The sequence below is a fragment of the Plantactinospora endophytica genome (genome assembly GCF_016862915.1).
Lineage (GTDB): Bacteria > Actinomycetota > Actinomycetes > Mycobacteriales > Micromonosporaceae > Plantactinospora > Plantactinospora endophytica.
The window spans coordinates 57672-115342 of the sequence record NZ_BONW01000019.1; the positions used below are offsets into that span (position 1 = coordinate 57672).

Annotated in this window: 46 protein-coding genes and 2 pseudogenes (2 of these 48 cut by a window edge); 29 read left to right on the plus strand and 19 right to left on the minus strand. The window is 71.6% G+C overall.

The features are described 5' to 3' along the window. Positions 1–2893, minus strand: partial view of a transglycosylase domain-containing protein gene (locus Pen02_RS19665; protein WP_203867553.1) — the 5' portion only. 11 nt of this gene lie to the left of the window's left edge; the window shows 2893 of its 2904 coding nt (coding positions 1–2893); its start codon is at positions 2891–2893; the stop codon falls past the left edge of the window. 199 nt (positions 2894–3092) lie between these two features. Beyond that, on the minus strand, positions 3093–3563 hold the full coding sequence (locus Pen02_RS19670) for a DUF5318 domain-containing protein (protein ID WP_203867554.1): 471 nt from the start codon (positions 3561–3563) through the stop codon (positions 3093–3095). Between the two features lie 201 nt (positions 3564–3764). Between Pen02_RS19670 and Pen02_RS19675 the strand changes: the two genes are divergently transcribed. Then, positions 3765–4409, plus strand: coding sequence for a PadR family transcriptional regulator (locus Pen02_RS19675; RefSeq protein ID WP_203867751.1), 645 nt, complete (start codon positions 3765–3767; stop codon positions 4407–4409). A 23-nt stretch (positions 4410–4432) separates the two neighbouring features. Further along, the gene (locus Pen02_RS19680) at positions 4433–5512 is read left to right on the plus strand and encodes an inositol-3-phosphate synthase (RefSeq protein ID WP_203867555.1); all 1080 of its coding nucleotides are present in this window, start codon (positions 4433–4435) and stop codon (positions 5510–5512) included. Positions 5513–5596: 84 nt separating this feature from the next. Here the strand turns inward: Pen02_RS19680 and Pen02_RS19685 are convergent, their stop codons facing one another. Further along, complete coding sequence (locus Pen02_RS19685) at positions 5597–6100, minus strand: methylated-DNA--[protein]-cysteine S-methyltransferase (protein ID WP_203867556.1); 504 nt, start codon at positions 6098–6100, stop codon at positions 5597–5599. A 109-nt stretch (positions 6101–6209) separates the two neighbouring features. Between Pen02_RS19685 and Pen02_RS19690 the strand changes: the two genes are divergently transcribed. The 5 genes from Pen02_RS19690 (at position 6210) to Pen02_RS19710 (ending at position 11726) form a co-directional block, all read left to right on the plus strand. After that, on the plus strand, positions 6210–6563 hold the full coding sequence (locus Pen02_RS19690) for an ArsR/SmtB family transcription factor (protein ID WP_203867557.1): 354 nt from the start codon (positions 6210–6212) through the stop codon (positions 6561–6563). Further along, entirely contained in the window at positions 6560–6829 is a 270-nt protein-coding gene (locus tag Pen02_RS19695; RefSeq protein ID WP_203867558.1) for a hypothetical protein, read from the plus strand. The genes Pen02_RS19690 and Pen02_RS19695 overlap by 4 nt, the downstream gene beginning before the upstream one ends. Before the next feature lie 246 nt (positions 6830–7075). Next, positions 7076–8635, plus strand: a complete 1560-nt coding sequence (locus Pen02_RS19700) for an alpha/beta fold hydrolase (RefSeq protein WP_203867559.1) — start codon at positions 7076–7078, stop codon at positions 8633–8635. Between the two features lie 220 nt (positions 8636–8855). Continuing rightward, a complete protein-coding gene (locus Pen02_RS19705) occupies positions 8856–9440 on the plus strand; it encodes a TetR/AcrR family transcriptional regulator (RefSeq protein ID WP_203867560.1) in 585 nt (194 codons plus the stop codon). 90 nt (positions 9441–9530) lie between these two features. Next, complete coding sequence (locus tag Pen02_RS19710) at positions 9531–11726, plus strand: MMPL family transporter (protein WP_203867561.1); 2196 nt, start codon at positions 9531–9533, stop codon at positions 11724–11726. Positions 11727–11865: 139 nt separating this feature from the next. Here Pen02_RS19710 and Pen02_RS19715 read toward each other — a convergent pair whose 3' ends face one another. Then, positions 11866–12906 (minus strand): phosphotransferase family protein, encoded by a 1041-nt coding sequence (locus Pen02_RS19715; RefSeq protein WP_203867562.1) that lies wholly within the window; start codon positions 12904–12906, stop codon positions 11866–11868. A gap of 176 nt (positions 12907–13082) precedes the next feature. Between Pen02_RS19715 and Pen02_RS19720 the strand changes: the two genes are divergently transcribed. From Pen02_RS19720 to Pen02_RS19735, 4 genes are all read left to right on the plus strand, one after another. Beyond that, complete coding sequence (locus tag Pen02_RS19720; RefSeq protein ID WP_239140986.1) at positions 13083–13607, plus strand: SigE family RNA polymerase sigma factor; 525 nt, start codon at positions 13083–13085, stop codon at positions 13605–13607. After that, a complete protein-coding gene (locus tag Pen02_RS19725) occupies positions 13604–14812 on the plus strand; it encodes a hypothetical protein (RefSeq protein ID WP_203867564.1) in 1209 nt (402 codons plus the stop codon). The genes Pen02_RS19720 and Pen02_RS19725 overlap by 4 nt, the downstream gene beginning before the upstream one ends. A gap of 288 nt (positions 14813–15100) precedes the next feature. After that, positions 15101–15613 carry an NfeD C-terminal domain-containing protein gene (locus Pen02_RS19730; protein ID WP_203867565.1) on the plus strand — a complete coding sequence of 171 codons (513 nt, stop codon included), beginning with the start codon at positions 15101–15103 and terminating at the stop codon, positions 15611–15613. A 128-nt stretch (positions 15614–15741) separates the two neighbouring features. Continuing rightward, positions 15742–17271 carry a flotillin family protein gene (locus Pen02_RS19735; protein ID WP_239140988.1) on the plus strand — a complete coding sequence of 510 codons (1530 nt, stop codon included), beginning with the start codon at positions 15742–15744 and terminating at the stop codon, positions 17269–17271. A gap of 346 nt (positions 17272–17617) precedes the next feature. Here Pen02_RS19735 and Pen02_RS19740 read toward each other — a convergent pair whose 3' ends face one another. Beyond that, positions 17618–18250 carry a hypothetical protein gene (locus Pen02_RS19740; protein WP_203867566.1) on the minus strand — a complete coding sequence of 211 codons (633 nt, stop codon included), beginning with the start codon at positions 18248–18250 and terminating at the stop codon, positions 17618–17620. A 174-nt stretch (positions 18251–18424) separates the two neighbouring features. On the opposite strand from Pen02_RS19740, the gene Pen02_RS19745 reads away from it, so the two are divergent. Together Pen02_RS19745 and Pen02_RS19750 are read left to right on the plus strand one after the other, a co-directional pair. Then, on the plus strand, positions 18425–18862 hold the full coding sequence (locus Pen02_RS19745; protein WP_203867567.1) for an Rrf2 family transcriptional regulator: 438 nt from the start codon (positions 18425–18427) through the stop codon (positions 18860–18862). A 50-nt stretch (positions 18863–18912) separates the two neighbouring features. Further along, positions 18913–19692 carry an NIPSNAP family protein gene (locus Pen02_RS19750; RefSeq protein WP_203867568.1) on the plus strand — a complete coding sequence of 260 codons (780 nt, stop codon included), beginning with the start codon at positions 18913–18915 and terminating at the stop codon, positions 19690–19692. Between the two features lie 160 nt (positions 19693–19852). Here Pen02_RS19750 and Pen02_RS19755 read toward each other — a convergent pair whose 3' ends face one another. Then, positions 19853–21331, minus strand: coding sequence for a CCA tRNA nucleotidyltransferase (locus tag Pen02_RS19755; RefSeq protein ID WP_203867569.1), 1479 nt, complete (start codon positions 21329–21331; stop codon positions 19853–19855). 209 nt (positions 21332–21540) lie between these two features. On the opposite strand from Pen02_RS19755, the gene murJ reads away from it, so the two are divergent. From murJ to Pen02_RS19790, 7 genes are all read left to right on the plus strand, one after another. Next, positions 21541–23259, plus strand: a complete 1719-nt coding sequence (gene murJ / locus Pen02_RS19760; protein WP_203867570.1) for a murein biosynthesis integral membrane protein MurJ — start codon at positions 21541–21543, stop codon at positions 23257–23259. A gap of 741 nt (positions 23260–24000) precedes the next feature. Then, entirely contained in the window at positions 24001–25626 is a 1626-nt protein-coding gene (locus tag Pen02_RS19765) for a protein kinase family protein (RefSeq protein WP_203867571.1), read from the plus strand. 46 nt (positions 25627–25672) lie between these two features. Continuing rightward, on the plus strand, positions 25673–26509 hold the full coding sequence (gene sigM, locus Pen02_RS19770; RefSeq protein WP_203867572.1) for an RNA polymerase sigma factor SigM: 837 nt from the start codon (positions 25673–25675) through the stop codon (positions 26507–26509). Next, positions 26506–27753, plus strand: a complete 1248-nt coding sequence (locus Pen02_RS19775; protein WP_203867573.1) for an RsmA family anti-sigma factor — start codon at positions 26506–26508, stop codon at positions 27751–27753. Before sigM ends, Pen02_RS19775 begins: the two co-directional genes overlap by 4 nt. A 183-nt stretch (positions 27754–27936) precedes the next feature. After that, positions 27937–28893, plus strand: coding sequence for a thioredoxin-disulfide reductase (gene trxB / locus Pen02_RS19780; RefSeq protein WP_203867574.1), 957 nt, complete (start codon positions 27937–27939; stop codon positions 28891–28893). Between the two features lie 35 nt (positions 28894–28928). Next, complete coding sequence (gene trxA, locus Pen02_RS19785; RefSeq protein ID WP_130461256.1) at positions 28929–29252, plus strand: thioredoxin; 324 nt, start codon at positions 28929–28931, stop codon at positions 29250–29252. 390 nt (positions 29253–29642) lie between these two features. Continuing rightward, a complete protein-coding gene (locus Pen02_RS19790; RefSeq protein ID WP_203867575.1) occupies positions 29643–30809 on the plus strand; it encodes an N-acetylmuramoyl-L-alanine amidase in 1167 nt (388 codons plus the stop codon). A 39-nt stretch (positions 30810–30848) separates the two neighbouring features. On the opposite strand, the gene Pen02_RS19795 is transcribed toward Pen02_RS19790, so the two are convergent. Beyond that, positions 30849–31514, minus strand: a complete 666-nt coding sequence (locus Pen02_RS19795) for a GNAT family N-acetyltransferase (protein ID WP_203867576.1) — start codon at positions 31512–31514, stop codon at positions 30849–30851. Between the two features lie 546 nt (positions 31515–32060). On the opposite strand from Pen02_RS19795, the gene Pen02_RS19800 reads away from it, so the two are divergent. Both Pen02_RS19800 and Pen02_RS19805 read left to right on the plus strand, forming a co-directional pair. Further along, on the plus strand, positions 32061–33374 hold the full coding sequence (locus Pen02_RS19800) for an aminotransferase-like domain-containing protein (protein ID WP_203867577.1): 1314 nt from the start codon (positions 32061–32063) through the stop codon (positions 33372–33374). An 8-nt stretch (positions 33375–33382) separates the two neighbouring features. After that, a complete protein-coding gene (locus tag Pen02_RS19805) occupies positions 33383–34414 on the plus strand; it encodes a D-alanine--D-alanine ligase family protein (RefSeq protein ID WP_203867578.1) in 1032 nt (343 codons plus the stop codon). A gap of 136 nt (positions 34415–34550) precedes the next feature. Here the strand turns inward: Pen02_RS19805 and Pen02_RS19810 are convergent, their stop codons facing one another. The 10 genes and pseudogenes from Pen02_RS19810 to rpmH all read right to left on the minus strand — a co-directional run bounded on the left by Pen02_RS19810 (position 34551) and on the right by rpmH (position 44124). Beyond that, complete coding sequence (locus Pen02_RS19810; RefSeq protein WP_239140990.1) at positions 34551–35459, minus strand: hypothetical protein; 909 nt, start codon at positions 35457–35459, stop codon at positions 34551–34553. Between the two features lie 1034 nt (positions 35460–36493). Next, on the minus strand, positions 36494–37525 hold the full coding sequence (locus tag Pen02_RS19815) for a ParB/RepB/Spo0J family partition protein (RefSeq protein WP_203867579.1): 1032 nt from the start codon (positions 37523–37525) through the stop codon (positions 36494–36496). A gap of 27 nt (positions 37526–37552) precedes the next feature. Then, on the minus strand, positions 37553–38539 hold the full coding sequence (locus tag Pen02_RS19820) for a ParA family protein (protein WP_443678483.1): 987 nt from the start codon (positions 38537–38539) through the stop codon (positions 37553–37555). Positions 38540–39489: 950 nt separating this feature from the next. Next, entirely contained in the window at positions 39490–40128 is a 639-nt protein-coding gene (locus Pen02_RS19825) for an HAD family hydrolase (protein WP_203867580.1), read from the minus strand. A 184-nt stretch (positions 40129–40312) separates the two neighbouring features. Beyond that, the gene (locus Pen02_RS19830; RefSeq protein WP_203867581.1) at positions 40313–41227 is read right to left on the minus strand and encodes a 16S rRNA (guanine(527)-N(7))-methyltransferase RsmG; all 915 of its coding nucleotides are present in this window, start codon (positions 41225–41227) and stop codon (positions 40313–40315) included. Between the two features lie 7 nt (positions 41228–41234). After that, positions 41235–41696: pseudogene (locus Pen02_RS19835) on the minus strand (Jag family protein); the annotation flags it as partial. A 472-nt stretch (positions 41697–42168) separates the two neighbouring features. Beyond that, a complete protein-coding gene (yidC, locus tag Pen02_RS19840) occupies positions 42169–43224 on the minus strand; it encodes a membrane protein insertase YidC (protein ID WP_203867582.1) in 1056 nt (351 codons plus the stop codon). After that, complete coding sequence (gene yidD / locus Pen02_RS19845) at positions 43221–43484, minus strand: membrane protein insertion efficiency factor YidD (protein ID WP_203867583.1); 264 nt, start codon at positions 43482–43484, stop codon at positions 43221–43223. Before yidD ends, yidC begins: the two co-directional genes overlap by 4 nt. Before the next feature lie 26 nt (positions 43485–43510). After that, positions 43511–43951 carry a ribonuclease P protein component gene (gene rnpA / locus Pen02_RS19850; RefSeq protein ID WP_203867584.1) on the minus strand — a complete coding sequence of 147 codons (441 nt, stop codon included), beginning with the start codon at positions 43949–43951 and terminating at the stop codon, positions 43511–43513. A gap of 35 nt (positions 43952–43986) precedes the next feature. Next, positions 43987–44124 carry a 50S ribosomal protein L34 gene (gene rpmH, locus Pen02_RS19855; RefSeq protein WP_203867585.1) on the minus strand — a complete coding sequence of 46 codons (138 nt, stop codon included), beginning with the start codon at positions 44122–44124 and terminating at the stop codon, positions 43987–43989. Between the two features lie 854 nt (positions 44125–44978). On the opposite strand from rpmH, the gene dnaA reads away from it, so the two are divergent. The 5 genes from dnaA to Pen02_RS19880 all read left to right on the plus strand — a co-directional run bounded on the left by dnaA (position 44979) and on the right by Pen02_RS19880 (position 51750). After that, on the plus strand, positions 44979–46880 hold the full coding sequence (gene dnaA / locus Pen02_RS19860; protein ID WP_504739745.1) for a chromosomal replication initiator protein DnaA: 1902 nt from the start codon (positions 44979–44981) through the stop codon (positions 46878–46880). Between the two features lie 816 nt (positions 46881–47696). Continuing rightward, a complete protein-coding gene (gene dnaN, locus Pen02_RS19865; protein WP_203867587.1) occupies positions 47697–48830 on the plus strand; it encodes a DNA polymerase III subunit beta in 1134 nt (377 codons plus the stop codon). Positions 48831–48856: 26 nt separating this feature from the next. Further along, positions 48857–49729 carry a phosphogluconate dehydrogenase (NAD(+)-dependent, decarboxylating) gene (gnd, locus tag Pen02_RS19870; protein ID WP_203867588.1) on the plus strand — a complete coding sequence of 291 codons (873 nt, stop codon included), beginning with the start codon at positions 48857–48859 and terminating at the stop codon, positions 49727–49729. 4 nt (positions 49730–49733) lie between these two features. Then, positions 49734–50909, plus strand: a complete 1176-nt coding sequence (recF, locus tag Pen02_RS19875) for a DNA replication/repair protein RecF (protein WP_203867589.1) — start codon at positions 49734–49736, stop codon at positions 50907–50909. Positions 50910–51027: 118 nt separating this feature from the next. Further along, the gene (locus Pen02_RS19880) at positions 51028–51750 is read left to right on the plus strand and encodes a DciA family protein (RefSeq protein ID WP_372445637.1); all 723 of its coding nucleotides are present in this window, start codon (positions 51028–51030) and stop codon (positions 51748–51750) included. A 166-nt stretch (positions 51751–51916) separates the two neighbouring features. Here Pen02_RS19880 and Pen02_RS19885 read toward each other — a convergent pair. Next, positions 51917–53068: pseudogene (locus tag Pen02_RS19885) on the minus strand (MFS transporter); the annotation flags it as partial. 331 nt (positions 53069–53399) lie between these two features. Next, a complete protein-coding gene (locus tag Pen02_RS19890; RefSeq protein WP_203867590.1) occupies positions 53400–53954 on the minus strand; it encodes a hypothetical protein in 555 nt (184 codons plus the stop codon). Between the two features lie 590 nt (positions 53955–54544). Here Pen02_RS19890 and gyrB point away from each other — a divergent pair. Next, positions 54545–56494, plus strand: coding sequence for a DNA topoisomerase (ATP-hydrolyzing) subunit B (gene gyrB, locus Pen02_RS19895; protein WP_203867591.1), 1950 nt, complete (start codon positions 54545–54547; stop codon positions 56492–56494). Positions 56495–56662: 168 nt separating this feature from the next. After that, positions 56663–57671 carry the start of an intein-containing DNA gyrase subunit A gene (gyrA, locus tag Pen02_RS19900; protein ID WP_203867592.1) on the plus strand. The gene runs 2777 nt beyond the window's last position, so 1009 of the gene's 3786 nt are visible here — the first part of the coding sequence; it begins with the start codon at positions 56663–56665; its stop codon lies off the right edge, out of view.

Genomic DNA, 57671 nt, shown 5'->3' on the forward strand with positions numbered 1-57671 from the left:
CGCCTCGGCCGCCGCCACCCTCGTCGGGCCCGGGCGGGTTGTCCGGATCTTCGCCACCCGGACCGTCGCCACCCGGATTGCCGCCGTTACCCGGACAGATCAGCGGCGGCGGGTTCGGACCCTGGCAGATGGGGTTGTTGCCGCCGGGGTTGTTGCCACCGGGGTTGCCGCCTCCCGCGTTCGGGTCGACCGGCGGAGGCGTCTCCTTCTTCTTGCCGTTGCCGGCTTCCTTGTCGCCGATGTCCTTGGAGTCCGGCAGGGACATCGCGTCCTTACCGGCGAGAGCCTTGCTCATGTACTTCCGCCAGATCTCCGCCGGCAGGCCGCTACCGCCGATGTTGGCGCCGCCCTTGGTCTTGATCTGGGGCTTCTTCGGGTCCTTGCTGCCCACCCAGACCGCGGTGGCCACCTGCGGGGTGTACCCGACCATCCAGGCGTGGGCGTTGTCGTCGGTCTGGTTGTATTCCCAGGTGCCGGTCTTGCCGGCCTCTTCGCGGCCCTCAAGGTTGCCGTTGTTGTCCTTGGGAATGTTCTTCAGCACCGAGGTGACCTCGTCGGCCACGTCCTTCGAGATCCGCTGCTTCGGATCGGCCTTCGCTCCGCCGATCTTCTTCCACTGACCGGTCTCCGGGTCCTGCTGCTCGATGAGCTGGATGAAGTGGGCCTTGTTGTAGACACCGCCGTTGGCCAGCGTCGCCAGCCCGTTGGCGTGGTCGAGCACGGTGATCGGGTACTGCCCGTACGCCACCACGTTGAAGAACGGTTCCGGCGCCAGCTCCTCCGGCTTCTCCTTGGTCAGGTCGTGCCACTTCGGCGGGTTGTCCTTGGTCTCCCACATGGTCCGGACGCCGGCCTGCCGGGCCATCGACAGCACCTTGTCCGCGCCGATCTTCTCGGTCAGGTGGTAGAACGGCACGTTGTACGACTTGATCGTGGATTCCTTGAGCGTGCAGGCCTGGTCACAGGTCTTGGTCACGTCACGACCGGCGTTCTGCACCTTGATCTTGGTGCCCTTGACGGTGAACGGCCGGGCGTCCCAGATCGAGTCGATCGAGATCTTCTCGTTGATGGCCGCCGCCAGCGTGTAGACCTTGAAGCTCGACCCTGGCGGGTGGCCGCCGCTCACCGTCCCGGCGCCGTCGGTGTTCAACCCGGCGTAGTCGTAGTCGGCCCCGCTGTCGCCGCCGTAGTAGGCCAGCACCTTGCCGCTCTTCGGCTCGACCGAGACCAGCGCCGACATCAGGTTCTTGGGCTCGTCGTAGATCGGCGAACCCTTCTTGCGCTGGGCCGCGTTCTCGGCCTCCGTCTGCATCTTCCAGTCGATGGTGGTCGTGATCTTGTAACCACCGTCCCGGAGCGCACTGGAGCAGTCGACCTTGGTGGGCGTCGCCGGGCCGAGGGTGCAGAGACCACGCTCCGCCATCTCGGCCTTGACGTAGTTGACGACGTTGCCGCGCGGGGTCTTCACCCCGAACGCCTCGTTCGCGCTCTTCCTCGGCTGGATCTTCGGGTAGGCGGTCTTGGCCCGCTCCTCCGGCGTCAGCCACTTCTCCTCGACCATGCCGTTGAGGACGTACTCCCAGCGGCCCTTGGCCTCCTCGGGGTTGTCCGCCGGGTCGAAGCCCTTGTGCCCGGTGGACGTGTCGATCTGCGGCTGCTTGATCACCGCTGCCAGCACGGCGCCCTCGGCCACGGTCAGCTTGGACGCCGACTTGTTGAAGTAGGTCAACGCCGCGATCTCGATGCCGTACGCACCCCGACCGAAGTAGATCGTGTTCAGGTAGTGCTGCATGATCTCGTCTTTGTCGAACTGGTCGTTCAGCTTGGAGGCGAGGATCGCCTCCTTGACCTTGCGCTGGTAACTGTCGTCCTGGAGGTTCTCGTACGCGTTCCGCGCGTACTGCTGGGTGATGGTCGAGGCACCCTGCTTGCTGCCGCCGGTGAAGTTGTTCCAGGCGGCCCGCGCGATACCGACGTAGTCGACCCCGTCGTGCCGGTAGAAGTTGCGGTCCTCGGCCGCGGCGACCGCGCGCTGCACGTGCGCGGGGATCTGCTTGCTCGTGACGATCTGCCGGTTCTCGTCGCCCAGCTTGGCGACGATGTTCTTCTTGTTCGCGGCGTAGATCGTGGTCGCCAGCGGCAGCGGAAGCTGGTCCGGCATCGGGACGTTCGTCGAATACCAGGTGGCGGCGACCACGCCGCCGCCGGCCAGCATGATGAAGACGGCGAAGGCGGCGATCAGCATGTTGACCCGCTTGCGCTTCTTGGCCCGCTTCTGCGCCGCCGGGTCGAGGTCACCGCCGCCCCGACGTCCCCGGCGACCGGGTCCGTTCGGGTCGTCCGGTCCACCCGGACCGGCCGGCGAGACGGGCACGACGGCCCGGCCCACCCGGGCCCGCCCGGCGGAGCCGTTGGCGCCGCCCCCACTCACCGAGGCGGTACCGACGCTGGCCCGGCCGGCGGACGCCCGCCCGGCGCCGTAGCCGCCACCCGACCCGGGCGCGTCGGGGACCGAGGCGCTGCCGACCCCGGCGCGGCCACCGACCCGGGCGCGGCCGGGTGCGGCCGAGCCGACCGACGCGGAGCCGACCGAGGCCGAGCCGGAGGCGGGCGACACCGGTGCGGCCCAGCCGCCGTCGGCGGAGGCCCGCCCCGGCGGTGTGGCCCGGCCGGACGGGGCCCCGCCGCTGACGCTGGCTCGGGCCGACGCGCCGCCGGCCCGGCCCTGGTTGGCGGGCCAGCCGCCCCGGTCGCCGTCGGACGAGCGGCGAGCGGCTCCCGGATCGTCCCAGGACGGGCGCTGGTATGGATCGTCCGCTGGTCCAGAGTCGCCGTTCGCGCCCGGGTACTGCGCCCGACCGCGCGCGGAACTAGGATCGCCGTACGAGTTCATTCGTCACACCCTGCCGGTCGCGGTGATGGCCACTCGCGCCACCACCGGGTTGCCGTGAGTTGGAACACGCGCCGTCCGGTACCGGACGCACCGGTCCTCGGACAGCACGGCATCGGAAAAACCGGACTTATCCGGTTTGCTAGATACGACTCGTCCTGTCGGCGGGGGAAGATCCCGCAGGCCGGGGAACGAGTCAGGGTCACCGGCGGGCCTCGCGCCTTCGTCTGACCGAGGTGCCCGTCGCGGACGCGGCCACCGCCGCGCCGGCGGCCGACTCGGCGGCACCGACGCCGTCGTCACCGGAGACACCGTCCCGGCCGAGCAGGAACTGCTCGACGAGATGGTTCCAGTCGCAGCCGCGACACACCTCCACCACGTACACCTGGAACTCACGCAGGGTCATCGCCAGCACCGACAACTCCGCCCGGGTGCGGGCCTGACCGGCCGACTGCTTGAGTTCATCGCCGTAAATGTAGTGGACGTGGGTCAGATTTTCCCGACGGCAGACCGGACAGAGCGTCTCGGTCGGCTCGCCGTGGAACCGCGCAGCGTTCTTGAGGTACGGCGAGGCGTCGCACACTTCGTACGTCCCTACCCGGCCCGAATGCACCTCACGCAGCACTGCTCGCTTCTGTAGCGAGTAGTCGACGACCTGGCGCTGCGAACGCATGGGCAGAAGAGTACTGGCTCCGGCCGGACGAGGCGACTCTCGTTACTGACTGTGATCGAGCCCGTGCCGTCCGGGGGTTTGCCTAGGCGAGCCCGAGGGTCTACGGTGCGATGTATCGGGCCGATACATCGGGCCTGGTAGACGGGCTCCAACAGCAAAAATTCACCGGAGTCCGGACGGAGGACACGGAGAGGGGTGCTCGTGCTCGAGTTCGCCATCCTCGGTCTCCTCCAGGAGTCCCCGATGCACGGCTACGAACTCCGCAAGGAACTCACCGCCAAGCTCGGGGCGATCCGCGCGGCGATCAGCTACGGCTCGCTCTACCCGACCCTGCGTCGGTTGCAGGCGGCCGGCTGGATCACCGAGGCGGCCGAGACGCCGGCCACCGCCGAGGAGATCCCGGCGCTGACCAGCCGTCGCGGCCGGGTGGTCTACAAAATCACCGCCGAGGGCAAGGAACGGTTCGCCGAACTGATCGCCCAGACCGGTCCCGAGAGCTACGAGGACACCGGGTTCGGGGTTCACTTCGCGTTCTTCGCCCGCACCGACCGGGCGACCCGGCTCCGCATCCTGGAGGGCCGGCGCCGCAAGGTCGAGGAGCGTCGCGAGGGTCTGCGCGACGTGTTGGGCCGCGCGGCCGAACGGCTCGACGCGTACACCCGCGAACTCCAGCGTCACGGCCTCGACGCGTGTGAGCGCGAGGTCCGCTGGCTGGAGGAGCTCATCGCCAACGAGCGCTCCGGTCGGACCCCGGACGGATCCACCCCGGGCAGCGACCCGACCAATCCAGAAAAGAACGACCCGCCTCCGCCTGGCCAGTCCGGGAACGAGTCGGAGCGGCCGTAATGAGCAAAAAGGAGGCAAACGCGATGGGATCCATCCGCGTCGCCATCGTCGGTGTGGGTAACTGCGCCTCGTCCCTGGTCCAGGGTGTCGAGTACTACCGAAACGCCGACCCCAACGACCGCGTCCCCGGTCTCATGCACGTCACCTTCGGCGACTACCACGTCTCGGACGTCGAGTTTGTGGCGGCGTTCGACGTCGACGCCAAGAAGGTCGGCATGGACCTCGCCGAGGCGATGGTCGCCAGCGAGAACAACACCATCAAGCTGTGCGACGTGGCGCCGACCGGCGTACTCGTACAGCGCGGTCCGACCCTGGACGGGCTGGGCCAGTACTACCGGGAGATCGTCGAGGAGTCCGACCGCGAGCCGGCCGACGTCGTCGCCGCGCTCCGCGAGGCCCGGGCCGACGTGGTGGTCTGCTACCTGCCGGTCGGCTCCGAGGAGGCCGCGAAGTTCTACGCGACGGCCGCCATCGAGGCGGGCTGCGCCTTCGTGAACGCGCTGCCGGTCTTCATCGCCTCCGACCCGGCCTGGGCGCAGAAGTTCGTCGACGCCGGGCTGCCGATCGTCGGCGACGACATCAAGAGCCAGGTCGGCGCGACCATCGTGCACCGGGCGCTGGCCAAGCTCTTCGAGGACCGGGGTGTCGAGCTGCTGCGCACGTACCAGCTCAACTTCGGCGGCAACATGGACTTCATGAACATGCTGGAGCGCAGCCGCCTGATCTCCAAGAAGATCTCGAAGACGCAGTCGGTCACCTCCCAGGTGCCGCACGAGATCGCCAAGGGCGACGTGCACATCGGGCCGTCGGACCACGTGCCGTGGCTGGACGACCGCAAGTGGGCGTACATCCGGCTGGAGGGGCGTTCCTTCGGTGACGTGCCGCTGAACGCGGAGCTGAAGCTCGAGGTCTGGGACTCGCCCAACTCGGCCGGCGTCATCATCGACGCGGTCCGGGCCGCGAAGATCGCCCTCGACCGGGGCATCGGTGGCCCGATCCTCTCGGCGTCGAGCTACTTCATGAAGTCGCCGCCGGAGCAGTACGCCGACCACGACGCCCACCAGGCCGTCGAGGACTTCATCGCCGGCACGATCGAGCGCTGACCCGTACCACGCGAGCGGGGGTCGGACCGGGAACGGTCCGGCCCCCGCCGCCGTTTCCGGGAGGTCGGTGCGATCGGGCGGAGGTCAGGTCCAGGCGCGCTCGAAGGCGACCCTCGCCTCCAGCTCCAGCAACTGGCGCTTCCGGGGCAGTCCGCCGCCGAACCCGACCAACTTGCCGCCGGCACCGACGATCCGGTGACAGGGAACGATGACCGGGATCGGGTTGCGGTTGCAGGCCACCCCCACGGCCCGGGCCGCCCCCGGATCACCCACCACGGACGCGATCTCGCCGTAGGTGCGCGTCTCGCCGTACGGGATCTTCGACATCTCGGTCCAGACCGCGCGCTCGAAGGCCGAGCCCCGGCGTACCGACAGCGGCACGCCGAACTCCGTCAACGTCCCGGCGAAGTACGCCCGCAGCTCGGCGACCGCCGTCGCCAACTCGGCGGCGTCCGGGGCGGGCAACTCGGCCAGCGCGGTGGCCGGCACTGCCGCCTCCACCGGCCCGAAGTGCACGCCACAGATGCCGACGTCGTCGACTCCGACGGAGAGTTCCCCGATCGGGGAGTCGAGCACGGTCCAGCGCATCCCACCATTCTCCACCCGCGACCGAGTGGTCCGGCCGGCGCCGGCCGGACCACTCTTGGTGATGCGGTTGGCACCTGCTAACTTTACTTAGCATGTGCAGGTTTTCGTTATGAGTCGGGCCGGCCCGAACGGCGACGACCTGGTCCGGATGCTGGCCACCCTGGCCAACCCGCACCGGATACGGGTCATCGCGGCCCTGGTCCGTGGACGCAACTACGTGAGTCAACTGGCCCGCGAGTTGGGCATCAGCCGGGCGCTGCTACAGGTCCACCTGCGGAAGCTGGAGACCGCCGGCCTGGTGTCGGCACACCTGGAACTCTCCGAGGACGGTAAGGCGATGAAGTTCTACGAGGTCAACCAGTTCGACGTACGGCTGACGCCGGACGAGCTGGAGGCGGCGGCGCGGACGCTGACCCCTCCGGAGCCGGGCGGGCGGGACGCCGAGGAGGGATCAGGGGCATGAGTGAACACGACTGGACCGAGGTGGTCGGCGCGTTCGGCGTCTTCGCGCTGATCATCACGGTGGTGACCACGACCATCATCCAGATCGCCCGCACCAAGCGGACGAAGATGGCGGCCGGCCGCAAGGAGGACTACCGGAAACTCGCCGAGACGGCGGTACGGGCCCAGGAGGGCACCGAGCACCGGTTGGCGGAGCTGGGCAGCCGGCTGGCCAGCATGGAAGCCCGGATGACCTCGCTCGAACGGGTTCTCAAAGACGTCGAATAGGCCACGGGCTCGGGACGGAGGCGTCCTCGCCGAGCAGTCGGACTCCGCTGCCGTCGAGGAACTCGTGGGGCGGTCACCGACTACCACCCCGACGCAACCGCATCTCGGGAACGTCGGGCAACGCCCGGCCGACCGCCGGCCCTGGGCCGTCGAGCGCCAACTCGACGGCCCAGGAGGAAGAAGCACCACCTCGCCCTCGGGCGAGTTCTCAGCGCAACGCTCCTTCGGCAGAAAGGACAGCACTTGATGCTGCCCAGAAGCAAGCCGCCCGGCCCCGGTGCGGCACCCCGGGCCACCCGCCGCCGGACGTCCGGCGTCGTCGCCGTACTGGCCGGCGTCGCCGCGACGGTCGCGACCCTCGCCCCGCCGGCACTGGCGGCGCCGCCGGACGGGGCGACACCGGCTCGCGGCGGCACGGTGCCGGCAACGGCCGTCGACTGGCACCCCTGCCCCGGGGAGAACGACGCGCAGTGCGGCACGCTGTCCGTACCGGTCGACTGGGACCACCCGGGCGGCCCCACCTTCGAGCTGGCCCTGGCCCGGACCGTCGCCACCGACCCGGCCGCCAGGGTCGGCACGCTGTTCTTCGGTCCCGGCGGCCCGGGGGACTCCGGCGTCGAGCGGATCGTCGACGGGATCGGCCGGTTCGGCCCCGAGCTGCGCGAGCGGTTCGACATCGTCAGCTTCGACCCGCGCGGGGTGGGCCGGAGCAGTCCGGTGCGCTGTTCGGCCGAGCTGCTGGCCCGGCGTCCGGCACCGGTGCTGACCAGCCAGGCCGACTTCGACGCCACGGTGGCGTACAACCGGCAGCTCCGGGCGGACTGCCGGGTCCGGACCGGACCGGTCTTCGACCACGCCGACACGTCGAGCATGGCCCGCGACGTGGACGCCGTACGGGCCGCCCTCGGCGAGCCGAAGCTGACCTACCACGGCAGTTCGTACGGCACCCTGCTCGGCCAGCGGTACGCCGAACTCTTCCCGCACCGGGTCCGCGCGATGGTGCTGGAGAGCGTGATGGACCACAGTCTCGGCACCCGGGACTTCCTGAACACCTCGACCGCCGCCGCACAGGACTCGTTCGACGCGTTCGTGGACTGGTGCGACCGGACCGAGAGCTGTGCCCTGCACGGGCGGGACGTCCGGGCGACCTGGGCCGAGCTGCTCGCCCGGGCCGGCCGAGGCGAGGTGCCGGACCCGAAGAACCCGGCGGCCACGCTGACGCCGTACGCGCTCAGCGGGTTCCTCGCGCCCCGGGCCCTCTACGACCCCGACTACGCCGACCTCGCCCAGACCATCGCCGCGCTCTCCGCGCCGACGTCCGGCCCGGCCAGCACGGCACCGACCGGTGACCGGACCCGGGCGGAACAGCCGACCAGGGTCAACCCGCTGGCGATCGCCTGCCGGGACTGGCACCTGCCGATCCGGGACTACCGGGAGTACGCCGCCCAGGTACGGGAGATGGCCCGGATCGGAACCGACCTGCCGTACCCGCAGGCGCTGGCGGTGGTGGAGTCGTGCCTCGGCAGCCCTCCGGTCGAGCACCCGCAGCACCGGTTGCGGGTCGACACCGATCGACCGCTGCTGCTGCTCAACTCGGTGCACGACCCGGCCACCGGGCACGACTGGGCCACCGGCGTCGCCCGGCAGCTCGGCCGGCACGGGGTACTGCTCACGTACGAAGGCGCGGGCCACGGCGTCTACTCCGCCACGGCGTGTACCCGGAGCACGGTGGACCGCTACCTGGTCGACCTGGTCGTACCGGCCCGGGGTGCCAGTTGCCCGGCCGCCGCCGAGCCGGGGGTGTGACGGGCGGCGACCGTAGTCGCCGGGCACCGGCGACGTCGACGATCCGGGAGCGGGACGCCCGTCAGCGCGGGCGGCCCGCTCCCGACCCGTATTCGCAGAGTCGGAAGGGTCGGCCGGAGCCGGCGAGCACGTCTCCAGTTACCCGGGTCACACTCTGACCGATCGGTCAACTCTCTGACCGATCGGTCAGGCATGCTCGGGGGCGGAGGTGAGCCGGCGGATGGTGCGCAACAGCAGGACCCGGGACGAGATTCTGGTCGTCGCGGCGCGACAGTTCGCCCGGATGGGCTTCAAGGGCACCTCGCTGCACGACATCGCGGTCGAGGTGGGCTGCTCGAAAGCCACCCTGCTGTACCACTTCGACAGCAAGGAGGCGATCCTGCTGGCGCTGGTGGCGCCCGCCGCCCGCGACCTGGCCGGCCTCGACGCCCGGCTCGACGGACTCGACGCCGAGAACGCCCGGGAGGCCGCCATCGACGGCTTCGTCGACCTGGTGCTGACCTACCGGCGTGAGGTCGCCCTGATCTACGACGACCCGGCGCACCTGCTCGAACAGCCGGCGTTCGCCGACATCCGCCCGATCACCGCCCGGCTGGTCGACGCCGTCGCCGGCCGGTCCACCGACCCGGCCGACCAGATCGCCGCCGAGGTACTGCTCGCCGGAATCTCCGCGATCGTCATCGAGCGCACCGCCGACCACGACGGCGTACTCCGCCCGGCACTCCTCCGGGTGGCCCGCCGCGCACTGCGGCCGGAGGCCGGCGTACCCGCCGCCCAATCCGTCCCCGAGGCCGATCGATCGTGAGATCGACACCGGACGACGACCGGCACTCCTGACCACATCCGCAGCCACCCCCTCGACCGCACGTCCGACCCCTCGACCAAAGGAAGCGACATGGCGACCCTCCTCTACCGACTAGGCCGGGCCTCGTTCCGGCACCGCCGGCTCGTGGTGGTCCTCTGGCTCGTCCTGCTGGCCGCGCTCGGCGGAGCCGCGGTGGCGTTCATGGGCCCGACGTCGACCAACTTCTCCATCCCCGGCACCGAGTCGCAGCGGGCCATCGACGCGCTGAAGCGGGAGTTCCCGGAGGCGAGCGGGGCCACCGGCACGATCGTGGTCGCCGCGCCCGAGGGCCAGCAGCTCGGCACCCCGGAACGTCAGGCGGCAGTGGCCGACCTGGTACGCGAGGCCGGCACCCTGCCCGGCGTGGTCGGCGCGCTCGACCCGTTCGCCACCCGGGCGGTCTCGCAGGACGGCCGGTACGCGCTGATCCAGGTGCAGTTCTCGAAGCAGGCCGACGAGATCACCGAGACGCAGCGCGAGGCGTACGAAGAGACCGGCTCGGCCGCGACGACGGCCGGGTTGCGGGTCGAACACGGCGGCGAGGTGATGTCCAGCGTGCCCGAGGTGGGCGGCACAGAGGGCATCGGCGTGGTCATCGCGCTGGTCGTACTGGTCGTGACGCTGGGCTCCCTGGTCGCGGCCGGGATGACCATGCTCAACGCGCTGATCGGGGTCGGCGCCGGAATGGCCGGCCTGTACGCGCTCAGCAGCACCATGGAGCTGACCAGTACCGCACCCGTGCTCGCCCTGATGCTCGGCCTCGCGGTCGGGATCGACTACTCGCTCTTCATCACCTCGCGCTACCGGCAGAACCTGCTCGAAGACCTGGCGCCCGAGGAGGCGGCCGGCCGGGCGATCGGCACCGCCGGCTCGGCGGTGCTCTTCGCCGGGGTCACCGTGGTGATCGCGCTGGCCGGGCTGGCCGTGGTCAACATCCCGTTCCTGACCATCATGGGGCTGGCCGCCGCCGGCACCGTCGCGGTCGCCGTACTCGTGGCGTTGACGCTGCTGCCCGCGCTGCTCGGCTTCGCCGGCCGGCGCATCCTGCCCCGCCGGCTGCGGCGGGACGAAACCGCCGTGGCCCCGGCCGCCGAGGCGGAGGGGTTCGGGTTCCGCTGGGCCCGGCTGGTCATCCGGCTGCGGGTACCGCTGATCCTGGTCGCCGTGCTCGGCCTCGGCGCGCTGGCGCTGCCGGCCGCCGACATGCGGGTCGCGCTGCCGGACCACGGCACCGCCCCGCACGGTACGCCGCAGCGCGCCGCCGCCGACCTGATCACCGAGGGCTTCGGGCCCGGGTTCAACAACCGCCTCGCGCTGGTGGTGTCGAGCGACTCGGCCGAGCGGACCGCCACGGTCGCCCAGGAGGTCACCGCCGCCGTCCAGGGCACCGAGAACCTGCTCGCGGTCAGCCCGCCGAACCTGAGCCGGGACAATCTGACCGCCCTGCTGGCGGTGATCCCGACCACCGGCCCGACCGATCCGGCCACCGAGACGCTGGTGCACGCGATCCGGGACAAGGTCGGCCCGATCGACGGCACCGCCGGTACCGACGTGTCGCTGACCGGCCAGACGGCGGTCGGCATCGACGTCTCGGAGAAGCTCGCCGACGCGATGCCGTGGTACCTGCTGCTGGTGGTCGGGCTGTCGGTACTGCTGCTGATGCTGGTGTTCCGGTCGCTGCTGGTGCCGTTGAAGGCGGCGCTGGGCTTCCTGCTCACCGTCGGCGCCACCTTCGGGCTCACCGTGCTGGTCTTCCAGCAGGGCCACCTCAGTGAGCTGGTCGGGCTGGACACCCCGGGGCCGCTGGTCAGCTTCCTGCCGATCCTGCTGATCGGCATCCTGTTCGGGCTGGCGATGGACTACGAGGTCTTCCTGGTCTCCCGGATGCGGGAGGACTTCGTACACGGTGACACCCCGACCCAGGCCACCGTCAACGGGATGGGGCACGGCGCCCGGGTGGTCACCGCCGCCGCGCTCATCATGACCTCGGTCTTCGCCGGCTTCATCCTGCTCGACGACCCGGTGATCAAGTCGATGGGCTTCGCCCTGGCCATCGGGGTGGCGATCGACGCCTTCGTGGTCCGGATGACGATCGTGCCGGCGGTGATCTCGCTGCTCGGCCGGAGCGCCTGGTGGCTGCCGGGCTGGCTGTCGAAGATCCTGCCCAACGTCGACATCGAGGGTGAGCGGCTGCGCCGGCACCTGGCCGACGAGCCGGTGCAGGAGAAGGTACCCGCCGGGGTCTGAGCACCGCCCCACCGTGGCCTGTCGACCTCCTCGTCCGAGGCGGTCGGCAGGCCACTTCGCATCACCGGCCGCCGGAGTCGACTCGGTCCGGAAGCGTCGCCGACGCCCGCTCGGTCCGGGAAGGGTCGCCGGTGTCGGCTCAGTCCGGAAAGGACAGTGCGCGCTCGGTGTGGTACGCCGCGATGCCGCGCATGACGTCGCGGTCGGGGAAGTCGCCGTCGAGCAACCGCAGCGGGCCGGCGACCAGCGACAGGTGTTGGGCGAGCCGATAGAGGCGCAGTCGCCGCTCGTCGAGTCCGTCGACGGCCAGCGGGTGGTAGTGCACGCCGAACCGCAGCCGCAGGAAGACGTGCTCCCACTCGACGTCGAAGTACATCAGCCCCTCGATGTCGATCAACACCGGAGCGCCGTCGCCGTCCACCAGTACGTGATCCGGCCCGAGTTCACCGTGGATCAGCCCGTACGTCGGGCGCGGCGCGATCCCGTCGGCCAGCCCGCGCAGCAGTTCGGTCAGCCGTACCCGGTCCCGGGCGAGGCGGTCGTCCCGACCGGCGGCCTCGGCAAGGTCGCCCAGCGCCCGGTCCAGCACCACGTCGACCGCCGACCGCTGCGCGGGCGCCGGCCCGGCCGACCGGGCCAGTGTCGCCACCTTGCCGGGCCGGGTCCCCTGCCGGCCGTGCATCGCGGTCAGTGCCTCGGCCAGCCGGGTCACGGTGCCGGCCACCGCCGTCGGATCCGTTGCCAACCGCCGCTCCAGGTTCGGCCCCGGCACGTCCTCGACCAGCGCGACGTCGGCCGGGAACCGGCTCCGGCTCCGGTCCAGCAGCAGGATCTCGGGGGTACGGACCCCGGCGGCGACGAGTTCGGCGTTGGCCGCCGCGAAGAGTTCACTGTCGGAGGCGTCCGCGAGCGCACCGTCCGACGGTTCATCGCCGCCCTGCGACAGTTCGTCGCCGCCCTCCGACGATTCGTCGCCGGTCGTGCCCGGCCGGGCGGGCCAGTAGTTCTCGTCGGCACTCCACACGTAGCCGACCACCGTGCTCCGGTCGTCCAGGGTGAGCCGGTAGACGCCCTTCTTCGTACCGCCGCGCAGCCGGGTCAGGCCGTCGACGCGCCGGTCCGAGCCGAGACCGGCGCGTACCACCTCGGCGAGCCGTTCCCGGTCGGCGAAGTCCCGCATCAGCTACCCCCGTCCGGCCGGGCTCGGACGATACCCGGTCGTGACGGATTCGGCGGTGCGTTTACGGTCGGTGCCGGCGGCGCCCGTCACCACTGACGATGCCGCTGGTCAGAACGTTGTCCGAGGGAGGCAAACTTTTCCCGGTCCCCGGCGTCGGAGAGAGCGGGAGGTGTGTCGTGGGTCGGGCGTCTGAGCGGGAATTCACCGCATTTGTCCATGAGCGGGGCGATGTGCTGCTGCGCGTCGCCCAGGCACTCGCCGGTGACCGCCACGCCGCCGAGGACCTGCTACAGAACGCGCTGGCCAAGGCGTACGCCCGGTGGCCCCGGATCCGGGGCGACGCCGAGCCGTACGTCCGGCAGATCCTCTACCACGACCAGGTCTCGGCCTGGCGCCGACGCGGCCGGCGGGCCGAGGTGCCGCACGCCGAGGTGCCGGAACCACCCGCCGCCGAGACCCAGCACGACCACGACACGGCGGTACGGATGATGCTCCGGGACGCGCTGCTGATGCTGCCACCCCGGCAGCGGGCGGTACTGGTGCTGCGCTACCTGGAGGACCAGACGGTCGAGCAGACCGCCGCCGCACTGGGTTGCCGCCCCGGCACCGTGGCCAGCCAGGCGTCCCGGGCACTGAGCAAACTCCGCGAACTCGTGCCGGAGTTCGCCGAGCTGACGGCGCGGACGGAGGCACTGCGATGAGCGAGCGGGCGGAACGGCTGCTGCGGGAGGCCGTGCACGAACTGGCCGGTACCCCGCACCAGCCGTCGGACTTCGCGGCCACCGCCGTCCGGCAGGGGCGGCGGATGCGGCGACGCCGGCAGGTCATCGCGACGGCGGCGGCGGCCGTCGCGGTCGGCGCCATCGTGGCACCGTACGTCTGGCTCCGGCCGGACTCCCAGCCACCGCCCCTGTCGATCGGCGGACCACCCGCACCGACCGCCTCCGCCAGCGCGGCGACCAACCCGCCGACGCTGGACACCTGGCGGAACGGCCCGGTGCCGCTGCCCGGCGGCGCCCTGCTGCTCAGCGCCGGCTCGTCCGGCCAGGCCGGCCCGACCTGGGTGTACGACCCTGCCAAGCGCCGTTACGTCAGCATCCCGGCGGCCTACCCCACCGTCCGGGCCAGTTCGCGGCTCAGCCTCGCGGCGGTGATCCAGCCCGACCGGCCCACCGAGGTCGGGCTCTACGACCTGGCGACCGGCGAGGTGCAGTGGGTCGAGGCCGGCGGCACGGTCACCGCCGCCGAGTGGTCACCGGACGGGCGGCAGCTCCTGCTCACCCTCCGGCAGGCGAAGGCCGGGATGCACGTGATCGGGCTGCTGTCCCCCGTCAAACCAGCGGTACGGCAGCAGCCGGTGAAGATGCGCTCGCTGACCTGTGGCAGCACCTGCCGCTTCAGTTGGCTGCCGAACGGCAAGGAGGTGGCGCTGGCCGAGACCGCACCGATCCCCCCCGGGGCGGGGCCCGGAGTCGAGGCGGCGAAGGCGGGGATCCAACTCTTCCTGGCCGACACCGGTACGCCGACCCGGTACCTGCCGGTACGGGGTGCCGTCGCCGATTCGTCGGCCTGGTCGCCGGGGGGCACCTTCGTGGTGGTCTCCAGCCAGCCGGCGGCGCTGGCCCGGGGGAATCCGACCTCGCCCCCCGACGGGAACGCGTCCGGGCAGTCCGACGGGCAGTCCGTCACCGAACTCGTCGCGGTGGACAGTGGCGAGGTGCTGCGGCGGCTGCCGAGCGCCGACGTCACCTGGGTCACGCCGCGCCGGCTGCTCTACCTGGACACCCCAGGCCCGGACGGCCGGGTCAGCGCGGTACTCCTCGACGTCAGCGGCAAGGAGATCGAGCGGACCGTACTCCCGCTCGAACTGGTCGGGAGCGACGAGATCGTGCTGGCGCCCAGGTGATCGCCGGGTAACGATCCGGTACGCGTCCCACCGGGCGCGGGGAGTATCACCCCCGCTCGCCGGTGGTGAGCGGCTAGGGTCGCACGGACGTCCGGCCGGGGTGGGCACGGTGAACCAGGCCCCGATCCGCTGCCCACCGGCCGGCGTCCGGACGGCGGCCCACTGGCAGGAGGCGATCGCCCCGCCGACCACGTCCCGGATGCCCGCCCCCGGCGGTCGTCGTCCAAGGTGGACCGTCGTCGCGGCGCGGCCGATCCCGGGGTTGCCCGGGGAGGTTACCTTACAGTCGTGGCAGCGGGGACTCTGATCTTCCTCATCATCGGCGGCGCCGGCGTCGCGGTGCTGGTGCTCGCCCTGCTCGGTACGGAGTTGGCGCACCTCGGCAACCCGGACATCGACGGCCCGGTCAGCCTGGAGGCGATCGCCGGGTTCGCCGGCGTACTCGGCTTCGGCGGGGCCATCGCCAACGAGGTGCTCGGTGGGCGTACCGTCGGCCAGGTCGTCGCCGCCGGCGGCCTGGGCGCGCTGGCGGCGGTGCCGGCCGGCTGGCTCGCGTCCCGGCTCTCCCGGGCGGCCCGGAACATGCACACCGACGCCACGCCCACCCGCAACGACCTGGTCGGGTCGCTCGGGGTGGTGGTCACCCCGATCCCGAACGCCGGCTACGGCGAGGTGCGGGTCCGGGTCGGTGGCCAGCCGGTGAAACTCAACGCCAGGGCCGAGCGGCCGATCGCGCTCGGCGCGCAGATCTTCGTCGTCGAGGCGCTGACCGAGACCAGCGTCCTGGTCGAAACCTACTGACCCCGGCCGGTCCGTACCCCGGCCCTCACCGCCCGGGAACCCCCGACCGGCACCTTCCAGCACCGCTCACCACACCACCCCGGCAGTCGACCACGCACGCCCACCCCCAATCCGAAATGGACGGTGTCATGCTGATCCTCATCGCCATCGGCGGAGCAGTCCTCCTGGCCCTCATCCTCGTCATGTTCGTGCTGTCCCGGATCAAGGTCGCCGGGCCGAACGAGGCCTTCATCGTCACCGGCCGCAAGGGCCGTACGACGCAGGGCGCCGACGGCAGCCGCTCCACCGACATGTCCGGGCAGAAGGTCGTACTCGGCGCCTCGGTCTTCGTCCTGCCGGTGGTGCAGAAACTCCAGTCCCTCGACCTGTCCAGCCGGCGGATCGACGTCAGCATCAAGGGCGCGGTCAGCAAGCAGGGCATCCGGGCCGAACTGCACGGTGTCGCGATCGTCAAGGTCGGCGGCACCGAGGACGCGATCCGCGCGGCGGCGCAGCGGTTCCTGCACCAGCAGGACGAGATCGAGAGCTTCACCCGCGAGGTACTGGCCGGCGCGCTCCGCTCGATCGTCGGCCGGCTGACGATCGAGGAGATCATCCGCGACCGGGCGGCCTTCGCCAGCGCGGTCGCCGAGGAGGCCGAGCACTCGATGACCAACCAGGGTCTGGTGCTCGACACCTTCCAACTCCAGGACATCCTGGCCGAGGGCTCGTACCTCCAGGACCTGGGCCGGCCGGAGGCCGCCCGGGTACTCAAGGACGCGGCCATCGCCGAGGCCCGGGCCCGACAGGTCGCCGAGCAGGAGCGGCTGCTAGCCGAGGAGGCCATCGCCGAGGCGAACCGGAACCTGGCACTGAAGCAGGCCGGGATCCAGGCCGAGATCGACGCCGCGAAGGCCAAGTCCGCCGCCGCCGGCCCGCTGGCCCAGGCCGAGCGGGACCAGGCGATCCTCACCGAGCAGCAGAAGGTCGCCGAGCGCAACGCCGAACTGAAGCAGCGCCAGCTCGACACCGAGGTCCGCAAGCCGGCCGACGCGGCGCGGTACAAGGTGGAGCAGGAGGCCGAGGCGGCCCGCAACGCGGCGGTGCTGACCGCCGACGCCGAGCGGCAGGCCACCATCGCCGCCGCGCAGGCCGCCGCCGAGCAGTCCCGACTGACCGGTGAGGGCGAGCGGGCCCGCCGGGCGGCGCTGGCCGAGGCGAACGCGATCGAGGGTGCCAAGGAGGGTGAGGCGGAGCAGCGGCGGCGTACCGCGATCGCCGACGCCGTCGAGCGGGAGGGCCAGGCGGAGGCGGCGGCCATCCTGGCCAAGGGCCAGGCCGAGGCCGAGGCGATGTCGCGCAAGGCCGAGGCGTTCGCGTCGTACGGCGAGGCGGCCGTGCTGGACCTGCTGGTCAAGGTACTGCCGCAGGTGGTCGAGGCGGCCAGCGCCCCGGTCGGCGCGATCGACAAGATCACGGTGATCTCCACCGACGGTGCCTCGTCGCTGACCAAGTCGGTGGCCGCCAACGTGGCCCAGGGGCTCCAGCTCGGCAGCGACCTGACCGGGGTCGACCTGACCGGGCTGCTCGCCCGGCTCGGCGCGGCCCGCAGCGGCACCGACCAGGTCGTCGACGGCACCCTGACCAACGGTGGCAAGGCGGTCGAGCCGAAGAACTGACCCGCGACGTTCCACCCGCGGCCCGGCCCCGGAGTTGCCGCTCCGGTGCCGGGCCGCCTGCCGTTTCCGGACGGCCCAGGACGCCGCCCTCGCAGGGCGGTGGCACGACGCCCGGTCCGGCGGGTTGTTGGACGCCCGGAACAACGGCCGGGCCGCGAGCCGCTACTGGAGGTCGAGCCGGAACGGGGTGCCGGGGCAGGTCGGGCAGACGAAAATGCGGAGCGAGCCCCAGCGACCGACGCTCACCCCGGTCGGCCCGGCCGCGAACGGGTCCGCCGGCCCGTCGTCCGGGCAGGGCGGCTCGACCGGACGCCACCGCTCCCGGGTACCGCCGCTCGTGGGTTTCCTATCGCGACCGTTCGTACGAGGTGGTGACGACCAGGGACCGCTGGGTCAGCAGGTCGCCCGCACAGGTGTAGTTCGCCGGGGCGGTGGAGGCGGTGAACGGCCGCCAGCGGCCGGGCGTACCGGCCTCGCCGACCCGCAGCCGCACCTCGGCGGCGGAGCGTACGTCCCGCAGTTCGATCCGGTCCCCGGCGGGCACGTAGCGGTAGTCGACCCGACCCCGCAGTTCGAGCGCCACCTCCTGGCCGGCGTGGCTGCTGGTGTAGAGGGTGCCGTCGCCGTAGTCGGCGATCCCGACGCCGTCGGCGCCGAGGGTGAGCGTCGACCCGATTCCGCCGGTGAAGTTCAGCCGGCCCACCTCGGGCACGTCCACCTGCTCCTGGTGCGAGGTCACCCGCCAGGTGCCGACAAGGCATTCGGCGGCGACCGGTCCGCCGCCCGGTGTGCTGCCGGCCGACGAGGCACCGGTGGTGGGGGCGGAACGCGTCGGTCCGGTGCCGGTCGGATCCGCCGATTCGTCGTTGCGGAGTACCAGCACCAGCGCGGTCGCCACGACGAGGGCCACCAGCGTCGACCCCAGCGCCACGATCGGTACCAGGAAGGAACGGTCGCCCGGTCGACCCGGAACGGCCACGGTCACCTCCCACCCGTCGTACGCCGGATAGGACGGTATCGCCAGCGGGCGCGGCGGGCGAACCCTCCGTCCCGGCATTGACAGGCCGCTTGCTGTAACAGAAGCTGTTACAGCAAGCGGGCGGCTCTGGAGTCCGTCGACCGAGCACTGCGGCAGAAGGGGTGGTGCGGCACGGTGGCGGCGAACAGTCGACTGACGATCGCGGTGCACGCGCTGACCTGGATGGCCCTCTCCGAGCGGCGTGGCCGGCAGGTGCTCACCTCCGACCAGGTCGCCACGAGCGTACGGACCAACCCGGTGGTGATCCGGCGAAGTCTCGGCGACCTTCGACGGGCGGGTCTGGTCACCGTGCGGCACGGCGTCGGGGCGGGCTGGAGTCTGGCCCGCCCACCACACGAGATCACCCTGCTCGACGTGTACGCCGCGGTCGAACCGGAGCCGCTGTTCGCCCTGCACCACAGCGAGCCGAACCTGGAATGCCCGGTCGGCCGGGGGATCCGCCCGGCGCTCGGCCGGTTCTACGGCGACGCCGAGCAGGCGCTGCGCCGGCAACTGGCGGGCGCCTCGATCGCCGACGTACTGGACGAGACCCTGGAGACGGGACACCAATGACCGACGGGACGGCGACAACCGACGGGACCGCAACGACCGACGCGACGGCGATGACCGACGGGACAGCGTTGACCGACGGGGCAGCAGCGGCTGACGTGGCGGCGGCGATCCGGCATCCGGTGGTCGAACTCCGGCAGTACACCCTGTACCCCGGCGCCCGGGACGTGCTGGTCGACCTCTTCGACCGCGAGTTCGTCGAGTCGCAGGAAGCGGCCGGGATGACGGTCGTCGGGCAGTTCCACGACCTGGCCGACCCGGACCGCTTCGTCTGGCTCCGGGGATTCCCCGACATACCCCGCCGGGCGGCGGCACTGCACGAGTTCTACGGCGGCCCGGTCTGGCAACGGCACCGGGAGCAGGCCAACGCCACCATGGTCGACTCGGACGACGTACTCCTGCTCCGGCCGCTCGACGGACGGTCCGGCTTTCCGGCGCCGGCCGTACGCCCACCGGTCGGTCACCGGGACCGACCGTCGTCGCTCGTCACGGTGACGCTCTGCCATCGGGCCGAGCCCGTCGACGCGGCGTTCACCGACCTCTACCACCGGCGGATCCGACCACTGCTCACCGAAACCGGAGCCGCACCCGTCGCCTGCCTCTCGACCGAGTACGCCGAGAACGACTACCTGGCCCTGCCGGTACGCACCGGAGAACACGTCGTCTGCTGGCTCACCCGGTTCGCCGACGCCGGACAGTTCGACGAGCACCTGCGGCGCCTGGACCGGTCCGAACGATGGCAGGCCGAGGTGCTGCCCGAGCTGTCTGCCACGCTCACCGCGCCGCCACGACAGTTGCGGTTGGCCCCGACGCCCCGCTCGGCGCTGCGCTGACCTTCCCGACCGGGGCCGTTCCGGCGTCGGCGGCCATCCGGCTCGGCGTCGCCCGCTTCGCGTCAGTGCTGCCGTCGCCGTCGGAGTGCCCGGCCAGCCCCCGTCCACGCCGGGCTGGTGCGGGCCAGCAACCCGACGCCGCTGGTCCGAGCGTCGACGGTCAGTCGGCGGCGCCCTGCTCGCGGGCCCAGCGCAGCAACTCCGCCTCGGCCTCGTCCCGGTCCAGCGGGCCCCGCTCCAAGCGCAGCTCCTTCAGGTGCCGCCAGGCCCGGCCGACGATCGGCCCCGGCGGTACCCCCAGCAGCTCCATGATCGCGTTGCCGTCGAGGTCGGGGCGGACCCGGGCGAGATCCTCGTCCGCCTGGATCCGCGCGATCCGCTCCTCCAGCGCGTCGTAGTCGGCGGCCAGCGCGGCGGCCTTGCGGCGGTTCCGGGTGGTGCAGTCGGAGCGGGTCAGCTTGTGCAGCCGGGGCAGCAGCTCACCGGCGTCGGTGACGTACCGGCGTACCGCCGAGTCGGTCCACTCGCCCCGCCCGTACCCGTAGAACCGCAGGTGCAGCCCGACCAGCCCGACCACCTGGCTGATCACGTCCTTCGGAAAGCGCAGCGCCTTCATCCGCTGTTTGGTCAGCCGGGCGCCGACGACCTCGTGGTGGTGAAAGCTGACCCGGCCGTCCGACCCGACCGCCTTGGTCGCCGGCTTGCCGACGTCGTGCATCAGCGCGGCCATCCGGAGTACGAAGTCGCAGCCGCCCTCCTCCAGCCGGACCGCGTTGCTCACCACGATCAGGGTGTGCTCGTAGACGTCCTTGTGCTGGGCGTGCTCGTCGATCTCCAGCTTCAGCCCGGACAGCTCCGGCAGGAACCGGTCGGCGAGGCCGGTGTCGACAAGCAGCCGCAGCCCGGCGATCGGGTCGGCACCGCAGAGCAGCTTGGTGAACTCGTCCCGGATCCGCTCGGCGGTGATCCGGTCGAGATCGGCCGCCATCGCCCGCATCGCCGCCAGGGCCTCCGGCGCGACCGCGAAGCGCAGTTGCGCGGCGAACCGGGCCGCGCGGAGCATCCGCAGCGGGTCGTCACCGAAGGACTCGGCGGGGGTACCCGGGGTCCGGATCACCCGGTCCGCGAGGTCGGCCAGCCCGCCGTGCGGGTCGGTGAACTCGTGTCCGGGCAGGCTGACCGCCATCGCGTTGATGGTGAAGTCGCGGCGCCGCAGGTCGTCGGCGAGGTTGTCGCCGTACCGGACGACCGGGTTCCGGCTCACCTGGTCGTACGACTCGGCCCGGAAGGTGGTGATCTCCAGCCGCAGCCCGTCCCGCTGTGCGCCGATCGTGCCGAACTCGCGCCCGGTCTCCCAGGTCGCCTCGGCCCAGCCCTTCAGCAGCCGGAGCGTCTCGTCCGGGTGCGCGTCGGTGGCGAAGTCGAGGTCCTCGCCGAGCCGGCCGAGCAGGGCGTCCCGGACCGAACCGCCGACCAGGTGCAGCTCGTGGCCGGCCCGGGCGAACCGGCGGCCGAGTTCGTCGGCGACCGGCGAGACCCGGAGCAGTTCGGTGACGGCGTTGCGCTGGGCAGCGCTCAGGGCCGACCGGCTGGCGGACGGCGGAGCGCTGGCGCTGTTCGGGACGGATGTTTCGGACATGGGATCGCCAGCCTACTGAACCGTTCCGGACCGGCCGGCGGCGGGCACACCGGCTGGTCGGCGCCCCCGGCCGGCCGGGTGGTACCTGCACGGTGTGCCGGGGCGGCCAGGTGGGAGCCGACGCGGCCGGGCGGGCCGGTGACCGGGTTGACTAAGGTTCCAACAGTGCCGGTGGGCGCCCTGCCCGCCGTACCCCTTGGGAGGCTGAGATGGCTGGCGGGCTGTACCGCAGCGCGAACGCCATGCCGGACGGCGTCCCGCCGCCCCTGGACGGTGCCACGCTGATCGGGGCGTCGCCGGCCCTGGAGAGCACCAGCCCGCCGCCGGAGACCGAGGGCAGCGCCGCCGGCAACAGCGCGATCATGGCGATCGGCAGCCTGGTGAGCCGGGGTACCGGCTTCCTGCGCACCCTGATGGTGACGGCCGCGCTGGGCGCGTTCGCGGTCAACGACGCGTACACCACCGCGCTGATCATCCCGCAGATGGTCTACGAGTTCCTGCTCGGCGGCATCCTGACCAGCGTGCTGGTGCCGGTGCTGGTACGCCGGCGCCGGGTCGACCCCGACGGCGGCCAGGCGTACGCCCAACGCCTGCTCACGCTGGCCGTGCTGGCCCTCGGCGTGGCCGCGGTACTGGCCATCCTGGCCGCCCCGCTGCTGTCCGAGATCTACGCCGGTGGGCGTGGCGACGACTACCAGGACCTGGTCACCGCGCTCTCCCGCCTGCTGCTGCCGATCATCTTCTTCTCCGGGGTGAGCGCGCTGGTCGCCGCGATCCTCAACACCCGTGGCCACTTCGCGGCACCGATGTGGACACCGATCCTCAACAACCTTGTCATCATCGCCGCCTGCGCGCTCTACATCGCCGTCTACGGCGCCGAGATCATCGACCCGGCGCAGATGAGCCCGGGTCGGATCCTGCTGCTCGGCGGCGCCACCCTGCTCGGCATCGTCGTGCAGGTCGTCGGGCTGCTGCCGGCGCTGCGCAGGGTCGGCTTCCGGTGGAAGTGGCGGTTCGACTTCCGGGCGCTGGGCCTGCGCGAGCTGGGCCGGCTCGGCGGCTGGATGTTCTGCTATGTCGCGGTCAACTCGCTCGGCCTGTTCGTGCTCTTCCGCCTGCTCAACCAGGTGAAGGGCGAGTCGGCCGGACCGGCCATCTACAACAACGTCTTCCTGCTGCTGATGATGGCGCACGGCATCATCTCGGTCTCGATCATCACCGCGCTGATGCCCCGGATGAGCGCCGCCGCCGCCGACGGCCGGTTCGGGGACATGGCGGCCGACCTGTCCCGTACCGTCCGGACCGTCACCGCCGTACTCGCGCCGATCGCGGTCTGCTACGCCGTACTCGCCGAGCCGATCGCGGTGAGCCTCTTCGACTACGGCGCGGCCCGGGGCGACGCCGGTGCGATCTCGCCGGTGCTGCTGGTCGCGGCGCTGGCACTGATCCCGTTCGCGGTCAGCCAGGTCTTCACCTTCGCGTTCTGGGCGTTGCCGGACACCCGGATGCCGGCGCTTATCAACATCCCGGTCGTACTGCTCCGGATCCTGGTGCAGGTCGTCGTCTTCGCCGCCTTCTCCACCTCGGTACTCGCCTCCGGGATGATGGTCGGCAACGCCGTCTCGTACGTCGCGGCGGCGGTGATCTCCGCCTGGTTGCTGCGGCCCCGGATCGGCCGGATCGGCTTCGGCGCGATGTTCAACACCTTCGGCCGGGTACTGGTGGCCGCCCTCGGCGCGACCCTGGTCGGTCTGCTGGTGGTGACCGTGCTGCCGGGTGACGCGCTGGAGAACCGCTGGCTGGGCTTCCTGGAGGTGGCGATCGGCGGGACCGCGATCGGCGCCTCCTACCTCGGACTGGCGCTGTTGCTGCGGATCCGGGAGATAACCGACGTGGTCGGCATGGTCCGGCGCCGACTCGGCCGGTGAAGACCGGCTCGGCCGGTGTCGGTGGCGGCCGGGCTCGGTGTCGGTGAAGACCGGCTCGGCCGTTATCGGTGGCGGCCGGGCTCGATATCGGTGAAGCCTGGCAACGGATCCGGTATGGAACGGCGACGGATCCGGCGACGGGTTGGGGATGTTCCTGTGGATAACCCGGCGGGTCCCGCCGGAACTCCTGCACAGGCTGTGGATAACAACACGTCAGGATCGACTGACCCGCCGTGACGACGGAACCGGACGCGGCGCCCGAAGCCGGCGCACCGCCGGGGTGAGCGTCGGCCTCGCCGAGGGTTCCGGCGGGCGGCGGGCCGCTCGGTCCGGCGTACCCGCGCGGCCGAACGTGACCGCCGTCCCAGACGACCCGGATGCTTCCGGCTTCTCGGATCCGGCATACTTCCGGCGCACGGGGGAAGGTGCCGGTTGCACGCCGACGCCCCGGACGGCAGGGGTTGCCGGACGAGAGGTGGCGGGCCGGCACGCCGACCCGGTAGCAAACTGTTGAAATTAACCTATAGATTGCTAAAAGCACGGGCCATCAAGGTGGCTGACAGCGGGCGATCCCGCACGCTTCCCGACACATCCGCACAGCAGGTCGGCGCACGGCCGCAAGATGACGTGTCGGGGATCAGTCAGACCCGGGTAAGGTCGCTCTCGACGGGTGCGGCGAGCGCCTAGGCTAGGAGTGCCGGTGGCCGTCCGATTTCCTTCGAAGGCGGAACGGGAAACCAGATGCCCAGCAGCACGGGTCCATCGATCGACACGATCTCCGAGGGAGGACGGGTGACCCAGGTCGGCGAAGGTCAGGAGGCGGACGAGGCAGCTCCGTCCGTGATGACCTTCGGTGCGCCCGCCGTCGGTGAGATCCTGGCCGAGCGGTACGAGCTTGCCGAGCACATCAACGACGACAGCGCCGGCCGGCAGGTGTGGCGGGGCGTCGACGTGATCCTGCGTCGGCCGGTCGCCGTGGTGCTGCGTTATCCCGGGGGCGATTCGGCGAAGGAGATGCTCCAGGCCGCGGTGGCGGCCAGCCGGGTGATCCACCCCAACCTGGTCGGCGTCTACGACGCGATCGACGAGGAGGACCGGGCGTACGTCGTCCGCGAGTGGGTGGACGGCCACTCGCTGCGCGAGCTCGTCGCCGACGGCGTACTCGACCCGGCCCGGGCCACCAGCATCGCGCACGCCGTCTCCGGTGCCATCTCCGCGATCCACGCCACCGGCATGGTGCACGGCAACCTGCATCCCGGCACGGTGATGGTCGGCGACGACGGTCGGGTGGTGCTCGCCGACGCACGGACCGACGGTGCCGACACCCCCGAGACCGACGTACGGGCGGTCGGCGGCATCCTCTACTACGCACTGACCGGCCACTGGCCGCACACCGAGGCGTCCCTCACCGCCGGCTCCACCCGACGGTCCCGCTCTCCGCTGCCCGACGCGGTACGCGACGCGAGCGGCACCATCGCGGCCCCCCGGCAGGTCCGGGCCGGTGTGCCCGCCTACCTCGACGACCTCACCATGGACCTGCTCGACTCCCAGCTCGCGGTGCCGTCCTCGGACGTCCTCGCCGCCGAGTTGGGCCGGCTGGACGCCGCCGCCGAGGAGCACTACCTCGACAGCGGTCCGCTGCGCTTCACCTCCGGCGACGACGGCGGTCCCGACCTGCCGACGCCCGGCAACCGCAAGATGCTGATCGGGATCGCCGCCCTGCTGGTGATCGCGCTGGTCGGGCTCTCGCTGGGCATCAACGCCCTGGTCGGCAACGGGGACTCGACCGACGGGCAGGCCGGTCCGACGCCGAGCACCGGGACCAGCACCCAGCCGGCGGTGGCCGGTGACCCCGAGCCGCCGGCCGCCACCCCGCGCAAGGTCAACCTCAAGGGCAACCAGGTACGGGTGATCGACCCGGACGGCACCCGCAGCGAACTGGACGATGTGGAGAAGGCGGTCGACGGCGACTCGAACGAGGGCTGGGAGACCGAGAGCTACCGGGGCGGGTCGAAGTTCGGCAACGCCAAGTCCGGCATGGGCATCCTGATCAACCTGGGTGAGCCCCGCGAGGTCACCAGCGTGCAGGTGGTCTTCTCCGACCCCGGCGTCTCGGCCGAGCTGCGCTGGGGCACCAAGGACTTCCCGGCCAGCGCCAGCGGCGACCGGGCCCTCGTCGCGGCGTACACCAACCGGATCGGTAACCCGTTCGAGAAGACCGAGAACACGAACGTCCTGTTCAACCAGTTCGTGCCGCCGGGACAGAAATACCAGTACCTGATGCTGTGGATCACCGACCTGCCGGAGACCGAGAGCTCCGGCCGGTACAAGATCGGCGTTCAGGAGATCACGGTCCAGAGCCGGTGAGCCACCGGTCGCCCCATCGCGTGCGCCACTCGGTTATCGTGCGGCCATGACCGGCGGGTTGGGTTCCGCTCCGGCCGGCGCGGTGCCGGCGGGAGATCCGGCGTCGGCCGACGGTGTCGGCTGGACGGATGAGAACCACCCTCCGGAGGCGGCGCCGGAACGCACCGACGCCGAACTGCTGCGGGCACACGTCGAGGGTGACCGGGACGCCTTCGCGGCGCTCTTCCACCGCCATCGGGACCGCCTCTGGGCGGTGGCCCTGCGTACGGTGACCGACCGGGAAGAGGCGGCGGACGCCCTCCAGGACGCCCTGCTCTCGGCACACCGCGCGGCAGCCCGGTTCCGGGGCGAGGCCGCCGTCACCACCTGGCTGCACCGGATCGTGGTGAACGCCTGCCTCGACCGGATCCGCCGTCGGCAGGCGCACCCGACCGTGCCACTGCCGGACAGCAGCCGACCGAACGACACCGCTCGCTGGCAGGGCGGCGTCGAGCCGGCCGCGCCGGCCACCGACCACGACACCACACTCGTCGTACGCCAGGCGCTCGCGGAACTTCCCGTCGAGCAGCGGGCCGCCCTGGTCCTGGTCGACCTCCAGGGTTACCCGGTCGCCGAGGTCGCCGAGATGCTCGGGGTGGCCGAGGGGACCGTGAAGAGCCGGTGTGCCCGGGGGCGGGCCAGGCTCGCCGTCCTGCTCGGTCACCTCCGGCCGGCGGGCGCCGGTCGCGACCCCGCGCCGGGCCCCAGGGTGCCGTCCGTCACCAGCGGGAACCTCGGCTCGGGTAGCGGCGTCCGATCGGAATCGATCCGGCGCGGCGCGGACAATCGGGTACCAGAGGGCCGCAGTCGAGGTCGACGCGACCAGGACCAGGAGGAATCGTGACCGGGGGCCAGTTCCGGGAGGTCGATCTCGACCTGCTGGCCGACTATGTCGGTGGCGCGCTGGACGGCACCCCGGACGAGATCGAGATCGCCCGGCTGGTCGACCAGGATGCGGCCTGGGCGGAGGCGTACGCCGACCTCACCGCCGGGATCGACGCGGTACGGCTCGACCTGGCGGACTGGGCCGCCACACCGGTCCCGATGCCGTCGGCGGTGGTCGACCGGCTCACCTCGGCGCTCGCCAGGGCAACCCCGCCCGGTGCCGCCCACCCCACCCCGCCCGACAGCACCGCGCCGGTCGACAGCAGCACCCGGACCGACAACAGCACCACCGCCGACAACGACGCCGAGGAGTTGGTCGGTGCGTCGGCGGAGCCCGTCGACTCCCCGGAGGCGGACGGCGACAGCGGCTCCGCTGCCCCGGACACCCGCCCCGGTCCGTCCGGCGGTGCTCCGGGCGGACCGACCCGTCCGGCCGGTCGGCCACGTCGGCAGCTTCCCGCCGTACCCGCACAGCCCGGCACCGGCACCGCGCCGGGTCCCGGGCGGCCGGGCCGGCGGCGACGCTGGACCCGCCGGATGGCCGGCCCGATCCTGGTCGCCACCGTCGTCGCCGGGTTCGCCGGGTTCGCGGTCAGTCGTCTGGTCGACGCCGGCAACAGCGGCGCCGACCAGCCCGCCGGTACGGCGATGAGTACCGCCGAGGACGGCTCGGCGCCCCAGGTGTTCGGTTCCGGTCCGCCCCGGGCGGTTCTCGAACCGTCCGCCGAGCGGGTGCTGGCCACCGGCACCGACTACACCCCGACCTCGCTGCCGGACACCGTCTCGGACCTGGCCAAGCAGGCTGCCCCGCCGGCCCCGCCCGCCGCGACCACCCGGTCCTCGCCGTCGGCCCGGGCCTCCGGCACGGAGCAGGACGAGAGCACCCCGGCACCCGAGCAGGCCACCCCGGACACGGCGACCGGCGCCTCGCCGCCGTGCTGCGCGCCGATGGGGGCCGCCGGTGGACTGGACCGGCTCGCCGACCGGTCCGTACTCGCCGCCTGCCTCGACGCGATCGCGGCGGCCCACGCGCGGGGGCCGGTCGCGGTGGAGTTGGTGGACTACGCCACCTTCCAGGGCAGCGCCGCGCTCGTCGTCGTCTTCACCGATCCGTCCGGCGCCCGGTGGGCCTGGGTGACCGGTCCGAACTGCGGTTCACCGGCCGCCGGTGCCGACCGCGTCTACCAGAGCCGGGTAGGGTGAAACAACGCCTCATCGGCCGTTTCGTCGACGCAGTGACATGACCCACCGGATGACCGGCTCGGGAATCCCCGGTTCGTACGATGACGTTCTGGCTTGCAGGCGCCGGTGCCGTACGTGGCCGGCGCTCGGACCGCCGTCGGCGCCTGGCGTCGGTGGCGCAGAGACACACATCGGGAGACGGCAGTGGACGAGGTCCGCAACCTGATCATCATCGGCTCTGGGCCGGCCGGTTACACCGCGGCGGTCTACGCCGCGCGCGCCAATCTCAAACCACTGGTCATCGAGGGTGTGCAGTCGGGCGGTGCCCTGATGACCACCACCGAGGTGGAGAACTTCCCCGGTTTCGCGGACGGCATCATGGGTCCGGAGCTGATGGACTCGATGCGCAAGCAGGCCGAGCGGTTCGGGGCCGAGTTCCTCACCGACGACGTGACCCGGGTCGAACTGGTCGACACCGGCGTACCGGGCGAAGGCCGGGTGAGCACGGCGTACGTCGGCGAGACGGCGTACCGGGCGAAGGCGGTCATCCTCAGCACCGGCTCGGCCTGGCGCCCGCTGGGTGTGCCGGGCGAGCAGGAGTACCTCGGGCACGGTGTGTCGTCCTGTGCCACCTGTGACGGCTTCTTCTTCCGTGGCCAGGAGATCGTGGTGGTCGGCGGCGGCGACTCGGCGATGGAGGAGGCGACCTTCCTCACCAAGTTCGCCAGCAAGGTGACCATCGTGCACCGCCGCGACGAGTTCCGGGCCAGCAAGATCATGGCGGACCGGGCGCTGGCCAACGACAAGATCCACGTCGAGTGGAACAGCGTGGTCGAAGAGGTGCTCGGCGACGACGGCAAGGTCTCCGGGGTACGCCTGCGCAACGCGCACACCGGTGAGGCCAAGACGCTGGACGTCAGCGGCGTGTTCGTGGCGATCGGCCACGACCCGCGCAGCGAGCTGTTCCGGGGCCAGGTGGAACTGGACGAGAACGGCTACGTCAAGGTCGACTCCCCCGGTACCCGGACCAACGTGCCCGGCGTGTTCGCCGCCGGTGACCTGGTCGACCACACCTACCGCCAGGCGATCACCGCGGCCGGCACCGGCTGCGCCGCCGCGCTCGACGCCGAGCGGTTCCTGGCGACGCTCGAAGAAGACTGAAACCAACGCAGGAAGCAAACCCCCGAGGAGGACTAGTGGGAGCAACAAGCGCCGTCACCGACGCCAACTTCGCGAGTGACGTGCTGCAGTCCGATACGCCGGTACTGGTGGACTTCTGGGCCGAGTGGTGCGGGCCGTGCCGCAAGGTCGACACCCTGCTGGAAGAGATCGCCGGCGAGCTGGGGGACAAGGTCCGGATCGTCAAGCTCAACATCGACGACAACCCGGAGACCGCGCGCGCGTACCGGGTGCTGTCGGTGCCGACGCTGACGATGTTCAAGGGCGGCGAGCCCGTGCAGTCCATCGCCGGGGCCCGACCCAAGAGTGACCTGATCAAGCTCATCGAAACGGCGCTGTAGCGCACGCCACATCCACGCCGACGCGCCCGTCTCCGGATTCCGGACGCGGGCGCGTCGGCGTTCCGGCCCACCGTTCTCGGGGTACCGGCAGGACCGGCACAATCGCTGGGCGTCGCCCGCCGGTCGCTCGGATATCCGCAGCTCAGCGCGGGGTCGGCCGGATCACGTACGGTCAACGACAGGCGGGGGCGGAAGCGTCACGGTACGCTCCGGAAGCGTTCCTCGTCGCGACGGGCGGGTCGGCGCCCCGGTGGGGCCGGACCCGTCGAGCGGTCCTCCGGGCCGCCTGGGAGGAACACAACCGCCCGACGCCGGAACGGGGTCGTCGACGCCGATCCGGCACCGTCCGGTACGGGCGAACAGCCGCTGGCACGCAGAGGGAGGTCGTCCGTGCGTCCAATCCGACGTGGTGACCGGGGACGTGCGGTCACCGAGATCCGAGCCGTCCTGGTCGGCCTGAGCCTGCTGCCTGCCGGCGGGCCGCCCGGCGCGGACGAGTTCGAGGCGGAGACCGAGCGTGCGGTACGCGCCTTCCAGCAGGACCGTGGGCTCAACGTCGACGGTCAGGTCGGCCCGGAGACCTGGCGGGCACTTGACGCCGCCCGCTGGCGCCTCGGCGCCCGTACCCTCTACCAGTCGATCCCCGACCCGCTGATCGGCGAGGACGTCCGTACCCTCCAGGAGCGCCTGCTGGAGATGGGCTACGACGTCGGCCGCGCCGACGGCGTGTACGGCGCCCGCACGGCCCGCGCCGTCGCCCAGTTCCAGCGCGAGGTCGGGCTGGCCCCGGACGGCGCCTGCGGCCCGCAGACCATGAACGCACTGCGCCGACTGGGCCGGAAGGTGGTCGGCGGCCGGCCGACACTGCTGCGCGAGTCCGACGCGTTCCGGCAGTCCGGCCCGAACCTGGTCGGCAAGGTCATCGTAATCGACCCGGGCCACGACCCGTTCGACCCGGGGTTCGTGGTGCAGGACGGCACGATGCGGTGGACCGAGGCGGACCTCGCCTACGACCTCGCCGCCCGGCTGGAGGGCCGGCTCGCCGCCGCCGGCATGCGGGTGCACCTCACCCGAGGTCCGGCGCCCGCCGCGCCGCTGTCCGACCTCACCCGGGCCGACCTGGCCAACGAACTCGGCGGCGACCTGCTCATCTCGCTGCACATCGACGGGCACGCCAACCCGGAGGCGGACGGGGTGGCCACCTACCACTACGGCACCGCCAACGGGGTGACCTCCAGCGTCGGCGAGCGGCTGGCCGGGCTCGTCCAGCGGGAGATCGTGGTCCGGACCGGGCTGCGCAACTGCCACACCCACGCGAAGACGTGGGAGCTGCTCAGGCTGACCCGGATGCCGGCGGTCCGGGTCGACGTCGGTTACCTCACCTCGCCGACCGATCGGGCACGGCTGGTCGACGCCCGGTTCCGGGACCGGGTCGTGGACGCCGTCGTCGCCGCCGTGCAGCGGATGTACTTCCCCGTCGAGGAGGACGTGCCGACCGGCTCCATCGACGTCAGCGAGCTGCGCGCCGTCGTCGCGGCCGGCGCCGCCCTGGACTGACCCGGCCCGATCACGGCCTGAGCCGCCCCGGTCGCCGGATCAGCCGGCGGTCGAGGTCGAGCGGGTGGCCGGGCGTACCGGCCGGAGCAGCCCCTCCGGGCTCATCGAGCCGAGCAGCTTCTCCAACGCGTACTCGACGTCGGACTTCCAGGACAACGCGGTACGCAACTCCAGCCGCAGGCGCGGAAAACGCGGATGCGGACGTACGGTCTTGAAGCCGACGGAGAGGAAGTAGTCGGCCGGGGCGACGCAGCCGCCGGCACCCTCCCCGGCGTCGCCGAACTTCGCGTCGCCGAACGCCTCGATCGCCTTGATCCCCCGCTTCGTCAGGTCCCGGGCCACGCCCTGGACCAGCATCCGGCCCAGCCCGCCACCGGCGAAGGCGGTGACGATGTGTGCCGTCGTGAGCAGCGCGGCGTCGGCCGAGACCGGCGAGGTGGGAAACGCCATCGACCGGGGAACGTAGGCCGGCGGGGCATACATGACGAATCCAGCGGGCATACCGTCCACGTATGCCAGCTTTCCGCAGGAGCCCCACTCCAGCAGCGTCTGCGAGACCCAGGCTTCCTTCTCCAGGCCGGGATCGCCGGCCTCGCGGGCGCGTTCGGCCGCCACCGGATCCAGCTCCCAGTAGACGCACTGGCGGCACGGCCGGGGCAGGTCTTCGAGAGTGTCGAGGGTCAGACTGACCAGACGTCGCGACATCGGCGCATCCCCAAAAATCATCCCGGAGGTCCAAAGACCGCAAATATCACCATCTCCGGTCCCTACCCCCAACGAGCGATCGTACGCCGTTACCACCCGCCTCGGGAGAGGACAGCTCGACTACGCACCGTTGCGCCCGGTCAGCCGACGCTCGGCCAGGTCAACCGGTCCGACATGTGGACCGCCCGCTGGGCGGACGCCCGGACGGCGTGAGCCGGATTACGATCGAGCGACGAGCGCCGACCGGCGGAGTTGCCGGCCGACCCCCGCCGACCCGCCCGCACAGCGGAGCACCAGCGGACCGGGTGGAGCGTGGGGCGCGGCGTTCCAGGCGCCGAGGGTGCCCGGGCGGATCAGGTCGACCTGTTCGGGGAACCCACGTGCCGGGGACCGACGCGCCGGGGACAGCGTTCGGTGCGGAGTCCCGAGCCATCAGGACGGCGGCACGACGAGCGTGGCGGGAGGCGGCATGACCTGGCAGAACGCGGGTGTCAGCGGCCCGGTCGCGGCGGTCGTGACGACGGAGGAGCACAGCGAGGAGGCGGCATGACCGGCACGACGCTGGACGACTACACGGACCGCTACGCCCGGCGGGTACGCGGCATGACGGCATCGGAGATCCGAGCTCTCTTCGCCGTCGCCAGCCGTCCGGAGGTCGTCTCGTTGGCCGGTGGCGCACCCTACATCGCCGCGTTGCCGCTGGACGCCGTCGGCGAGATGCTCAACAAGCTCGCCGCCGACCAGGGCGCGACCACCCTCCAGTACGGCATCGGTCAGGGCACGCTCGAACTGCGGGAACGGATCTGCGAGGTGATGGCGCTCTCCGGCATCGACGTCGGCTGCGGCGCCTCCCCGGAGGACGTGGTGGTGACGGTCGGCGGCCAGCAGGCGCTGGACCTGATCGCCCGGCTCTTCCTCGACCCCGGCGACGTGGTACTGGCCGAGGGGCCCACCTACGTCGGCGCGCTCGGCGTCTTCCAGAGTGCCCAGGCCCAGGTCGTGCACGTGCCGATGGACGCCGACGGGTTGATCCCCGAGGCGCTGGAACTGGCCATCGCCGAGGTCGCCCGCTCCGGGCGCCGGGCGAAGTTCCTCTACACGATTCCGACATTCCAGAACCCGGCCGGCGTGACGCTGACCGAGGAACGCCGGGAGCGGGTGCTGGACATCTGTGAGCGGGCCGGCCTGCTGGTGGTCGAGGACGACCCGTACGGCCAGCTCGGTTTCGACTGTGAGGCTCCGGCGCCGCTGCGGGCCCGCCGCCGGGACGGCGTGTTCTACCTGAGCACCTTCTCCAAGACGTTCGCACCCGGGCTCCGGGTCGGCTGGATCCTGGCCCCGCACGCCGTACGCGACAAGCTGGTGATCGCCAGCGAGGCGCAGATCCTCTGCCCGAGCGCCTTCGCCCAGGCGGCCGTCACCACCTACCTGTCGACGATGCCCTGGCGGCAGCAGCTCAAGATCTACCGCGAGGTCTACCGGGAGCGCCGGGACGCCCTGCTCGACGCGCTGGCCGACTACATGCCGGCCGGCACGAGCTGGACCGAGCCCGGTGGCGGCCTCTTCGTCTGGGCCACGCTGCCGGACGGGCTGGACGCCAAGGCGATGATGCCGCGCGCCATCGCCGCCCGGGTGGCCTACGTACCCGGCACCGGCTTCTACGCCGACGGCACCGGCACCGGCAACATGCGGCTCAACTTCTCCTTCCCGCCGCCGGAGCGGATCCGCGAGGGGGTGCGCCGGCTGGCAACCGTCATGGAGCAGGAGACCGCCATGCGGGAGGTCTTCGGCACCGTGGGCAGCCCCTCCCGCCGTCGTGGGCAGGCCGGCGCGGACGTGCCAGGTCCCGACTTGGCATGATCTCCGGCATGGGTACGCACTCAGCCGACGATCCGCTCCAGGCCGCCGAATGGCCTGACCTCGTACCACGGGAGGCCACGGCGGACCTGCGCGTCCTGGTGCTCGCCGGCGGGCTGTCGTACGAGCGGGACGTGTCGTTGAAGTCCGGCCGACGGGTGCTCGACGCACTCCGCTCGGTCGGTGTGGAGGCGGAACTCCGGGACGCGGACGTCTCGCTGCTGCCGGTGCTCCGGGACGATCCGCCGGACGCGGTGGTGATCGCCCTGCACGGGTCGACCGGTGAGGACGGCTCGCTGCGCGGCGTACTCGACATCTGCGACGTGCCGTACGTCGGCTGTGACGCCAGGTCGTCCCGGCTCGCCTGGGACAAGCCGTCGGCGAAGGCGGTACTCCGCGAGGACGGCATCCCCACCCCGGACTGGGTGGCACTGCCGCACGACCGGTTCTCCGAACTCGGCGCGGTGGCGGTGCTCGACCGGATCGTCGACCGGCTGGGACTGCCACTCATGATCAAGCCGGCCCAGGGCGGATCGGGTCTCGGCGCCGCCGTGGTCCGGGACCCCGGAGCACTGCCGGCAGCGATGGTCGGCTGTTTCGCGTACGACTCGACGGCGCTCGTCGAGCGCTTCGTACCCGGAATGGACGTCGCGGTCTCCGTCGTCGACCTGGGCGACGGTCCGCGCGCCCTGCCCGCCGTCGAGATCGTGCCCCGCAACGGCGTCTACGACTACGCCGCCCGCTACACCGCCGGACTCACCACCTGGCACGCACCGGCCCGGCTCTCCGCCACCGCGGCGGCCCGGGTGGCGGAGACCGCCCTCGCCGCCCACACGGCGCTCGGGTTGCGGGACCTGTCCCGGGTGGACCTGATCGTCGACGAGTCCGACCAGCCGCACGTGCTGGAGGTGAACGTGTCGCCGGGGATGACCGAGACCTCGCTGCTGCCGCTCGCCGTCAACGCCGCCGGCCTCGACTTCGGCGAACTGCTGCGTACCCTGGTCGCCCGCGCGTCCCGACGCCGGACCCTCGGCCAACCCTGACCGCCACCGCCACCGGGTCGATCGTCGCCCGCCTGTCGTCGCCTGCCTGCGTTGCCGGGCGGTCGTTGGCCGCCCGGTGTTGCCTGCCCTCGTTGCTGGCGGTCGTTGCTGGGCGGTCGTTGCTGGGCGGTCGTTGTCAGAAGGCGCGGGTGGCCGGGTCGCCGTGTGATTCGCGGCCTGCGGCCGGACCGGAATCCTTTGCCGGGGCTGCCGACTCCGTTCCCGTCGACTCCGCCCTGCCCTCCGCCCTGCCCTCCGCTGCGGGCGACGACGCCGGAGCCTGAGTCGACGCGGACGCCTGAGCCGGAGGCATTGCCTGAGCCGGGATCGCTGCCGGTGCCGGTGCGGACGCGGGTGTCGCAGCCGGCGCGGCGGCTGGATCGGACGGACTCGCCGGGGAGGCGTCGGCCAACGGTACGCCGGCCGACTGCTCCGCGCTGAGTTGCTGAGCCAGGCTCGACGGTGCCTGCCACTGGATGCGGGGCGGCTCCGCCAGCGGGCGTCCACCGAACTCGGCGAGCCAGGCCGCCACCATTGCCAGATTCTCCCGCCACTGTGACTCGGGAATCGGCGGCAGGATGTCGTCCCACAGGGACAGGAAGGTGCCCCGCAACTGGAGCCGCCCGTACGGCCGCGCCAGGAACCACAGGTGCAGGTGTGCGGCGCCGTCACCCCAGCGGTTCACGTGCACCCGGGCCACCCCGTCGAGGGACCGTACGGCCCGCTCCAGCCGTACCGTCATCACCCCGAGTTCGGCGGCGAGCAGATTGGGCAGGTCGCCCAGGTCCAGATGCGAGCGCGATTCGAGGATCAGCACCATCGGCAGTCCGGTCGGCCGGTCCATGGCGCGCACCCGCCAGCGTTCACTGACCCAGATGTACGCGTCGTCGGGAGCATTGCAGGAGTGGCACTCGCCGGAACCCTCGCCCTTGCGCAGCGGCTCGACCGCTACGGGCTCGTCGAGTTGCTTGACCCGGAACTCGCCCTCGAAGGGGAACGAAGGCCACCTGGTGAAGTCTGGTACAGCGGGAGGGGTGTGGGGCACGACGCTGACCCTAACCGAGTTCGGGACCGCTGTCCCTACCCTGTTTTGGCCGTCGATCGGCGAGATCAGGGCAAGCCGTTCGGCCAGCCACAGCCGTCCAGCACCGACGGACCGCCGGTGCCGGAATCCTCGGGCGAAGCGGCACCGAAGGCGGTACGCGGCTCCTCCGTGCCGAGCCTCTGCCGGGCCTCTACCGGTCTTCGTTCCACTTCCGACACGCGGTTATCCACACCCCGGCCAACGATCGCCAATCCTGGCCAAACGATCGGAGCCGCCGCCCGCACGACGCCAGACGCCGTTCCCCGGGGCTCGTTTGCACTCCGTCATCCACAGGCCCACACCTCGTTCCACGCGCTGTTTCACGTGAAACGAGGGGTACCTGTGGACAACTCCTGTGGATTACCTCTCGCCACTCCGCGACCCGTCTCTGTCAACCGAGTAGGCGGGACGCAGGGCCACCACCGGCACCCGCGCGACTGTTCGGTCCGCGCCCCGGATGCGCCGAAGATCCTCGTCGTCCACAGGCACCGACGACCGGTCCGACACCACAGTCGATCCGACGCGGTCCCGGCGACCCGACCACCCCGCGAACCGCGCCGGAGTCCAGGCACCCACCCGACCGGCGCGGCCCCGGCGGCGGGTCCTGGTCGAAGGCCACTCGGAGAAGCGTCTGAGATCGCCCCTGGCGCGACAATCGATCGTCGCCGGCCCCGGCTCAGGGTCGAGCTGATTCGCCGGGCTGTCGGCCTCTAGGCGGCCCGCGTCGCTCGGCGAGCAAACTCGCCCCCAGCCCCTGACCCGATCGACGCCCGGCGCCAACCGATCCGAAGGAAGGATGACGAGCAGTGGGCGCCCGGGTGTACGCCCGATTGCTTGCAGCCCTCACCGACCCTCGCTGGTTTCACGTGAAACAAGCGGGTCGATCCGCCACCCGGATACGTCAATGGCCACTTCCCCGATCCATCCGGGGCCGTGGCCATTGCGCGGTGTCGAGATCGCCGACCGCCGTACCGAACGGCAGGCGCGATCGGAGGTCAGTCCAACTCGTCGGGCTCGTCTTCCCCACCCGTCATGCCGATGAGACCGACGATCCGCTCAAGGTCGTCGACGGTGGCGAACTCGATAGTGATCTTCCCCTTGTTACGGCCGATGTCGACCTTGACCCGGGTGTCGAACCGATCCGACAGCCGGTCCGCAAGGTCGGTCAGCCCAGGGGCGTGCACCTTGGCACGCCGCGCCGCCGGGCTGGGACGGCTGGGGGAGATCTCGGCCAGCTTCACGACCTCCTCCGTGGCCCGTACGGACAACCCCTCGGCCACGATGCGGCGGGCGAGTTCCTCCTGGGCGGCCGGATCCTCCAGGCTGAGCAACGCCCGGGCGTGCCCGGCGGAGAGCACTCCGGCGGCCACCCGCTTCTGTACCTCGGGCGGCAGGTTCAGCAGCCGGATCGTGTTCGAGATCTGCGGGCGGCTCCGACCGATCCGCCGGGCCAGTTCCTCGTGCGTGGCCCCGAACTCTTCCAGGAGTTGCTGGTACGCCGCCGCCTCTTCGAGCGGGTTGAGGTTGGCCCGGTGGATGTTCTCCAGCAGCGCGTCCCGGAGCATCGCGTCGTCCCGGGTCTCCCGGACGATCGCCGGAATCGCCTCCCTGCCGACCGCCTGGGCGGCCCGCCAGCGTCGTTCGCCCATGACGAGCTCGTACTGGTCGCCGGGAAGCTGGCGTACCACGATCGGCTGGAGGAACCCGACCTCCTGGATCGAGAGCTTGAGTTCCTCCAGGGCGTCCTCGTCGAAGACCTGCCGTGGCTGCTTCGGGTTGGGCACGATCGCGTCGAGCGGGATCTCGGCGAACCGAGCACCGGGAACGGGCGCCAGTTCCGGCTCGGGCGGTTGCACCGGAGCGGGGGGCGTGGACGCCGGCCAGGACTCGGCGGGCAGCGTCGACGTGGCGGCCTCCGTACGTCCGGCCGGAGGCTCCGCCGTCACCACCCCGGCGGCTGGTTCCGCTGTGGTCGGAATCAGCGCGCCCAGTCCCCGACCCAGCCCGCCCCGCGGACGGTTCTTCATGCCACGCCTCCCGACGCCTCAACCGAGCTATGCATTGCGGCCAACAGACTCTCTGACCCCACGCATCGCAATCTCCTGGGCCGCCTCGAAGTAACTCGTGGCACCCCGCGAACCGGGATCGTAGGTCATCACCGACTGGCCGTAGCTCGGAGCCTCCGATACCCGCACGTTGCGCGGGATCACCGCTTGCAGCACCTTGTCGCCGAAGTGGTTCCGGACGTCCTGCTCCACCGCGTCCGCCAACCGGGTGCGCCGGTCGTACATGGTGAGCAGGATCGTCGAGACCTCCAGGGTCGGGTTCAGGTGCTGCCGTACCAGGTTGATGTTGTTGATCAGTTGGTTGAGACCCTCCAGGGCGTAGTACTCGCACTGGATCGGGATCAGCACCTCCTGGGCGGCGCAGAGCGCGTTGACCGTGAGCAGGCCGAGCGAGGGCGGGCAGTCGATGAAGACGTAGTCGAACTTCTCCGGGTGGCCGGCGATCGCCCGGGCCAGCCGCGACTCCCGGGCCACCACCGAAACCAGCTCGATCTCGGCTCCGGCCAGGTCGATGGTCGCCGGTACGCACCACAGGTCGGGGATGCCCTCGACGCCCTGGGCGACCTCGGCCAGCGGCACGTTGTCGATCAGGCAGTCGTAGACATCCGGTACACCGGCGTGGTGGGGCACGTTGAGTCCGGTCGAGGCGTTCCCCTGCGGGTCGAGGTCGACGACGAGGACACGGTTGCCGTGCAGCGCCAGGGCCACCGCCAGGTTGACCGTGGTGGTGGTCTTGCCGACGCCCCCCTTCTGGTTCGCGACGCACATGATCCGTGGTCGATCGGGGCGTGGCATCGTCACCTCGCCACTCGGGTTCAGGATTTGCACAGCGCGCATTGCCTCCATTGCCAACGGGGGATCGTCCTGTTCGCGCGACGGCGTTTCACGTGAAACGTACGCGTCGGGCGGGGTCTCCTCGGGGAAGGGCTCCGGTACCACGGGCGGCGTGTCGGTCGTCGGCTCCGGCTCGGCCACCCGACGGCCGCTGTCCCGGGCCGCCCCGTCGACACCCGCCGGTGCCGGTGGCCCGACCGGTGCCGCCTGGTCCTGACCACCGACCGGCGCAGCCACCGGACGCGGCGGTACGTCGGGCGGCGCCGAGAACGTCGGTGCGGTGGCCCGGCCGGCGGGCCGCTGGCGCTCGGTGCCGACCCCGGACTGGTCCGGCTCCGGTCCGCGCGCCGACTGGCGGGGCAGTTCCGCTGCACCTGCCGAGCCGGACGGCTCCGGCGCGAACGGGGAACCCGGCTGGTGGTACACCGGCGTGCCCTGCTCCGGCGAGCCGGGTGGCGGCCCGACCCGGGCGGTACCACGACTCGGACCGCGCGGCGGCGTCGAGTCGTACCCGGGTGACTGGCCGTCGGAGGCGTCGGCTCGACCCTGCGGCCGAGCCCGACCGCTGGCAGACCAACCCTCGTAGTCGGTTTCACGTGAAACATCGGCGCCGCCGGAGTGGTAGCCCCCGGCGTCCGTCATCTCTGAGTCGTCATACCTACCGTTGTCATGCACCGTGTCATCCCTGCCAGCTTCGGATGGTGTCGGCCCGGTCAGCGCCCATGCCCGCGCCTCGGGCGTAGCGTGCGGCCCGGCAAGAAGCAGCGAAGGCCTGAGGCGCCACCCGCTGCCCGGTCTACACTATCGACGCGCGGTCAGCCTACGGCCGCTGGGCAAATAGGGCCACGGCTGTCCGTAGGATGAAAATGGTGCCGCTGCCCATATCTCTCTGGAACACCGGGTCTGGTCAGTGAATTCGACGACCCCGCCCGGCCGCCGACAATTGTGCCGGCGGGACAGGCACCGAAGCCATCCGCCACGTCGACCCTTCGTCGGCAACCGACGTCGGAGGCCGAACGGTGCCGTCGACCGAACGATGCCGTCGACCGTTCGCCGCCGTCACGCCGACGTGGCCTGCGGAAACGTTTCCGTCAGAGTGCTGCCGGGGCGTCCCCGGAACGGTCCTTCCGGGCGGAGGTCGGGCGCTGCCGAGGCTGCGGTACCCGTACCGAGGCCATCCCGGCTGCGGTGGCCGCCTGGATGCCGAGCTCCGTGTCCTCGAACACCAGGCAGGACTGTGCCGGAACGTCCAGCAGGCGGGCGGCGAGCAGGAAGCCCTCCGGGTCGGGCTTGGCCAAGGTGTAGTCGTCGGCGCAGACGAGTACGTCGAACTTGTGCAGCAGTCCGAGGGTCTCCAGGGACGCGGTGACCGACTCCCTGGTGCTGCCGGAGACCACGGCCAGCGGAAGCCGCCGGTGCGCCTGGTCGATGTGGTGCAACACCTCGGGTACGGCCGTCAGACCGGGCAGCAGGTCGCGGTAGCAGTCCTCCCGGCGCCGGGCGATCTCCTCCGCCGGCATGGCGAGGCCCTGGCTCTCGTTGAGCGTGCCGACGATGTCCACCACCGGGCGGCCGCCCCAGGCGTAGAAGAGATCCTCCGGGAAGTCGCAGTTCCACTCCGCCAGCGCCTGCTGCCAGGCGGTGTAGTGCAACGGCATCGAGTCGGCGATGGTGCCGTCGCAGTCGAAGAGGTACGCCTGGAACTCGCCGGGCGGCAGGGGCAGCGTCACCGGCCCAGGGTATAGCCGGCCCGCCGCCCACCAACTCGCCGGCCGGCCGGACCAACCCGGACGAGCCGTTCGTCAAGCGGGAGGACGTGGCGGGCAGCGAGCCAGGTGGACTGTGGGTCGAGCGAACGACGAGCCGGCCAGGAGCGCGGCCGAGTCAGGGAACAGTGCGGTGCGGGGAGCGTCGCTACCGGGGTCCGCCCGGCGTACCGCCCCGCCGGCCGCCGGACGTGCGCGACGCGGTTGCCGCCGGACGACCGGCGCGCTCCCGCACCACCTCCACCACGGTCGTCGGCGGGTCGACCACGCCACGGCCACCCTGTCGGACAACCGGTGCCGAACCGCCGAGCCGGCGTACCACCTCGGCGTGCTCGGCCACCTCGTCGGCCGCGCTGGCCCCCTTGAGCGCCAGCAGCCGACCGCCGGGCACCGCGAGCGGAAGGCACCAACCGGCGAGCCGGTCGAGCGGCGCGACGGCACGGGCCGTCACGATGTCGGCCGGTACCCGCAGGTCGGCCGGAAGGTCGGCCAGTTCCACCGGAGCGCCGGGAGCCGCTGGAAGCGGGCCGCCGGTCCGGCCGGCACGGGTCGGACGACGACGCCGACCACCGGCACCCTCGCGCCGGCTCGCCGCCAGTTCCTCCGCCCGGGCCCGCAGTACCGTGACGGTCTCCCCGAGGTCGAGTGCGTCGACCACCTCGGCCAGGAACACGGCCCGCCGGGCCAGCGGCTCGACCAGCGTGATTGTCAGGTCCGGACGGGCGATCGCGAGGACGATTCCGGGCAGCCCGGCGCCCGAACCTACGTCCACGATGGAGCTTCCGGTCGGGATGAACTCCGCCACCGCGGCGCAGTTGAGCAGGTGCCGGTCCCAGATCCGGGGCGTCTCCCGGGGGCCGATCAGACCGCGCAGCACACCGGGACCGGCCAGCAGTTCCGCGTACGTGGCCGCGAGCGGCAGCCGGTCCGCGAAGAGGGTACGGGCGGGTTCGACGAGTTCGGCCGGCAGCGGTACCGCCGGCACGGTGTCCTGCCCGACGTGCACAGGCAACGGCCCGGGCGGCGACTCGCCACCCGGGCCGGAAACGGAACGGTTCGTCATCGACCGCTCAGTCGACCGGACGTACGACGATCCGACGGTTCGGCTCGACGCCCTCCGACTCGCTCTCCACCCCGGTGATGGCGTTGACCACGTCGTGCACGCACTTGCGCTCGAAGGCGGACATCGGCTCCAGCCGTACGGCCTCGCCGTGCTGCTTGACCTTCTCCACGGCGTTCTTGGCGACCGCGGACAGCTCCTTGCGGCGGGTCGCCCGGTAGCCACCGACGTCCAGCAGCAGCCGGCTCGGCGAACCGGTCTGCCGGAACACGGCCAGCCGGGTCAGCTCCTGGAGCGCCTCCAGGGTGGCGCCCCGCTGCCCGACCAGCGCCTGCAACCGCCCGCCGACGACCTCGACCACCGGCCGGCCGGCCGAGACCAGCTCGTCGATGTCGCCGTCGTAGTCGAGGATGTCGAGCAGCCCTTCGACGTAGTCCGCGGCGATCTCGCTCTGCCGGAACAGGTCGGCGTCGCTGGTGGCCCCGGCCGGCCGGCCGCCGTTGGTCGCCTTGGCGGCCTCGCCGCTTTCCTCGTCTTCCTCGTCCTCGTCCTCTTCGCCGTCCACGTCGTCCGCGTCGGCCACGTCGTCCGGGCGGACGTCCGTGTTGTCCCCGGCAACCGTGGCGGTCTCGGTGGTCTCGGCCTCCGCAGGCGTACCCGCCGACAGGACCGGATCGGTGTCGCCGATGGGCTGCTCGGCGCGCGGAATACTGGTGTCGGTCACCGTCTCATCTCCGTACTCTCTCGGCCGGACCGTACGGTCCCGCTGGTTTCCCGGGGCCCGGCGGGAGATCGCCGAGTGCCACGGGCACGTCTTTGCGGGCAGCGGTGCCCGTCGTCGCGGGGCGCGGCGGACTCCGGTCCGGCGCCAGCGCTGGCGGCAGCACGGCCCAGAAGTCCTACCGGGCCACCGACCGACTAGTTGCGGTCGGTGGCCGGTCGCGTCAACCCTGACGCTTCGCCGGACGACCCTTCTTGGGGTTGACCGGTTTGGCGCCCGGCTTGGGGGCGAGCGCCTTGGTGTCGACGGCCGGCTTCTCCGGCTGCGCGCCGTTGGCCTTGGACCGCCCGAACCGCCCGGCGGGCTTCGCCGGCTTGCCCGGCTGCGCCTGGTTGCGGGAGTCGGTGGTACGACGGTTGCCGGTCCCGGTGCCGGTGCCGGTGGGGCGGCGGGTCGACTCGCCCGGCTTCGGCAGCCGGCTGGGGGTGGGCGGCGGCGGGTACTTGCGCAGCACCCACTGCTGCTGGCCGAGGGTGAAGAGGTTGTTGGTCACCCAGTAGATGACCACGCCGATCGGGAAGATCGCACCGGAGACCAGCAGCGAGGCCGGGATGCCGTAGAGCATCAGCCGCTGGATCATGCGCTGCTGCGGGTCCTCGGCCCAGCCGGTCTTGAGGATCATCTGCCGGCTGGTCAGGTAGGTGGTGGCGATCATGATGGCCACCAGCACACCGGCCAGGATCTTGACGGAGACGCCGTTGGCGTTCAGCCGGGCCAGCTCGGCGGCGGTGGAACCGAACTTGCCGGCGATCGGCACGTCGAAGAGCCGGGCGTGGGTGGCGCTCTCGAACTGCTCGGCGGTCCAGCCGTACCGGGTCTTGCCCTGGTTGGCCGGGTCGAGCCGGCGGAGCACGTGGAAGAGGCCGATGAAGACCGGAGCCTGCAGGAAGATCGGAAGGCAGCCCATCAGCGGGTTGGCCTTCTCCTTCCGGTAGAGCTCCATCATCTCCTTCTGGAGCGTCTCCCGGTCACCCTTGTGCTTCTCCTGGAGCGCCTTCAGCTGGGGCTGGAGCGCCTGCATCGCCCGCTGCGACTTGATCTGCTTGACGAAGATCGGGAAGAGGATCACCCGCAGGGTGACCACCAGGAAGATGATCGCCAGGATCCAGGACCAGTTGGTGCCCAGGACCGCCCCCGCCGACACCCCGATGGCGTCCCAGGCGGAGTGCCACAGCAGCAGGATCCACGAGATCGCCCAGTAGATCCAGTCGAGACTCAATTCGGGGCTCCAGTCACATCGGCATGGCGGCGTGCGCCCGGCTCCGGCACCGGGTCATATCCACCGGGGTGGAAGGGGTGGCAGCGCAACAACCGCCGGACCGCCAGGACGACTCCCCGAAGCGCACCGTGCCGCGAGACCGCCTCCAGGGCGTACGCGCTGCACGACGGGTAGAACCGACAGCGGGCCGGCAGCGCCGGGCTTATCCAACGACGGTACGCGACGATGGCTCCCGCCAGCACTCGGGCACCGAGTGTCATCCCGGACGTACGGTCGAGAGGCGCCGTCATCGGGGCCGCCGGGAGGACTTCCGGGGGGCCAGTGCCGCCGTGATCGCGGCGTCCAGGTCGGTGCCGAGCCGGGCGTACGACGCGTCGGCGGCGCCGGGCAGCGCGCGTACGACCAGGGTGGTGCCGGGCGGTAGGGCCGGCAGCCGGTCGCGGACCAGGTGCCGCAGGCGGCGCCGGACCCTGTTCCGGACCACCGCGCCGCCGACCGCCTTGGAGACGACGAAGCCGGCCCGGGCCGGCGCGGGAGGCTGTCCCGCACCGGCACGAGCCGGCTCCGATGTCGTCGTCAGGGAAGGAGTCGCCGGGGAGGAAGCCGGCTCCGGGGTACCGGCCGAATGGAGATGGACCACCACGGATCCCCGATTGGCCCGGCGCCCACCCCGGATCGCCGCGGCGAAGTCACTGCTGCGCCGCAGTCGCTGTGCGGCCGCCAGCACGACTGCCTACATCCCCGGACCGGCCTTGCCAGCCGTCAGGCCGACAGGCGGGCGCGACCCTTGCCACGGCGGGCGGAGATGATGGCGCGACCAGCCCGGGTGCGCATGCGCAGCCGGAAGCCGTGGGTCTTCGCGCGGCGGCGGTTGTTCGGCTGGAAGGTGCGCTTGCTCACGTCAAACTCTCCGTCGTCGTACGCCCCGGTCGTGCGACAGCGGGGTCGTGTGATTGTCTGGCGTTGGTCGCCGGAGCGGCCGGATGTCGATGCCGCCCAAGCGTCAGCCACGGCCCGTGCGGGACCGCGGTCAACAGTCTTCCATCACCCTAGCAGAGGGCGACAGAGCAACCGTCGGAGCCTACGCAGCCCGACAACGACCGTCAAACGTCATGATCGGCAGCTCATGACCGGCACCTCGTGACCGGCAGCCGGACGACTGCCGGCCGACCGGGCGTACCCGAGCGGGCCGGGCCGGCGGCAGGAGCGCCGACCGGCGTTTTTCCCTGATGTTGACAAGGTCCCGCCCGGGCCGACGGTTGAAGGGTTGTGGACAACGCTGTTAGCGTGCCCGATTGCACGTCAGCGTCAAGGGGTGGGGATGCCGCTGACGGGCAAAACCGGACAAGCTCGTCGATCGTTCGACAGATGAACCCGCGTCAACGCCGGTCGGGCCCGGGGGCAGACGACACGGACGCCCGGCCGGGCGACACAATCGGTCGATACACAGGCTGTGGATAACCTGTGGACGGCGCCGGCAACCGCCGGGCGCCGCGTCGTGCCTGTTCGAGCACGTCAGCAAGCCTGGAACGGTCGACTGGGACGGCAACGGCGGCCGGAGACGCAGAGGCGATGGGGGTGGCGCGACCGTGGCCGACACGATCGACCTTGGCGCGGTGTGGGCGGCGACGACAGAGGAACTGGCCGACGAGATCATTTCGGCCCAGCAGCGCGCCTACCTCCGGCTGACCCGTCTGCACACGATCATCGAGGACACCGCGCTGCTCTCCGTGCCGGACGCCTTCACCCGGGACGTGATCGAGTCCCGGCTCCGCCCGGCGATCACCGAGGCCCTCTCCCGCCGGCTCGGCCGGGCGGTCCAGGTGGCGGTCACCGTACGTCCGCCGGAGGACGGTCAGACCCGCCCGCCGGTCACCGGCTACCCGATCGGGACCGAGCCGACCGGGCCGGCCGTACCGCCGGGATATCCGGGGGGGCCGGGCCATCCCGGCGGTGCCGCACCGGCCGGCGGGTACGACGACGCCGATCCGCCGGGCGGCTACCCCGGGCCGAATCCGGGCGGCGGCTACGGCGACCGGGAACCCGCCGGCTACGCCGATCCGGAGCCGGGCGTCGGGTACCGCACCGAGCCGCTCCGCTTTCCCGGTGCCGAGCACGAGTACCCGGCCCGGCCGGAGCAGGAGTTCCCGACCGGTCCGGTGGCCGGCGCCGACGTACCCGAACATCACAACCCCGTTCCGGACCAGGCCGCCGGACGCAAGCCTCCGCCGTTCACCGGCTCGGCGCAGGTGCCGCCCGGCGGTGCGGCCCGGCCGCCCGGTCGGCCCGACGGCCCCCGGGGCAACCTGATCCCGGCCAGCCGCGACGGCCAGGAGACGCTGTTCAGCGCGCCGTACCCCGAGCCGTACCGGCCGACCGCGCCGCACCAGGACCGACGGAACTTCGACGAGCGGGGCGCCGGCACCGGCGACCTCGGCCAGTTCGGTGTCGACCACCGGCCGGCCGACCGCCGCTACCACGACGGGCGGGACGGCGGCGGACGGCTCGGGCCGGGGCGGGACGGCCCCGACAACGGGCCGGGCCGGGGCGGTGCCTTCGCCGACCAGCGCCCGGGCGGGCGGGACGACCGCCGACCGGGCGGGGTCGGCGGCGCCGGAGACGTCGGCGGCAACCGACTGAACCCGAAGTACATGTTCGAGACGTTCGTCATCGGCTCGTCCAACCGGTTCGCCCACGCCGCCTCGGTCGCGGTCGCCGAGTCGCCGGCCAAGGCGTACAACCCGCTGTTCATCTACGGCCACTCCGGGCTGGGCAAGACCCACCTGCTGCACGCCATCGGGCACTACGCCACCACGCTGGGCAACGCCCGCTCGGTCCGGTACGTCTCGACCGAGGAGTTCACCAACGACTTCATCAACTCGCTCCGGGACGACAAGACCAGTGCGTTCCAGCGCCGCTACCGCGACGTCGACATCCTGCTGATCGACGACATCCAGTTCCTGGAGAACCGCGAGCGGACCCAGGAGGAGTTCTTCCACACCTTCAACACGTTGCACAACGCCAACAAGCAGATCGTGATCACCTCGGACCGGAAGCCGAGGGACCTGGCGACGCTGGAGGACCGGCTGCGTACCCGCTTCGAGTGGGGGCTGCTCGCCGACATCCAGCCGCCGGACCTGGAGACCCGGATCGCGATCCTGCAGAAGAAGGCGGCCCAGGAGCGGCTCTTCGCCCCGCCGGACGTACTGGAGTTCATCGCCTCCCGGATCGCCAGCTCGATCCGGGAACTGGAGGGTGCGCTGATCCGGGTCACCGCGTTCGCGTCGCTGACCCGGTCGCCGGTCGAGTTGTCGCTGGCCGAGGAGGTGCTCCGGGACTTCATCCCGGACGGCTCCGGTCCGGAGATCACCGCGGACCAGATCATGATCTCCACCGCCGACTACTTCGGGGTGAGCCTGGAGGACCTGCGCGGGCAGTCCCGGTCCCGGGTACTGGTGAACGCCCGCCAGGTGGCGATGTACCTGTGCCGTGAGCTGACCGACCTGTCGCTGCCCCGGATCGGCCAGGCGTTCGGCGGCCGGGACCACACCACGGTGATGCACGCGGACCGGAAGATCCGGCAGCAGATGGCGGAACGCCGCTCGCTCTACAACCAGATCGCCGAGCTGACGAACCGGATCAAGCAGAACACCTGAGCCACCCGAGACGCACCGGCGAGGGCCGGGTACGGGCCGAACCGGTCCCGGTACCCGGCCCTCGCCCGTCTCCGGATCCGCCGACGGTGCCTTTTCCGCCGCTGTCCCCCTCGCCGGAGCGGCCGAGCAGCACCACCCGCCGGCACGGCACTCCGTCCCCACCCACAGCCGCGCGCGTTGTACCCAGGCTGTCCACAGCCGGTTGTCCACCATCGGTGGATAACCCTCGGCCCGCCGACGACGGTCAACCCACAAGCTGTGGACAAAGCCTGGGGAAACGTGTGTGGACGGTCACCGAGAGTCACAGAGTTGTCCACCGGTCCGGGCCGGCTGTGTACGAGGTGTTGAAGGTTCTGGGGACAGCACTCGTCGATCTTCGACCGGCCGTACCCACAGATGGGGAAAAGACGGTGGGTAACCCGGTGGACGACCGGTGGACAAGCGTGGATAACCCTGGGGACGGATCCGGCTGTGGATCGCGGGGCCGGTTCAGGGCCCGGTTGTCCACACGCCGCACACGTGTGGACAAGCCGCTGACCTGCGCAGAGCTGGTTTCTCCACAGTTTGCACAGCACCGATGAAGACGATTGGTTTATCTCTAGAAGAGAACAAAAACCAATCATCGGCGTTGGGCATCCTGTGGAGTCTTTCTGAACCGTCGTACCCATCGGTCAAGATCTGCCGAAGTACCGGGGTCGGGCGCACAGCCGATGTGGCCGGGTCCTAAGGTGCCAGGAAGACCCGCACGGTTGGCGGGGCCGGAAGGCGGCCGCCGGCATGAGACAGTTGTCGCTGACGTCGATCCGGAGGCATGGCATGAAGTTCCGCGTGGAGCGTGACGCGCTCGCCGACGCCGTGGCGTGGACCGCGAAGAGTCTGCCCAACCGTCCCTCGGTGCCGGTGCTGGCCGGCGTACTGCTGCGGGTCGGTGAGGGCGGGCTGCACGTCTCGGGCTTCGACTACGAGGTCTCCAGCCAGGTGACCGTCGACGTGCAGAGCGAGGCGGAGGGGGCCGCGCTGGTCTCCGGCCGGCTGCTGGCCGAGATCACCAAGGCGCTGCCGGCGAAGCCGGTGGACATCGCCGCCGCCGGAGCGCATCTGGAGCTGGTCTGCGGCAGCGCCCGGTTCACCCTGCCGACGATGCCGGTCGAGGACTACCCGACCCTGCCGGAGATGCCCGGCAGCGCCGGCACCATCGACGCGGCCACCTTCGCCGCCGCGGTCGGCCAGGTCGCGATCGCCGCCGGCCGGGACGAGACGCTGCCGATGATGACCGGCGTACGCATCGAGCTGACCGGGTCGACGCTGGCGATGCTGGCTACCGACCGCTACCGGCTGGCGCTGCGCGAGATCGACTGGCGGCCGGACGACCCGGAGGTCAGCATCAACGCGCTGGTGCCGGCCCGGACCCTGCACGACACCGCCAAGGCCCTCGGCCCGCTCGGTGGCGACGTCACGATGGCGCTCTCCCAGGGGGCGGCCGGCGAGGGGCTGATCGGGTTTGCCGGCGGCACCCGCCGGACCACCAGCCGGCTGCTGGACGGCGCCAACTACCCGCCGGTGCGCTCGCTCTTCCCGGCCAGCTCCAACGCCGAGGCCCGGGTGTCGGTCGCCGCCCTCACCGAGGTCGTCAAGCGGGTGTCGCTGGTCGGCGGCCGGACCACGCCGGTGCTGCTCAACTTCAGCTCGGACGGGCTGGTCGTCGAGGCCGGCAGCACCGAGGAGGCCCGGGCCAGCGAGGCGATGGACGCCACCTTCACCGGCGAGCCGCTGACCATCGGCTTCAACCCGCAGTACCTGATCGACGGACTCCAGAACCTCGGCTCGGCGCTGGCGGTCTTCTCCTTCGTCGACGCCTTCAAGCCTGCGGTGATCTCGCCCTCCGGCGAGGACGGGGAGATCATTCCCGGCTACCGCTATCTGATCATGCCGATCCGGGTCACCCGCTGATCGCACCGGTTCTGGAAGGAAAGTTCATGCAACTCGGCCTGGTGGGCCTCGGCCGGATGGGCGGCAACATGCGCGAACGACTGCGCGCCGCCGGGCACGAGGTGATCGGCTACGACCAGAATCCGGCGCTGTCCGACGTCGCCAGCCTGGCCGAACTGGCCGAGCGGCTGGCCGCGCCCCGGGCGGTCTGGGTGATGGTGCCGGTGGCCTACACCGAGCCGACCGTCGACGGGCTGATCGAGGTGCTCTCCGCCGGGGACATCGTCATCGACGGCGGGAACTCCCGGTTCAGCGACGACCTGCCCCGGGCGGAAAAGCTCGACCGGCACGGCATCGGCTACATCGACGTCGGGGTCTCCGGCGGCGTCTGGGGCCGGGAGAACGGCTACGGCCTGATGGTCGGCGGCGACGAGCAGCATGTCGGGCGGCTGATGCCGGTCTTCGACGCGCTGAAGCCGGAGGGCGAGTTCGGCTTCGTGCACGCCGGCCCGGTCGGCGCCGGGCACTACGCCAAGATGGTGCACAACGGCATCGAGTACGGCCTGATGCACGCCTACGCCGAGGGCTTCGAGCTGCTCACCGCCTCCGAGCTGGTGACGAACGTGCCGGGCGTGTTCAAGTCCTGGCGGGAGGGGACCGTCGTCCGGTCCTGGCTGCTCGACCTGCTCGACCGGGCCCTCGACGAGGACCCGGAGCTGTCCCAGCTCACCGACTACACCGAGGACACCGGCGAGGGCCGGTGGACGGTGGACGAGGCGGTCCGGCTGGCCGTGCCGCTGAACGTCATCACCGCCTCGCTCTTCGCCCGGTTCGCCTCCCGCCAGGACAGCTCCCCGGCGCTGAAGGCCGTCTCCGCACTGCGCCAGCAGTTCGGCGGGCACGCCGTACGCAAGCACTGAACCGGTGTACGTCCGCCGGCTCGAACTGGTCGACTTCCGCTCGTACGAGCGGGTCGGGGTCGACCTGGAGCCGGGCGGCAACGTGCTCGTCGGCCCGAACGGGGTGGGCAAGACCAACCTGGTCGAGGCGCTCGGCTACGTGGCGACGCTGGCCAGTCACCGGGTCGCCACCGACGCCCCGCTGGTCCGGGCCGGTGCCGCGACGGCGGTGCTCCGGTGCGCGATCGTGCACGACGGCCGGGAACTGCTGGTCGAGTTGGAGATCGCCCCAGGCCGGGCGAACCGGGCCCGGCTGAACCGCTCGCCGGCCCGTAGGGCCCGGGACGTGCTCGGCGCCCTCCGGCTGGTGCTCTTCGCCCCGGAGGACCTGGAACTGGTCCGGGGCGACCCGGCCGAGCGGCGGCGCTACCTCGACGACCTGCTGGTCACCCGGATGCCCCGGTACGCCGCCGTGCGGGCCGACTACGAGCGGGTGGTGAAACAGCGCAACGCACTGCTGCGTACCTCGTATCTGGCCCGGAAGACCGCCGGTGGGCGGGGCCGGGCCGCCCGCGCCGACGACGGGCAACCGGCCGAGGGCGGAAACGACCTGTCGACGCTGGCCGTCTGGGACACCCACCTGGCCCGGCACGGGGCGGAGCTGTTGGCCGGCCGGCTGGAACTGGTCGCGGCGCTCGGGCCGCACGTGACGAAGGCGTACGACGCGGTGGCCGCCGGCCGGGGTGCGGCGTCGATCGCGTACCGCCCGTCGGTGGAACTGACCGACCCGGTGCCGGACCGCTCGGCGCTGGAGGCGGCGCTGACCGCCGCGCTCGCCGAGGCGCGACAGTCGGAGATCGACCGGGGCGTGACACTGGTCGGGCCGCACCGCGACGAGTTGACGCTGACCCTGGGCACCCTGCCGGCCCGGGGCTACGCCAGCCACGGCGAGTCCTGGTCGTACGCGCTGGCGCTCCGGCTCGCCGCCTACGACCTGCTGCGCGCCGACGGCGTCGAACCGGTGCTGGTGCTGGACGACGTCTTTGCCGAGCTGGACAGCGGGCGGCGGGAGCGGCTCGCCGAGCTGGTGGCCGGGGCGAGTCAGCTCCTGGTCACCTGTGCCGTCGCCGACGACGTGCCGCAGGCCCTGCGCGGCGCCCGTTACGAGGTCTCCGACGGGCAGGTGAACCGTGCCGACTGACCCGCCGGAAACGCCACGCCCGGAAACGCCACGCTCGAAAACCCCGCAGGCGGGGACCGCGCAGCCGGAAACCCCACGCCCGGGGTCGGCACGGCCGGGGACCCCGCGACCGGACAACCTGTCCTCAGGGGCTGCACGGTCGGGGACAGCACGGCGGCAGGGTTCACCGCCGGCGGGTGCTCCGACCGGCGGCCGGGAGCAGGACACCGCGTCGGGCCCGGCCGGGCAGGCTGCGGCCGGAGGGGAGACCGGTCCGGGGGCGACGGCCGGCGACGGTGACCTGGCCGGTCCGGCACTGGCCCGGGCGGTACTCGACGCGGCACTCGCCCGACGAAAGGCGACCGGCCCGCGTCGGCGTACCCCCGGCGGAGCCGATCCGGACGCGGAGTCGGCGGCCGACGGTGCGGCCGGCGGTGCCGGTGCCTCGGGTCGGTCGGGCGGACAGCGGCGTCGGCCGCGCGGCTACTCCGGCCCCGGGCCCGACCCTCGTGATCCACAACTCTTCGGTACGGTGCTGGCCCGGCTGGTGAAGGCCCGGGGCTGGCAGCAGCCGGCCGCCGAGGCCACCGTCTTCGGCGCCTGGGAGCGGGTGGTGGGCGCGGACGTCGCCCAGCACAGCCGTCCGGTGAAGCTGGAGGACGGCGAACTCACGGTCGAGGCGGAGTCGACCGCGTGGGCGACCCAGCTCCGACTGCTGGCGGCGTCGCTGCTGAAGCGGATCGCGGCCGAGGTCGGGCACGGCGTGGTTCGTCGGCTCCATGTGCACGGCCCGACGGCACCGTCCTGGTCCCGGGGTCCACGGCGGGTGCGAGGACGTGGCCCCCGGGATACGTACGGCTGAGCCGGACCGACGGCAGCCGCCGGGCGAACCGGTCGGCGGCGGCCCGGCGCCGCGCGGCGGCGGTACGCGCGGCCGGCAGCGCGATCGGGCGCGGCGTCTCCGGTGCGGCGGCCCGCTGCCGGCGGGACAGCGCCAGCCCGGCCCAGGCCGAGGCGAGCAGCCCGACACAGCCGGCGAAAACCAGCGTCTGCCGGGGACCGACGTGCTCGGAGAGCCAGCCGAGGACCGGCGCGCCGACGGCGGCGGCCACCGAGCCGGTCACCGCGATGGCGGCCAGTACCCGGCCGCGCATGGCGCCGTCGGTGTCGAGCTGTGCCCGGGTGCCGACGGTGGTGTCGATGATCACTGCGGCGGCGGCGATCGGCAGGATCGCGGCGGCGAAGGTCCAGACTCCGGGGGCCAGCCCGGCGACGGCCTGTAGGACGCTGGCGCTCACCCCGGCACCGACCAGCAGCCGGTAGCTGAGGTCGCGCCTGCGGGCGGCGGCCAGCGCGCCGAGTACCGTGCCGACGGCGAAGACGGTGGAGAGCAGGCCGTAGCCGCCGGCACCGCCGCCGAGTGGGCCGGCGCTCATCGCCGCCATGGTGACCTGGTAGTTGCGGCCGAGACTGCCGAGGACGAAGGCAAGTGCGAGGGCGGTCAGGATGACCGGCTGCCGGCACAGGTAGCGCAACCCGGCGCGGACGCCGTGCCGGTCGGCGCCCGGTCCGGCGGGTCCGGCCTCCGGTTGGTGCAGCTCCCGCTGGCGTACGGCGAGCAGCGCGACCACCACCGCGGCGAAGCTGACGGAGTTGACCACGAACAGCATCGCCGGCCCGGTGGCGGCCACCACCACGGCACCGACGCTCATCCCGAGGATCCGTCCGGCGGAGTTGGTCAGCGAGCCCAGCGCGAGGGCGTTGCCGAGGGTCTCCCGGTCGACCATGGTCGAGCCGTACCGGCCCATCACCGGGCCCTCGATCGCCGAGAGCACGCCGCTGACCAGCGAGATTACGTAGATCGTCGACATCTGTGGTGCGTCCGACCAGGCCACCACGGCCAGTCCGGCGGCGAGTCCGGCGTGCCCCACCTGGGTGGCGACCAGCAGTGGCCGGGCGGGCAGCCGGTCCGCCAGCGCGCCGCCCCAGCCGCTGAGCAGCAGAGTGGGCAGCGCCTGGAGCAGTACGGCCAGCCCCATCGAGGTGGCCGAGCCGGTCTGCTGGAGGACGTACCAGTTGACTCCGAGCACCTGCATCCAGGTGCCGATCACGGAGACGAAGCCGGCGCCGGCCCAGATCCGGTAGTTCCGGTGGCGCAGCGCCCCGAACGTCGTACGCAAAGCCGCGAACCCTCCCCGTTCGTTGGCGGCGAACGCGGTTACGTCCCTACGCCGTGGCCCTCTGTCACCGGACTGTGACCCTCCGAGCGACGGGCAAGTCTGACTTCTGCTCCGCCCCGCCGTTCAGGGGACGATGAGCCGCGTCACATGTCCTCGGCGGGTAATTGGCAATTCGGGCCAACCAGGGCATAGCCATTCGGTGGAGGTCGGGTCGACCGGTGGGTGCGACCGCACCCGCCGACGTTCCGACGATCCGGCCCGGGCCAGGGCACGAGCCGGCCCGGCCGGGTGAGGAGTTGCCGGACCCGGGCGAAAGTCGGGGCGAGCCGGGTCAGGAGTCGGCGTAGACGGCGAAGCCGCGTTCGGCGCAGCGGCGGTAGAAGCCGGCCAGTACCCCCAGCTCGGAGCGGGAGAAGCTCCACTGCGGCGGTGCGCCGGACTCGTCGCGTAGCGCGTCGAGCCGGCTGTCCAGCCAGCGCAACTGCTGCTCGGCCAGCCGGCCGTCGGCGAGCGCGGACCGCAGTACGGCGCTGACCGTGTCGAACGTCACGGACTCGCCGTGCTCGCGGTGTCCGTCGACGAAACGCTCCAGCCCGCCCGCGATCCAGGCGCAGCCGTCCGGGTCGATCACCGGGTCCTCGTCCTCGGCGGCGGCCTCGGTGGCGTACAGCACCCCGTCGAGGCCGAGCAGCAGGTCGACCAGCTCGGTGTAGGCGGTGGCCCGGACCGAGCCGTTCTTCGCGATGTAGCCGGCGAGGGCGGCCGTCGGCGCGGCCACCTCCGGCACGTCGGCCAACTCGCCGAAGTCGACGAACTCGGCCGGTGCGACCGGGTCGTAGAAGCGGCCGGTCCGCGGCCAGCGCACCGCGACGTTGTCCAGCCCCATCGGGCGTCACCTCTCCATGCACCTGACGAAACCGGTCGTCTGGACCGTCCGATGCGCTTACCGGGCATCCTGGCCACGGAGCTTACTTCCGGCGTCGACAAGTTACGGCACCGCTCGCCCTCCGCGCGACCCCCGGGGCGGCGTCGCGTCGGGCGTCGGGTTCGTCGCCGCCCCCGGCGGGCGGCGACGACCAGGCTGGGCGGTCTCGGCCCGGGACGGTGGGACCGTGCCGGAACGGCCCACGATTCGACCGCGCGCGTGTGGGGGGAGTCGTGGGCGAGGGGGTACGGCCGCCTACGAGGGTCTCAGGGCGCCGCGCAGGGGTGCCGCATACCCAATATGTCATCTGGGCACAGTAAGATTGACGGCGAGACGACGACTCGGTGTGGCGCGAGGCGGGCCCTGGTGGCCCGGCCGGCACCGCACCGGGTCCGAGCCGATCGCGATCCGTGGGCTGCCACGGCGACCGGCGCGTTCGACCGTACCCCGGAATTCCTCGTGGTGCCGGCCCTGCGCGTGCGGTCGCGGGCCGCCCACCGAACCCGCGCTCCCGCGCCGCACGGCGCGGGCCGCGCGAGAAAGTGGCCAAGGTGGCAGCGCAGAAGAAGCAGGAGTACGGCGCCGAGTCGATCACCGTTCTGGAGGGCCTGGAGGCCGTCCGGAAGCGGCCTGGGATGTACATCGGATCGACTGGTGAGCGCGGTCTGCACCACCTGGTCTGGGAGGTCGTGGACAACGCGGTCGACGAGGCGCTCGCCGGCTACTGCGACACGATCGAGGTGGTGCTGCTCGCCGACGGCGGCGTCCGGGTCACCGACAACGGTCGTGGCTTCCCGGTCGACCTGCACCCGAAGCTGAAGAAGCCCGGTGTCGAGGTGGCGCTGACCGTGCTGCACGCCGGCGGCAAGTTCGACGGCAAGGCGTACGCGGTCTCCGGCGGCCTGCACGGCGTCGGCGTCTCGGTGGTGAACGCCCTCTCCACCCGGATGTTCGTCGAGATCAACAAGGGTGGGTACGTCTGGCGTCAGCACTACACCAACTCCAAGCCCTCCCCGCTGGAGAAGGGCGAGACCACCAACACTACCGGCTCGGCCGTCTCGTTCTGGCCGGACCCGGCGGTCTTCGAGACCGTCGACTTCGCCTTCGAGACGATCTACCGGCGCATCCAGGAGTACGCCTTCCTCAACCGGGGCCTGACCATCCAGCTCCGCGACGAGCGGGTGCAGGAGGAGGACGGCAAGCCGCGCGAGGTCACCTTCTGCTACAAGGGCGGCATCTCCGACTTCGTCCGCCACCTCAACGCCTCCAAGAACCCGATCCACAAGACGGTGGTCGAGTTCGGGGCCGAGGAGGAGAGCGAGGGCATGTCGGTCGAGATCGCCATGCAGTGGAACGAGTCGTACGGCGAGTCGGTCTACACCTTCGCCAACACCATCAACACGCACGAGGGCGGCACCCACGAGGAGGGCTTCCGGGCCGCGCTGACCAGCGTGGTCAACCGGTACGGCACGGACAAGAAGCTGCTCAAGGGCGACGAGAAGCTCTCCGGCGAGGACATCCGGGAAGGGCTCGCGGCGATCATCTCGGTCAAGCTGACGAACCCGCAGTTCGAGGGGCAGACCAAGACCAAGCTCGGCAACACCCCGGTGAAGAGCTTCGTGCAGCGGGTCTGCAACGAGTGGCTGGTCGACTGGTTCGACCGCAACCCGGCCGAGGCAAAGCTGATCATCACCAAGGCCACCCAGGCGGCCCGGGCCCGGATCGCCGCGCAGCAGGCCCGCAAGCTGGCCCGGCGCAAGTCGCTGCTGGAGTCCGGCTCGATGCCGGGCAAGCTGGCCGACTGCCAGTCCACCGACCCGCGCGAGTCCGAGGTGTTCATCGTCGAGGGTGACTCGGCGGGTGGTTCGGCGAAGCAGGGCCGGGACCCGCGTACCCAGGCGATCCTGCCGATCCGGGGCAAGATCCTCAACGTGGAGAAGGCCCGGATCGACCGGGTGCTGAAGAACAACGAGGTCCAGGCGCTGATCACGGCGCTGGGCACCGGTATCCACGACGACTTCGACATCGAGAAGCTGCGCTACCACAAGATCGTGTTGATGGCCGACGCCGACGTCGACGGCCAGCACATCCAGACGCTGCTGCTCACCCTGCTGTTCCGGTTCATGCGTCCGTTGGTCGAGCTGGGCCACGTCTACCTGGCCGCACCGCCGCTCTACAAGATCAAGTGGAACCGCAAGGGCGACGACGCCCAGTACGCCTACTCCGACCGGGAGCGGGACGGGCTGATCGCGCTGCGGCAGCAGAAGAAGCCGAACGCCAAGCCGGACGACATCCAGCGGTTCAAGGGTCTGGGCGAGATGAACTACCCGGAGCTGTGGGAGACCACGATGAACCCCGCGACGCGTACGCTGCGCCAGGTCACCCTGGACGACGCCGCGACCGCCGACGAACTGTTCAGCGTCCTGATGGGCGAGGACGTGGAGGCCCGCCGGTCCTTCATCCAGCGCAACGCCAAGGACGTCCGCTTCCTCGACATCTAGTGGCGGTACGGCGGCTCCCGTCGCTGCCGGCATCGGCCGGGTCGCGCCTCCCGACTCGGCCGAACGGTCAGCCGGGACCGTCGTTCCACACAGTTATCCACAGCTTCCACGGTTTCCACAGCCGTTATCCACAGCGGAATGCGGCTTTGAGTCTGATAAGGGTTGACAGTGACGGATACTCCCGAGTCCTCTGCTAACGAGCCGGAGCAGGACGCGACCGCCGCCAGCGCGGTCGCGCAGCACGACCGGATCGAGCCGGTCGGGCTCGAGGTGGAGATGCAGCGCTCCTACCTCGACTACGCGATGAGCGTGATCGTCGGACGGGCGCTGCCGGACGTACGGGACGGCTTGAAGCCCGTACACCGCAAGATCCTCTACGCCATGTTCGACTCCGGCTACCGCCCGGACCGGGGCTACGTGAAGTGCTCCCGGGTGGTCGGCGACGTGATGGGTCAGTTCCACCCGCACGGCGACTCGGCGATCTACGACGCGCTGGTCCGGATGGCCCAGACCTGGTCGCTGCGCTACCCGCTGGTCGACGGCAACGGCAACTTCGGTTCGCCAGGTAACGATCCGGCTGCGGCGATGCGTTACTGTCTGACCGGAGATGTGCGGATTCGTACCGCCGACGGCACCGTCCGGATCGACCAGATCGTCCCTGACGCGGCGCCCAGTTCCGAGACCGACATCGACCTCAAGGTTCGGGACCGCAACGGCGACCTGGTCCGGGCCTCGAAGTTCTTCCACTCCGGCGCGCATCCGACGCTGCGGCTGCGTACCCGCGCCGGCTACGAGCTGACCGGTACGCACAACCACCCGGTGCTCTGCCTGGTGCAGGTGGCCGGCGTGCCGACGCTGCTGTGGAAGCTGCTCGCCGAGGTCAGCCCCGGCGACCGGGTGGTGCTCCAGCGGACGGTCCCGGACGAGATCGGCTACCCGATGCTGGAGCACATCGAGGCTGCGGTCTTGGCCGGTGCGCTTGTCAGCGAAGGCTGGATCTCCGACGAGTGGGTTGAGTTTGCCAACGTTGATCGGGCCTTCTTCGCTCGGGTGGTCGCGGCGTTTGACGTCGCGGTAGGTGGCAAGCGGTGGTTCAACGAGGAGCGGATGGCCTCGGGCAAAACGCTGCATCGGGTCCGGGCGGGGATCAAACAGCTGTCGCGTACGGCGCTCGGCG

What these genes read in the sequence shown, in the direction of transcription:
- Pen02_RS19670 (WP_203867554.1), bottom strand. Translation starts at nt 3,563, where the DNA reads ATGCGTTCGCAGCGCCAGGTCGTCGACTACTCGCTACAGAAGCGAGCA.
- Pen02_RS19680 (WP_203867555.1), top strand. Translation starts at nt 4,433, where the DNA reads ATGGGATCCATCCGCGTCGCCATCGTCGGTGTGGGTAACTGCGCCTCG.
- Pen02_RS19685 (WP_203867556.1), bottom strand. Translation starts at nt 6,100, where the DNA reads ATGCGCTGGACCGTGCTCGACTCCCCGATCGGGGAACTCTCCGTCGGA.
- Pen02_RS19690 (WP_203867557.1), top strand. Translation starts at nt 6,210, where the DNA reads ATGAGTCGGGCCGGCCCGAACGGCGACGACCTGGTCCGGATGCTGGCC.
- Pen02_RS19695 (WP_203867558.1), top strand. Translation starts at nt 6,560, where the DNA reads ATGAGTGAACACGACTGGACCGAGGTGGTCGGCGCGTTCGGCGTCTTC.
- Pen02_RS19700 (WP_203867559.1), top strand. Translation starts at nt 7,076, where the DNA reads ATGCTGCCCAGAAGCAAGCCGCCCGGCCCCGGTGCGGCACCCCGGGCC.
- Pen02_RS19705 (WP_203867560.1), top strand. Translation starts at nt 8,856, where the DNA reads ATGGTGCGCAACAGCAGGACCCGGGACGAGATTCTGGTCGTCGCGGCG.
- Pen02_RS19710 (WP_203867561.1), top strand. Translation starts at nt 9,531, where the DNA reads ATGGCGACCCTCCTCTACCGACTAGGCCGGGCCTCGTTCCGGCACCGC.
- Pen02_RS19715 (WP_203867562.1), bottom strand. Translation starts at nt 12,906, where the DNA reads ATGCGGGACTTCGCCGACCGGGAACGGCTCGCCGAGGTGGTACGCGCC.
- Pen02_RS19725 (WP_203867564.1), top strand. Translation starts at nt 13,604, where the DNA reads ATGAGCGAGCGGGCGGAACGGCTGCTGCGGGAGGCCGTGCACGAACTG.
- Pen02_RS19735 (WP_239140988.1), top strand. Translation starts at nt 15,742, where the DNA reads ATGCTGATCCTCATCGCCATCGGCGGAGCAGTCCTCCTGGCCCTCATC.
- Pen02_RS19750 (WP_203867568.1), top strand. Translation starts at nt 18,913, where the DNA reads ATGACCGACGGGACAGCGTTGACCGACGGGGCAGCAGCGGCTGACGTG.
- Pen02_RS19755 (WP_203867569.1), bottom strand. Translation starts at nt 21,331, where the DNA reads ATGTCCGAAACATCCGTCCCGAACAGCGCCAGCGCTCCGCCGTCCGCC.
- murJ (WP_203867570.1), top strand. Translation starts at nt 21,541, where the DNA reads ATGGCTGGCGGGCTGTACCGCAGCGCGAACGCCATGCCGGACGGCGTC.
- Pen02_RS19765 (WP_203867571.1), top strand. Translation starts at nt 24,001, where the DNA reads ATGCCCAGCAGCACGGGTCCATCGATCGACACGATCTCCGAGGGAGGA.
- sigM (WP_203867572.1), top strand. Translation starts at nt 25,673, where the DNA reads ATGACCGGCGGGTTGGGTTCCGCTCCGGCCGGCGCGGTGCCGGCGGGA.
- Pen02_RS19795 (WP_203867576.1), bottom strand. Translation starts at nt 31,514, where the DNA reads ATGTCGCGACGTCTGGTCAGTCTGACCCTCGACACTCTCGAAGACCTG.
- Pen02_RS19800 (WP_203867577.1), top strand. Translation starts at nt 32,061, where the DNA reads ATGACCGGCACGACGCTGGACGACTACACGGACCGCTACGCCCGGCGG.
- Pen02_RS19805 (WP_203867578.1), top strand. Translation starts at nt 33,383, where the DNA reads ATGGGTACGCACTCAGCCGACGATCCGCTCCAGGCCGCCGAATGGCCT.
- Pen02_RS19815 (WP_203867579.1), bottom strand. Translation starts at nt 37,525, where the DNA reads ATGAAGAACCGTCCGCGGGGCGGGCTGGGTCGGGGACTGGGCGCGCTG.
- Pen02_RS19830 (WP_203867581.1), bottom strand. Translation starts at nt 41,227, where the DNA reads ATGACGAACCGTTCCGTTTCCGGCCCGGGTGGCGAGTCGCCGCCCGGG.
- yidD (WP_203867583.1), bottom strand. Translation starts at nt 43,484, where the DNA reads ATGACACTCGGTGCCCGAGTGCTGGCGGGAGCCATCGTCGCGTACCGT.
- dnaN (WP_203867587.1), top strand. Translation starts at nt 47,697, where the DNA reads ATGAAGTTCCGCGTGGAGCGTGACGCGCTCGCCGACGCCGTGGCGTGG.
- gnd (WP_203867588.1), top strand. Translation starts at nt 48,857, where the DNA reads ATGCAACTCGGCCTGGTGGGCCTCGGCCGGATGGGCGGCAACATGCGC.
- Pen02_RS19890 (WP_203867590.1), bottom strand. Translation starts at nt 53,954, where the DNA reads ATGGGGCTGGACAACGTCGCGGTGCGCTGGCCGCGGACCGGCCGCTTC.